General features: G+C 72.5%; 45 protein-coding genes. 21 read left to right on the forward strand and 24 right to left on the reverse strand.

Annotation, left to right across the window (positions count from 1 at the left end; genetic code table 11):
• Positions 1–407: 407 nt before the first annotated feature.
• Together ACIF83_RS41665 and ptsP are read left to right on the forward strand one after the other, a co-directional pair.
• Positions 408–857 carry a PTS glucose transporter subunit IIA gene (locus ACIF83_RS41665; RefSeq protein WP_393475418.1) on the forward strand — a complete coding sequence of 150 codons (450 nt, stop codon included), beginning with the start codon at positions 408–410 and terminating at the stop codon, positions 855–857.
• A 78-nt stretch (positions 858–935) separates the two neighbouring features.
• On the forward strand, positions 936–2,606 hold the full coding sequence (ptsP, locus tag ACIF83_RS41670) for a phosphoenolpyruvate--protein phosphotransferase (protein WP_393475421.1): 1,671 nt from the start codon (positions 936–938) through the stop codon (positions 2,604–2,606).
• 70 nt (positions 2,607–2,676) lie between these two features.
• Here the strand turns inward: ptsP and ACIF83_RS41675 are convergent, their stop codons facing one another.
• The gene (locus ACIF83_RS41675; RefSeq protein ID WP_399735350.1) at positions 2,677–3,570 is read right to left on the reverse strand and encodes a hypothetical protein; all 894 of its coding nucleotides are present in this window, start codon (positions 3,568–3,570) and stop codon (positions 2,677–2,679) included.
• A 197-nt stretch (positions 3,571–3,767) separates the two neighbouring features.
• The gene (locus tag ACIF83_RS41680; protein ID WP_399735352.1) at positions 3,768–5,735 is read right to left on the reverse strand and encodes an acetoacetate--CoA ligase; all 1,968 of its coding nucleotides are present in this window, start codon (positions 5,733–5,735) and stop codon (positions 3,768–3,770) included.
• Between the two features lie 214 nt (positions 5,736–5,949).
• Here ACIF83_RS41680 and ACIF83_RS41685 point away from each other — a divergent pair, with 214 nt between their 5' ends.
• Positions 5,950–8,310, forward strand: a complete 2,361-nt coding sequence (locus ACIF83_RS41685) for a glycoside hydrolase family 31 protein (RefSeq protein WP_398141610.1) — start codon at positions 5,950–5,952, stop codon at positions 8,308–8,310.
• 9 nt (positions 8,311–8,319) lie between these two features.
• On the opposite strand, the gene ACIF83_RS41690 is transcribed toward ACIF83_RS41685, so the two are convergent.
• Positions 8,320–8,856 carry an NUDIX domain-containing protein gene (locus ACIF83_RS41690; RefSeq protein WP_393475429.1) on the reverse strand — a complete coding sequence of 179 codons (537 nt, stop codon included), beginning with the start codon at positions 8,854–8,856 and terminating at the stop codon, positions 8,320–8,322.
• 224 nt (positions 8,857–9,080) lie between these two features.
• On the opposite strand from ACIF83_RS41690, the gene ACIF83_RS41695 reads away from it, so the two are divergent.
• The 5 genes from ACIF83_RS41695 (at position 9,081) to glpK (ending at position 15,168) form a co-directional block, all read left to right on the forward strand.
• A complete protein-coding gene (locus ACIF83_RS41695; protein ID WP_398141611.1) occupies positions 9,081–9,530 on the forward strand; it encodes a Zn-ribbon domain-containing OB-fold protein in 450 nt (149 codons plus the stop codon).
• A complete protein-coding gene (locus ACIF83_RS41700) occupies positions 9,527–10,717 on the forward strand; it encodes a lipid-transfer protein (protein WP_399735357.1) in 1,191 nt (396 codons plus the stop codon). Before ACIF83_RS41695 ends, ACIF83_RS41700 begins: the two co-directional genes overlap by 4 nt.
• Positions 10,718–10,851: 134 nt before the next feature.
• Positions 10,852–12,501 carry an EAL domain-containing protein gene (locus ACIF83_RS41705; protein ID WP_399735360.1) on the forward strand — a complete coding sequence of 550 codons (1,650 nt, stop codon included), beginning with the start codon at positions 10,852–10,854 and terminating at the stop codon, positions 12,499–12,501.
• 362 nt (positions 12,502–12,863) lie between these two features.
• Positions 12,864–13,613 (forward strand): MIP/aquaporin family protein, encoded by a 750-nt coding sequence (locus ACIF83_RS41710; RefSeq protein ID WP_393475435.1) that lies wholly within the window; start codon positions 12,864–12,866, stop codon positions 13,611–13,613.
• Positions 13,614–13,647: 34 nt separating this feature from the next.
• Complete coding sequence (gene glpK / locus ACIF83_RS41715; protein WP_399735364.1) at positions 13,648–15,168, forward strand: glycerol kinase GlpK; 1,521 nt, start codon at positions 13,648–13,650, stop codon at positions 15,166–15,168.
• A gap of 87 nt (positions 15,169–15,255) precedes the next feature.
• Here the strand turns inward: glpK and ACIF83_RS41720 are convergent, their stop codons facing one another.
• From ACIF83_RS41720 to ACIF83_RS41740, 5 genes are read right to left on the reverse strand one after another with little or no spacing between them, the layout of a single operon-like run.
• Positions 15,256–15,861 (reverse strand): ATP/GTP-binding protein, encoded by a 606-nt coding sequence (locus ACIF83_RS41720; protein ID WP_393475440.1) that lies wholly within the window; start codon positions 15,859–15,861, stop codon positions 15,256–15,258.
• Positions 15,842–19,480 (reverse strand): hydantoinase B/oxoprolinase family protein, encoded by a 3,639-nt coding sequence (locus ACIF83_RS41725; protein WP_399735367.1) that lies wholly within the window; start codon positions 19,478–19,480, stop codon positions 15,842–15,844. Before ACIF83_RS41725 ends, ACIF83_RS41720 begins: the two co-directional genes overlap by 20 nt.
• 24 nt (positions 19,481–19,504) lie before the next feature.
• Positions 19,505–19,900, reverse strand: a complete 396-nt coding sequence (locus ACIF83_RS41730; protein WP_393475445.1) for a DUF742 domain-containing protein — start codon at positions 19,898–19,900, stop codon at positions 19,505–19,507.
• Positions 19,901–19,909: 9 nt separating this feature from the next.
• On the reverse strand, positions 19,910–20,344 hold the full coding sequence (locus tag ACIF83_RS41735; protein WP_393475448.1) for a roadblock/LC7 domain-containing protein: 435 nt from the start codon (positions 20,342–20,344) through the stop codon (positions 19,910–19,912).
• Complete coding sequence (locus tag ACIF83_RS41740; RefSeq protein WP_399735375.1) at positions 20,341–23,145, reverse strand: nitrate- and nitrite sensing domain-containing protein; 2,805 nt, start codon at positions 23,143–23,145, stop codon at positions 20,341–20,343. Before ACIF83_RS41740 ends, ACIF83_RS41735 begins: the two co-directional genes overlap by 4 nt.
• A gap of 421 nt (positions 23,146–23,566) precedes the next feature.
• Here ACIF83_RS41740 and ACIF83_RS41745 point away from each other — a divergent pair, with 421 nt between their 5' ends.
• The gene (locus ACIF83_RS41745) at positions 23,567–24,100 is read left to right on the forward strand and encodes a hypothetical protein (RefSeq protein WP_393476572.1); all 534 of its coding nucleotides are present in this window, start codon (positions 23,567–23,569) and stop codon (positions 24,098–24,100) included.
• Between the two features lie 33 nt (positions 24,101–24,133).
• On the opposite strand, the gene ACIF83_RS41750 is transcribed toward ACIF83_RS41745, so the two are convergent.
• The 4 genes from ACIF83_RS41750 to ACIF83_RS41765 all read right to left on the reverse strand — a co-directional run bounded on the left by ACIF83_RS41750 (position 24,134) and on the right by ACIF83_RS41765 (position 32,204).
• Complete coding sequence (locus ACIF83_RS41750) at positions 24,134–28,804, reverse strand: hypothetical protein (protein WP_399735378.1); 4,671 nt, start codon at positions 28,802–28,804, stop codon at positions 24,134–24,136.
• A gap of 42 nt (positions 28,805–28,846) precedes the next feature.
• Positions 28,847–29,737 carry a hypothetical protein gene (locus ACIF83_RS41755; RefSeq protein ID WP_399735381.1) on the reverse strand — a complete coding sequence of 297 codons (891 nt, stop codon included), beginning with the start codon at positions 29,735–29,737 and terminating at the stop codon, positions 28,847–28,849.
• A 133-nt stretch (positions 29,738–29,870) separates the two neighbouring features.
• The gene (locus ACIF83_RS41760) at positions 29,871–31,400 is read right to left on the reverse strand and encodes a hypothetical protein (RefSeq protein WP_399735384.1); all 1,530 of its coding nucleotides are present in this window, start codon (positions 31,398–31,400) and stop codon (positions 29,871–29,873) included.
• Between the two features lie 96 nt (positions 31,401–31,496).
• Complete coding sequence (locus tag ACIF83_RS41765; protein ID WP_393475460.1) at positions 31,497–32,204, reverse strand: GntR family transcriptional regulator; 708 nt, start codon at positions 32,202–32,204, stop codon at positions 31,497–31,499.
• A 164-nt stretch (positions 32,205–32,368) separates the two neighbouring features.
• Here ACIF83_RS41765 and ACIF83_RS41770 point away from each other — a divergent pair, with 164 nt between their 5' ends.
• The 5 genes from ACIF83_RS41770 (at position 32,369) to ACIF83_RS41790 (ending at position 36,872) form a co-directional block, all read left to right on the forward strand.
• Complete coding sequence (locus ACIF83_RS41770) at positions 32,369–33,688, forward strand: MFS transporter (protein WP_399735387.1); 1,320 nt, start codon at positions 32,369–32,371, stop codon at positions 33,686–33,688.
• A complete protein-coding gene (locus ACIF83_RS41775) occupies positions 33,685–34,524 on the forward strand; it encodes a putative hydro-lyase (protein ID WP_393475465.1) in 840 nt (279 codons plus the stop codon). Before ACIF83_RS41770 ends, ACIF83_RS41775 begins: the two co-directional genes overlap by 4 nt.
• Positions 34,525–34,589: 65 nt before the next feature.
• Entirely contained in the window at positions 34,590–35,348 is a 759-nt protein-coding gene (locus ACIF83_RS41780) for a LamB/YcsF family protein (RefSeq protein WP_399735390.1), read from the forward strand.
• The gene (gene pxpB, locus ACIF83_RS41785; protein WP_393475471.1) at positions 35,345–35,962 is read left to right on the forward strand and encodes a 5-oxoprolinase subunit PxpB; all 618 of its coding nucleotides are present in this window, start codon (positions 35,345–35,347) and stop codon (positions 35,960–35,962) included. The genes ACIF83_RS41780 and pxpB overlap by 4 nt, the downstream gene beginning before the upstream one ends.
• A 40-nt stretch (positions 35,963–36,002) precedes the next feature.
• Entirely contained in the window at positions 36,003–36,872 is an 870-nt protein-coding gene (locus tag ACIF83_RS41790) for a biotin-dependent carboxyltransferase family protein (protein ID WP_393475473.1), read from the forward strand.
• Here ACIF83_RS41790 and ACIF83_RS41795 read toward each other — a convergent pair.
• From ACIF83_RS41795 to ACIF83_RS41815, 5 genes are all read right to left on the reverse strand, one after another.
• Positions 36,773–37,741, reverse strand: coding sequence for an SGNH/GDSL hydrolase family protein (locus ACIF83_RS41795; protein WP_399735395.1), 969 nt, complete (start codon positions 37,739–37,741; stop codon positions 36,773–36,775). The two genes, ACIF83_RS41790 and ACIF83_RS41795, sit on opposite strands and share 100 nt — an antisense overlap.
• Positions 37,738–38,919: a glycosyltransferase gene (locus ACIF83_RS41800; RefSeq protein ID WP_393475478.1), complete on the reverse strand. Its 1,182-nt coding sequence runs from the start codon at positions 38,917–38,919 to the stop codon at positions 37,738–37,740. Before ACIF83_RS41800 ends, ACIF83_RS41795 begins: the two co-directional genes overlap by 4 nt.
• Positions 38,916–40,049: a glycosyltransferase family 4 protein gene (locus ACIF83_RS41805; RefSeq protein WP_393475481.1), complete on the reverse strand. Its 1,134-nt coding sequence runs from the start codon at positions 40,047–40,049 to the stop codon at positions 38,916–38,918. The genes ACIF83_RS41800 and ACIF83_RS41805 overlap by 4 nt, the downstream gene beginning before the upstream one ends.
• Positions 40,050–40,245: 196 nt before the next feature.
• Entirely contained in the window at positions 40,246–41,664 is a 1,419-nt protein-coding gene (locus tag ACIF83_RS41810; protein WP_398141624.1) for a HEAT repeat domain-containing protein, read from the reverse strand.
• A gap of 300 nt (positions 41,665–41,964) precedes the next feature.
• Positions 41,965–42,357 carry an ankyrin repeat domain-containing protein gene (locus ACIF83_RS41815; protein WP_399735400.1) on the reverse strand — a complete coding sequence of 131 codons (393 nt, stop codon included), beginning with the start codon at positions 42,355–42,357 and terminating at the stop codon, positions 41,965–41,967.
• A gap of 263 nt (positions 42,358–42,620) precedes the next feature.
• On the opposite strand from ACIF83_RS41815, the gene ACIF83_RS41820 reads away from it, so the two are divergent.
• Together ACIF83_RS41820 and ACIF83_RS41825 are read left to right on the forward strand one after the other, a co-directional pair.
• Positions 42,621–42,815 (forward strand): hypothetical protein, encoded by a 195-nt coding sequence (locus tag ACIF83_RS41820; RefSeq protein WP_094220804.1) that lies wholly within the window; start codon positions 42,621–42,623, stop codon positions 42,813–42,815.
• A gap of 40 nt (positions 42,816–42,855) precedes the next feature.
• Complete coding sequence (locus ACIF83_RS41825; protein ID WP_399735403.1) at positions 42,856–44,445, forward strand: hypothetical protein; 1,590 nt, start codon at positions 42,856–42,858, stop codon at positions 44,443–44,445.
• Positions 44,446–44,668: 223 nt separating this feature from the next.
• On the opposite strand, the gene ACIF83_RS41830 is transcribed toward ACIF83_RS41825, so the two are convergent.
• Complete coding sequence (locus ACIF83_RS41830) at positions 44,669–46,177, reverse strand: PLP-dependent aminotransferase family protein (RefSeq protein ID WP_398141626.1); 1,509 nt, start codon at positions 46,175–46,177, stop codon at positions 44,669–44,671.
• A 237-nt stretch (positions 46,178–46,414) separates the two neighbouring features.
• Between ACIF83_RS41830 and ACIF83_RS41835 the strand changes: the two genes are divergently transcribed.
• The 4 genes from ACIF83_RS41835 to ACIF83_RS41850 all read left to right on the forward strand — a co-directional run bounded on the left by ACIF83_RS41835 (position 46,415) and on the right by ACIF83_RS41850 (position 49,857).
• Positions 46,415–47,032 (forward strand): YitT family protein, encoded by a 618-nt coding sequence (locus tag ACIF83_RS41835; RefSeq protein WP_393475494.1) that lies wholly within the window; start codon positions 46,415–46,417, stop codon positions 47,030–47,032.
• Positions 47,029–47,796, forward strand: a complete 768-nt coding sequence (locus tag ACIF83_RS41840) for a glycerophosphodiester phosphodiesterase (protein WP_393475497.1) — start codon at positions 47,029–47,031, stop codon at positions 47,794–47,796. The genes ACIF83_RS41835 and ACIF83_RS41840 overlap by 4 nt, the downstream gene beginning before the upstream one ends.
• Before the next feature lie 61 nt (positions 47,797–47,857).
• Positions 47,858–49,204 (forward strand): MFS transporter, encoded by a 1,347-nt coding sequence (locus ACIF83_RS41845; protein WP_393475499.1) that lies wholly within the window; start codon positions 47,858–47,860, stop codon positions 49,202–49,204.
• A gap of 278 nt (positions 49,205–49,482) precedes the next feature.
• A complete protein-coding gene (locus tag ACIF83_RS41850; protein WP_009187548.1) occupies positions 49,483–49,857 on the forward strand; it encodes an RNA polymerase-binding protein RbpA in 375 nt (124 codons plus the stop codon).
• A 147-nt stretch (positions 49,858–50,004) separates the two neighbouring features.
• On the opposite strand, the gene fxsA is transcribed toward ACIF83_RS41850, so the two are convergent.
• From fxsA to ACIF83_RS41870, 4 genes are all read right to left on the reverse strand, one after another.
• Complete coding sequence (gene fxsA, locus ACIF83_RS41855) at positions 50,005–50,559, reverse strand: FxsA family membrane protein (protein ID WP_399735410.1); 555 nt, start codon at positions 50,557–50,559, stop codon at positions 50,005–50,007.
• Between the two features lie 77 nt (positions 50,560–50,636).
• Complete coding sequence (locus tag ACIF83_RS41860; RefSeq protein WP_393475504.1) at positions 50,637–51,431, reverse strand: polyprenol monophosphomannose synthase; 795 nt, start codon at positions 51,429–51,431, stop codon at positions 50,637–50,639.
• Positions 51,432–51,966: 535 nt separating this feature from the next.
• Positions 51,967–53,577, reverse strand: coding sequence for an amidohydrolase (locus tag ACIF83_RS41865; protein WP_393475507.1), 1,611 nt, complete (start codon positions 53,575–53,577; stop codon positions 51,967–51,969).
• Between the two features lie 52 nt (positions 53,578–53,629).
• Positions 53,630–54,070, reverse strand: coding sequence for an Lrp/AsnC family transcriptional regulator (locus ACIF83_RS41870; protein ID WP_094220813.1), 441 nt, complete (start codon positions 54,068–54,070; stop codon positions 53,630–53,632).
• A 234-nt stretch (positions 54,071–54,304) separates the two neighbouring features.
• Here ACIF83_RS41870 and ACIF83_RS41875 point away from each other — a divergent pair, with 234 nt between their 5' ends.
• Positions 54,305–54,742: a hypothetical protein gene (locus tag ACIF83_RS41875; RefSeq protein ID WP_393475510.1), complete on the forward strand. Its 438-nt coding sequence runs from the start codon at positions 54,305–54,307 to the stop codon at positions 54,740–54,742.
• A gap of 21 nt (positions 54,743–54,763) precedes the next feature.
• On the opposite strand, the gene ACIF83_RS41880 is transcribed toward ACIF83_RS41875, so the two are convergent.
• Positions 54,764–55,858 carry a phosphotransferase family protein gene (locus ACIF83_RS41880; RefSeq protein WP_393475513.1) on the reverse strand — a complete coding sequence of 365 codons (1,095 nt, stop codon included), beginning with the start codon at positions 55,856–55,858 and terminating at the stop codon, positions 54,764–54,766.
• Positions 55,859–55,869: 11 nt separating this feature from the next.
• The gene (locus tag ACIF83_RS41885) at positions 55,870–56,967 is read right to left on the reverse strand and encodes a hypothetical protein (protein ID WP_399735415.1); all 1,098 of its coding nucleotides are present in this window, start codon (positions 56,965–56,967) and stop codon (positions 55,870–55,872) included.
• Positions 56,968–57,309: the final 342 nt, after the last annotated feature.

Below are 57,309 nucleotides of genomic sequence, written 5' to 3' on the forward strand. Positions count from 1 at the left end.
GCGTTGATTTTTGGCACGCTGTTGAGTTCTCAAGGAACGGTCGCTTCCTTTGTACTCACCCTCTCGGGCTTTCCTCCGGGCTTCCCTTCGGTGTTCCAAACTCTATCAGGGTTTTTCCGTCTCTCTGACCACCACCCTGCAGGCATGCAGAAGGCGACCCCGAGATAGGATCCGACGAGTTTGGGTGCTGCTTAACGGAGGCGCTTTCGCGTCGCTCTCCCCCAAGCAGGAGTACGACTGTACACGGGCTCTGGAAGCGCGTGCAAATCGACCGGGTTGGTGGTCTAGACCACTACCTGATAGCTTCCATACGGAACCGCCACTTCATATGACATACGCTGCTGCTCAGTGCCGTCCGGGACAGGCAGTGACGGCCTGTACGCAGCTCCACTCCTGGGAGGCTTCCCATGACCACCGTGACGTCCCCTCTTGCTGGACTCGCCATCGGACTGGCCGCCGTGCCGGATCCGGTCTTCTCCGGGGCCATGGTCGGCCCGGGCACTGCGATCGACCCCGTGCGTGAGCCTTCCGAAGCCGTGGCGCCGGTCGACGGCGTCATCGTCTCCCTGCATCCGCACGCCTTCGTGGTGGTCGACGAGAACGGGCACGGCGTGCTCACCCACCTCGGCATCGACACGGTCCAGCTCAACGGCGAGGGCTTCGAGCTGCTCGTCAACAAGGGCGACACCGTGACGCGTGGTCAGAGCATCGTGCGCTGGAACCCGGCCGCGGTCGAGGCCGCCGGCAAGTCGCCGGTCTGCCCCGTCGTGGCGCTCGAGGCCAGCGCCGAGTCCCTCACCGACCTCCGTGACAGCGGCGACGTGAAGGCCGGCGACAGCCTCTTCTCCTGGAACTGACGACAGTGCCGTCGCAGGACGGCGTACCGGACAACCACCGCGGCGGCGGGACCCGCCGCACTATCGGAGACGGGTGAGATGGTGACAACGCTGCGAGGCGTCGGCGTGAGCCACGGTGTGGCGATCGGCGAGGTTCGGCACATGGGAACGGCGGTGCTCGAGCCGCCGGCCAAGCAGATCCCGGCGGAGGAGGCGGAGCGCGAACAGGGGCGGGCGCGCCAGGCCGTGGACGCTGTGGCGGCCGACCTGATGGCGCGCGGCAATCTGGCGGGGGGCGAAGCCCAGGCCGTGCTCGAGGCGCAGGCCATGATGGCGCAGGACCCCGAGCTGATGGCGGACGTGGACCGGCGGATCGTCGTCGGCAGCACAGCGGAACGTGCGGTGTACGACGCGTTCGCGGCGTACCGCGAGCTGCTGGCCGGTGCCGGGGAGTACCTCGCCGGGCGCGTGGCCGACCTCGACGACGTGCGGAATCGTATCGTCGCCCGGCTGCTGGGCGTTCCCATGCCGGGTGTCCCGGACAGTGACGAGCCCTATGTACTCGTGGCGCGCGATCTGGCTCCGGCCGACACGGCGCTGCTGGACCCGACTCTGGTGCTCGGTTTCGTGACCGAGGAGGGCGGGCCGACCAGTCACAGCGCGATCCTGGCGCGGGCGCTGGGGGTTCCGGCCGTCGTGGCACTGCCGGGTGCCGGTGAGCTGGCCGAGGGCACGGTGATCGCGGTCGACGGCAGCACCGGCGACATCTTCGTGAACCCGAGCGAGGAGAAGAAGGCGCAGCTGGAGGCCGCGGCTGCCGAGCGCAAGGCCGCACTGGCCGCTTCGACCGGCCCGGGTGCCACGGCCGACGGGCACAAGATGCCGTTGCTGGCCAACGTCGGCGGACCGGCGGACGTCCCGGCGGCCGTGGAGGCCGGGGCCGAGGGCGTGGGTCTGTTCCGTACCGAGTTCCTCTTCCTGGACGACAGCAAGAACGCGCCGTCCGAGCAGAAGCAGGTGGAGGCCTACCGGCAGGTGCTGGAGGCGTTCCCCGAGGGCCGTGTGGTCGTGCGCGTGCTGGACGCGGGCGCCGACAAGCCGCTGGACTTCCTGACGCCCGCCGATGAGCCGAACCCCGCGCTGGGCGTGCGGGGTCTGCGGACGCTGCTGGACCACCCCGAGATCCTGCGTACACAGCTGACCGCCCTGGCGAAGGCCGCGGAGGGGCTGCCCGTCTACCTCGAGGTCATGGCCCCCATGGTGGCGGACCGTGCGGACGCCAAGGCATTCGCGGACGCCTGCCGGGAGGCGGGGCTGCGGGCCAAGTTCGGCGCGATGGTGGAGATCCCGTCGGCCGCGCTGCGGGCGCGTTCGATCCTGCAGGAGGTCGAGTTCCTGTCGCTGGGGACCAATGACCTCGCGCAGTACACGTTCGCTGCGGATCGTCAGGTGGGTGCGGTGTCGCGGCTCCAGGACCCGTGGCAGCCCGCGCTGCTCGACCTGGTCGCGCTGTCCGCCGAGGCGGCCAAGGCCGAGGGCAAGAGTTGCGGTGTGTGCGGTGAGGCCGCGTCCGACCCGCTGCTGGCCTGTGTGCTGACGGGTCTGGGCGTCACCTCCCTGTCCATGGGTGCAGCGTCGATTCCTTATGTCCGGGCGACGCTGGCGAAGTACACGCTGGCCCAGTGCGAGCGCGCCGCCGCGGCGGCGCGTGCTGCGGACAGTGCCGACGAGGCGCGCAGCGCGGCTCAGGCGGTGCTGTCCGGCGAGTAGTCCGGTCGGCCGCTGGTCGTGTGTCGGGGTCAGGGGCGTCCCGCCTTCGGGTGGGACGCCCCTGACGCGTTCAGTGGCGGTGTCCCCGTGCCGTGCTCTCCCCTCCGAGGTGGGGTGGTGTGCAGTAGTCGACGCCTGGCTCGGGCGAGATGAGGTCGCCGGATTCGACGTCGGTGCAGTAGGCGTCGAAGACCTCGGACGCGGTGAGTGGTTCGAGTCCGCCTCCGCGCAGCCGCCAGCCGTAGACGCGGTCGGCCCTTTCGGCGGTGGTGATGCGCATGACGAGTCCACCGGGACCGTCGGTCGCGAGGCCCAGGGCGAGGACGCTGGTGAATTCGAGGGCTTCGGCCTCGTCGAGTTCGGTGGTGCCGTCGGTGTTCTCGTCGGCGTGGAGGACGGAGACGAGTGTTTCCGGTGGTCCGGAGACGCTGCAGACGAGGTGCCGGTCGCCGGGCGGGGCGGTGTCGAGGATGCGGGCGAGGAGGTCGGAGGCGCGGGTGAAGGCGGCGCGGCCGATGTCCTCGCCGCAGGTGCGGCAGGGGCCTAGGCGGGTCAGAAGGGAGGTGGCGTACTCCCCGGTTGCCTGTCGTACGGCCTCGTCGACGAGGGCGGGGACGAGGGTGGCGAGGGGGCTGCCGTCGTAGGGGATGGTGGGGCCGGTGGCCGCGAGTTCGGCGGTGAAGCGGGTGCGGCTGGCCGGGGCCTCCGGGTCGAGGCCGGTGTCGGCGCAGAATTCGGCGTACTCCTCGGGGTCGAAGAGAGCCAGTGTGGTGTGGCTGCCCTGTGCCGCGCGGCTCTTGAGGAGCGCTTCCACCTGCTGGAGGTAGATGGTGTGGTCGTCGAAGGCGAAGCTGCGGTAGCGCCGCATGGCACGGAAGTCGTGGTCGTCGGTGAGCAGGCCGATGGTGCCGGCGATTTCGCGGCGCAGGACGCGTCGCATGGTCTGGTGGTCGGTGTGCGCCATGTTTCCCCCAATGCGCAGTCGATCAATGCTCACTCACAGTAATCGGTGGCACTGACAACGGGCTGGGCGGGAGGCGGTCGCGGACCAGGCGGCGCTGGATTGCGCAGGTCAGGGCGATGGCGCGCGGCCGGCCTCGGACTTCGTTGCCGTGTTCGGCGAGTCCGAGGCCGGCGGTGGACGGACGGGGTGCCGGCGGGTCAGGCGCGCTTGCGGGCCAGTTCCTCGTAGAAGCCCAGCAGGCCGAGGTTGTCGATGGAGCCGGGGTTGACGGCCTTCTCCAGGGGCGTGCCCTGGAGGAGGCGCTTGATCGGGACCTCGATGCGCTTGCCGGTGAGGGTGTGCGGGACGCCCGGGACCTCGATGATCTCGTCGGGCACGTGGCGTGGCGAGAGCTGTTCGCGGATCGCCTGCTTGATGCGGTTCAGGAGTGCCTCGTCCAGGGCGGCGCCGGGCACCAGGTGCACGAACAGGGGCATCCAGTAGCCCCCGTCGGGCTGCTCGATCCCGATGACCAGGGACTCCTTGATCTCGGGCAGGCGTTCGACCACCTCGTAGATGTCGGCCGAGCCCATCCGCACGCCCTGCCGGTTGAGGGTGGAGTCGGAACGGCCGTGGATGATCACGGAGCCGCGTGAGGTCAGGGTGATCCAGTCGCCGTGGCGCCAGACGTCCGGGTAGGTGTCGAAGTAGCTGTTGTGGTAGCGGCTGCCGTCGGGGTCGTTCCAGAAGTGGATGGGCATCGAGGGCATGGGGTTGGTGACGACCAGTTCGCCGACCTCGTCGACGAGGGGCTTGCCGCTCGGGTCCCAGGACTGCAGGTCGGTGCCGAGGCCGGGCGCCTGGAGTTCGCCGATGTGCACCGGCAGGGTCGGGACGGCCCCTGCGAAGCAGGAGCAGACATCCGTGCCGCCGCTGACGGAGGCGATCCACAGGTCCTCGCGGACCTCGTCGTGCAGCCAGCGGAACCCGTCGGGCGGCAGGGGGGAGCCGGTGGTGGCGACGCACTGCACCCGGGAGAGGTCGAAGTCGCGGGAGGGGTGCACGTCCGCCTTGCGGCAGGCCATGACGTAGGCGGCCGACGTGCCGTAGAGGGTGGCTCCGGTGCGTTCGGCGATGCGCCACTGGGCGCCGGTGTCCGGGTAACCGGGGCTGCCGTCGTACAGGACGATCGTCGTGCCCGTGAGCAGGCCGGAGACGAGGAAGTTCCACATCATCCAGCCGGTCGAGGTGTACCAGAAGAAACGATCCTCGGGGCCGAGGTCGCAGTGCAGGCCGAGCTGCTTGAGGTGCTCGACGAGGATGCCGCCCTGGGACTGGACGATGGCTTTGGGCAGGCCGGTCGTTCCGGAGGAGTACAGGACCCACAGGGGGTGGTCGAAGGGGACCTGCTCGAAGACGGGCTCGGTGTCGGCGGCCGTCAGCGCCGACCACTCCAGGGCGCCTTCGGGTGCCTCGGTGCCGAGGAGCGGGATGTGGACCACGGCGCGCAGCGTGGGCAGCTCACGGCGCAGCTCGGCGACGATCTCGCGGCGGTCGTGTTCCTTGCCGCCGTAACGGTAGCCGTCGACGGTGAACAGTACGACCGGTTCGACCTGCTGGAAGCGGTCGAGGACGCTGCGGGCGCCGAAGTCGGGGGCGCAGGAGGTCCATACGCCGCCCACAGCGGCCGTGGCGAGGAGCGCGACGACGGCCTGGGGGATGTTCGGGAGGTAGCCGCTGACGCGGTCGCCGGGGCGGACGCCGAGCTCGCGGAGTTCGGCGGCGAGGGAGCCCACCTGGCGGCGCAGCTCGGACCAGGTCACCGGGCGCGGTTCGTGGGTCTCGTCGACGTACAGGAGGGCGGGCTCGTCCGCTCGGTCGGCGGCCGCGCGCAGGGCGTGCTCGGCGTAGTTGAGGGTGGCTCCGGGGAACCACTGGGCGCCCGGCATCGAGCGGTCGCCGAGCACGCGCGCGTAGGGGGTCGAGAACCGGACGTCGAACCACTCCGTCACGGCTTTCCAGAAGGTGTCCAGCTCTTCGACGGACCACCGGTGCAGTGTCGGGTAGCCCCCCTCGGCCGGGGCACCGTGGTGCTCGGCGGCCCATGCCTGGAACTTGGTGATGCGTGCCTGGGCGATCCGCTCCGGATCGGGCTGCCAGAGCGGCTGAGGGTTCGCTGTCGACATGGGGCGGCTCCCGGGCTGTGCGCGTCGTGTGCGTCGGTCCGCGCACGAGCTGGGGTGTGCGCGTGACGCGGCTGACAGGGACGATGCCATGTGATCGACTTCTACACCAGGGTGCGCCCCACATAGTCCGTGTCGTGAAGATGTGGTCCTGGCACGGGTGAACGGCAGTTGAACGACACGCGCGCGTGGGGCGGTCAGTGGCAGGGTGAGCAGCATGGACGGTCGTGACCTGGTGCGTTCGGTGAGTGTGGTCGGTTCGGGGAGGGCGGCTCAGGGCTTGCGTACCGTGCGCGCCGCATGGCGCAGGAGGCGTATCGATGCCGCGGGGCTGCCGCCGCGCGGCGCCGAGCGCGCGCGGGTGCCGGGGCAGCTGCAGGGCGTGGAGCCGGGGCTCGGGGGCGGTCTGATCCGGTTCAGCCGGTCCGAGCTGCGGATCACCGTCGCGGTGAACGGGGCCGTCTTCTGGGGCTGGGACGGGGCGGGTCCGGAGCCGTCGTACGCGCTCGCCGGGAGCTGTCCCGAGCCGGATCCGCGGGTGGTGCTGGAGCCGGACAAGGACGGCGGCTGGCGGGTGGTGGCCGAGCGGGTGACGGTCGTCGTCTCCCGGCACGGCGCGCTGGAGGTGTGCACGCCCGGCGGTGTGGTGCTGCGGCGGGACATGCCGCCGCGCTGGTGGGAGCCGGTCGACGGGGGTTTGGCTCGGTGGATGCAGCGGTCCGAGGTGGCCGCGGACGCCCGCTTCTTCGGCCTGGGCGGGCGCGCCACGGGTCCGCGGCTGCGGGACGGCACGTACCGGCTGTGGAACACCGACCCGGGCCGGGCGTTCGGTCCTGGGGACGATCCGCTGTACCTGACCATGCCGGTGCAGCTCGTGGTGGCCGACGCCGCGGCCCATCTGGTCTTCCACGACACCTCGTGGGACGGCACGGTGACCTTGCGGGAGGGCGAGGAGGGTGCGGGGTCCGGGCACGACCGCGTGGGGCGCTGCGAGCTTCGGATGGACGGCGGTCCGTTGCGCGGCTGGGTCATGGTGGGCACCCCCGCGCGGGTGCTGCACACCTGGGCCTCGCTGACCGGGGCGCCGGCGCTGCCGCCCGCGTGGGCGCTCGGCCATCATCACGCGCGCTGGGGGTTCGGCAGCGAGCAGGAGGTGCGCCGGATCGTCGCGGGCTACCAGGAGCGCGGTCTGCCGCTGGACGCCGTCCACCTGGACATCGACCACTACGCGGACCACCAGGTGTTCACCGTCGACCAGGAGCGCTTCCCCAAGCTTCCGGGGCTGGCGGAGGATCTGCGCCGGGACGGGGTCCGGCTGGTGTCGATCGTCGACCCGGCGGTGAAGGCCGCGCCGGGCAACGCCGTCTACGACAGCGGGACGGCGATGGACGCGTTCGTGCGGGACGCCTCGGGGCGGACGGTGCGGGGCGAGGTGTGGGCCGGCGAGTCCGTCTTCCCGGACTTCACACACGCGCGCGTGCGCAAGTGGTGGGGCGGGCTCTACGAGGAACGGCTGGGACAGGGCTTCGCGGGGTTCTGGCACGACATGAACGAGCCGACGTCGTTCAACGCCTTCGGTGAGTCGACGCTGCCGCGTTCGGCCCGGCACGCCTTGGAGGGGCGCGGCGGCGACCACCGGGAGGCCCACAACGTGTACGCGCTGTGCATGGCCAGAGCGGGCTATGAGGCGCTGCGCGAACTGTCGCCCCAGCAGCGGCCGTTCCTGTTCTCGCGGTCCGGCTGGGCGGGTATGCACCGCTACGGGGGGACGTGGTCGGGAGACGTGGCGACGGGCTGGCCGGGGCTGCGGGCGTCCCTGTCGCTGGTGCTGGGGCTCGGTCTGTGCGGCGTGCCGTACTCGGGGCCGGACATCGGCGGCTTCGACGGGTCTCCGTCGCCCGAGCTGTATCTGCGGTGGTTCCAGCTCGGCGCGTACCTGCCGCTGTTCCGTACGCACGCGAGTCTGCGGGCGGGGCGAAGGGAGCCCTGGGAGTTCGGTCCCGAGGTGCTGGAGCACGCGCGCGCGGCGCTGCTCGAACGCCGTCGTCTGCTGCCGTACTTCATGACGCTGGCCCACCTGGCCCGGCGCACCGGCGCGCCCTATGTGCGGCCGCTGTGGTGGGGGGCGCCTGAGGACCGCGCGCTGCGCGACTGCGAGGACGCGTTCCTGCTGGGCGACGGCCTCCTGGTGGCGCCCGTGCTGGACCCGGGGGCGGACCGGCGTGCGGTGCAGCTGCCGCGAGGCCGCTGGTACGACACGGTGACGGAGGAGGCGTACGAGGGTCCGGCACAGGTTCTGGTCGACGCGCCGCTGTCGCGGATTCCGGTGCTCGCGCGCGCGGGTGCGGTCGTTCCCGTGCGCGGCGAGGACGGCGGGCTCGAGCTGGAGGTCTGGGCGCCCGCCCGGGGACGGACCGGGGGCGGACTGGTCGTGCCGGACGCGGGCGACGGGTGGGACGAGTCGGAGATGGAGCGCTACACCGCCCGCTGGCAGGGCCGGCGGGTGGTCGTCACCCGGGAGCGGGAGGACGGCGCCGGTGAGCCGTCCCACCCGGTGCGCATACGGGGACTCGGCTGAGCGGTCCGCTCAGATGTAGCGGCCTTCGAACCATCCCCGCACGGCCACGGTGTGCAGTGGGAAGGCGAGTTCCTCGGGCCTGCGCAGCAGGTGCCAGCCCTCGGTCTCGTCCGTGGCGTCGGAGGGCGGCAGTCCCTCGGCCGGGCGTTCCGGGAGCAGTCCGAACAGCAGCAGATGCCCGTCGGGCGAGCTCATGGCGTCCACGAGGCGCACGTCGCGGACGGCCGCGTCGATGCCCGTCTCCTCCTTGAGCTCGCGGACGACGGCATGCCTCCAGTCCTCCCGGTCGTCGATGTAGCCGCCGGGCAGTGCCGTGCCTCCGCGCGCGGGGGCGATGGTGCGGGTGACGACGACCAGGGCGGTGCCCTTGGTGTCGTACACGGGCTGGAGCGCGATCGCGACCGGCAGGGGATTGCGATAGGCGACGGTCCCGCAGGACGGGCAGGTGCGCGGCCAGCCGGAGACGCCCTCCCCATAGGGCGCTCCGCAGCTCGAACAGTGGGAGCCCGGAGCGGAGTTGGCAGTCGGGTGCTGAATTTCGGACACGCGCGGACTGTATCCGATCAGAGGAAGAGCATGTTCCGCCAGCGGCGAGCAGTGCGACGGCTGGATCGGGAGGGGCGGCCGGAACCACCCCCGTCGGCCCCGGCCGCCCCTCCCGATACCACGACGCCGGATGAGGCCGTCCGGTTCGCCGGGACGCCTGCCCAATTCCAGATGCCCGTGGCAGACTCCTGACACATCGTCAGATCACCGCACCGGGAGGGACATTGACGCGCACACGCACACCTGCGGTCTCCGACTGGTTCACCGGCGAGGGGGACGGCTTCCGACTCCTGGGCACCCGTTGCACGTCCTGTGCCTCGGTCTTCTTTCCGCGCGAGGACGTCCACTGCCGCAATCCGCACTGCGCGGGCGGCGCCGCCCTGGAGGAGGTCCCTCTGTCGCGAACAGGTCGTATCTGGTCGTACACGGACAGCCGTTACCGACCGCCGTCACCCTATGTGAGCAATCCGGAACTTCCGTGGGAGCCGTACGCGTTGATCGCGGTGGAGCTGGAGTCCGAGCGGATCGTGGTGCTGGGACAGGCGGTTCCCGGAGTCACCGTCGCCGATCTGACGGTGGGCATGGAGGTGGAGGTCGTCCCCGGGGTCCTCGACGAGGACGCGGAGACGACCTGGACGATCTGGCAGTGGCGGCCGACGGGGGTGACGGCATGACGGCGGACGTGGCTGTGCTCGGCGTGGGCATGCACCCCTGGGGCAAGTGGGGCCGCAGCTTCGTCGAGTACGGGACGGCGGCGGCCCGCGCTGCCCTCGCCGACGCCGGTCTCCACTGGCCGGATGTCGGCTCGGTTGTGGGCGCGGACACGGTGCGTGGCGGATATCCGGGATATGTGGCGGGGGCGACGTTCGCCAAGGCCCTGGGCTGGCAGGGAGCCCGGGTCGCCAGTGTGTACGCGGCATGCGCCTCCGGCGCGCAGGCGATCGCGACGGCGCGGGCGCAGATCCTCGCCGGGCTCGCGGACGTGGTGCTCGTGGTGGGGGCGGACGCCGCGCCCAAGGGGTTCTTCCGGCCTGCGGGCGGGGACCGGCCCGACGATCCGGACTGGCTGCGCTTCCGTCTGCTGGGTGCGACGAACCCGACGTACTTCGGGCTGTACGCGCGTCGGCGGATGGCGGTGCACGGCGACACCCCGGAGGACTTCGCGTTGGTCAAGGTGAAGAACGCGGCCCTAGGGGCGCTCAACCCGTACGCGCGCTACCGCAAGCGGGTCACCGCCGAGGAGGTGGCCGCCTCCGCCGTGGTCGCCGCTCCGCTGCGGCTGCTCGACATCTGCGCCACCTCCGACGGCGGCGCCGCGCTGGTCCTGTCCAGCCTGGACTTCGCGCGCCGGCACGGTGCGGCGCGACCGGTGCGGATCCGTGCCGTGTCGACGGTGACTCCGCGGTTCCCGAACACGGTGCTGGACCTGCCGGACATCGCCACGGACTCCGCCGTCACCGTGCCGGCTCCGGACGAGACCTTCCGGGCGTCCATCGCCCGAACCGCCTACGAGGAGGCCGGCATCGGCCCCGAGGACCTGTCCCTGGCGGAGGTGTACGACCTGTCGACCGCGCTGGAACTGCAGTGGTACGAGGATCTGGGACTGTGCAGCGAGGGCGAGGGCGCCAAACTCCTGCGGGAGGGCGCGACGGCCCCCGGCGGCCGCATACCCGTCAACACCAGTGGTGGGCTCGCCTCCTTCGGCGAGGCGGTACCGGCCCAGGCCATCGCCCAGGTCTGCGAACTGACCTGGCAGTTGAGGGAGGCAGCAGGCGACCGGCAGATCGCCGGGGCACGCGTCGGGATCACGGCGAACCAGGGGCTGTTCGGGCACGGATCGTCGGTGGTCGTGATGCGGTGAGCGGAGCCCCGCCCGGGCGTCGCGCAACGGGAGAGACTCATGCGGTTTTCCACGCTGTGTGACCAGCCCGAAATCCTGCGTGAACGTCTCATGAACTGCCCCTGGGCATAAGCGGGCAGCGCAATCATGCTCCCGTGCACTCCTGGACGGATACTCTCCGCTTCGCCTTCCAGCCAGTGGTCAACCTCAGGACGGGCGCGGTCGCCGCACTGGAGATACTCGCACGCCCGGAGACCGGCGACATCCTGGCCGAGGCCCGTCGCGATCCCGAACTCGACGGCAGGTTGGCCGTGTTGGCGCTACGGGCGGCGACTCACAAGGAGACGTTGCTGCCACTGCACGTCAACGTGTTCGCGGCCACGCTCGCCGACCTCGGCGGCCTCACTCCGCTGCACGACGCCGTACGCGCGGTGGGGCGGATGCCCTGGGAGGTGACCCTCGACATCGTGCCGCCCTACACCCACGTGCCGCAGCGGGCGCTGCTGGAGGCGGTGGCCTCGCTGCGCGAGCAGGGGTTCCGTATCAGCGCGGACGGCATCGGGGACGGGGACGTGCCCCTGAGACTGCTCACCGACCTCTCCCCCGACCTGATCAAGCTCGACGGCTCCCTGCTGTCCCGGCCGGCCGCGGTGCGGGCGATGCGGACGCTGTGCGAGCAGCTGGGCGCGCTGGTGGCGGTGGAGGGCGTGGAGACCGAGCTGCAGTGCGCGGCCGCGCGGGCGGCCGGTGCTCAGCTCGCCCAGGGCGAGCTGTTCGCTCCGCCGGCCCGGATCCCGGCGGCGGACGTATACGTTCCGCCGCGCTCCCCCGGCGCCCTGGCCGTGCCCCGGCCCGGGCCGTCGGTGAGGGAGTTCGTGCGGCCCGCCGCCCTCCTTCCGGTCACCGCGTCGGCCGGGCACGTACGGGCGCTGCTGACCGGCTCACCGGAGGTCTCCGGGGTGTTGCTCGTGGACCAGGCCGGGGTGCCGGTCCGGTCGGTGCACCGGTCACGCTTCCTGCTGTCGATGTCCGGCCGGTACGGGCACGCCCTGTACGCGGACCGGCCGGCCTTCAAGCTGAGCGACGCGCCGCGCACGGTGGGTGTCGACGCCACCGCCTGGGAGGTGCTGGACGTGGTGGCGGTAGGCGGCCGCGACCGCACCTCGGACGACGTGGCGGTCGTCGACCACCGCGGCCGGTGCGTGGGCGTCGTACGGCTCGCGGACCTCGTACGGGCGCTGGCCGAGACCCGCGTGGAGGAGGCGGCGGGGCTCAATCCGCTGACCCGGCTGCCCGGTTCGGACGCGATCACGAGTGAGGTGGACCGGCGCATCGGCGACGGGCGGGCGTTCGCGCTCAGCTGGCTGGACATCGACCACTTCAAACAGGTCAACGACGGTGCCGGGTTCGCGGCGGGCGACGAGCTGATCCGCTCGGTGGGCCGGGCGCTTGAGCAGGCGGCGGCACGGCACGCGCGCGTGGGGCACATCGGCGGCGACGACTTCCTGCTGCTGGCCGAGGAGGGAGCGCTCGACCCGCTGGTCGCCGGGGTACTCGACGCACCCTGGTCGGCGGGCGGGCGCCCCGTCACGCTGTCACTGGCGACCGTCGTGTGCCTGCCCGGCAGCGTGTCCGACCACCGGCAGGCCGCCGCCCACCTCGCTCCGCTGAAGAAGGCGGCGAAGGCGCTGTGCGGGACCAGCTGGGTGCTCGCGCGCGCGGGGCTGCCCGGACACGAGATCCGGCGCGGTACGGGGGCGGCCCCGGCCCAGGCGGGGTACGCGACGGTCGAGCCTCTCGGGTGAACGGACCCGCCGTATACGGCCGTTGAGTGCCCACCTGCGGGACGGAAGCGGTCGGCTGCCGTTCCCGGGTAACCGCTGTCACCGTTGCCGTCAGCAACCTTGACGGTCCCGTGGTGCCGGTGAACACTTCCGGGTGTCAGCCGACATCGCCGCACATTCGCGGCGTAATCAGGCACTGCGCCACGGGCCTTGTGCTGCTCTGCGGCCCGTCTTCCAGAGGCGATGCGGCTGCGAAGGCACGCTCGTCACGGACGCCGGGCGGGGCACGGGGCCCTCCCTGCCTTCGGCTGAAGTCGCCAAGGAAACCGTTCCTGCACGGAGGGCCGGGGCGCTCGCCCCGGACCGGCGCCAAGGGAGCCGCCATGAGCAACGGAGACATTTTCATCGGCGAAGTCATCGGCACCGCGATCCTGATCCTGTTCGGTGCCGGTGTGTGTGCCGCCGTCACTCTCAGACACTCCAAGGCACGCGCGTCCGGCTGGGTCGTCATCGCGTTCGGCTGGGGATTCGGCGTGCTCGCGGGCGCGTACACCGCCGCTCCCCTCTCCGGCGGTCAGCTCAATCCCGCGGTCACCATCGGTATCGCCGTGGACACGGGCAAGTGGGGCAAGGTCTGGATCTACCTGCTCGGCCAGATCGTCGGCGCGATGCTGGGCGCCGTCCTCGCCTACCTGGTGTATCTCGCGCAGTTCCAGGCCAACGTCCGCAAGGAGGGCACTGCCGAGGGGAGCGCCGAAGAGCCGGTGGCGACGCTCGGCATCTTCTCGACCATCCCGGAGATCCGGAACCCGGTCGCCAACCTCATCACCGAGATCATCGCGACGACGGCCCTCGTGCTGCCGATCCTCGCCTTCGGGCTGACGAAGGGGCTCGGCGAGTCCGGCATCACGGTGCTGATCGTCTCGCTGCTCGTCGTGGGCATCGGGCTCTCTCTCGGCGGACCGACCGGATACGCCATCAACCCGGCACGTGACCTCGGCCCGCGCATCATGCACACCTTCCTGCCGATCCCGAACAAGGGCACGTCCGACTGGGGTTACGCCTGGATCCCGGTCATCGGCCCGCTGATCGGCGGGGCACTCGCGGGCCTCGTCTACAACGTGGCCTTCTGACCCAGCGACCCGACCCAGCGACCCAGGGACAGCCATGACGGATTCCGCCGAGAAGTACGTCGCCGCCATCGACCAGGGCACCACGTCCAGCCGCTGCATCATCTTCGACCACGGCGGCGCGATCGTCGCCGTGGACCAGCGCGAGCACCGCCAGATCTTCCCCAAGCCGGGCTGGGTGGAGCACGACGCCACCGAGATCTGGTCCAAGGTGCAGGCCGTGGTGGCGGGGGCGCTGGCCAAGGCCGGGCTGCGCGCCGACCAGTTGAGCGCCCTCGGCATCACGAACCAGCGGGAGACCACGGTCCTGTGGGACCGGGCCACGGGCAAGCCCGTGCACAACGCGATCGTCTGGCAGGACACCCGTACCGCGGCGCTGTGCAACGAACTGGGCGGCGCCGACGGCCAGGACCGCTTCCGCGACCAGACCGGACTGCCGCTGGCCAGCTACTTCTCCGGGCCCAAGGCGGCCTGGCTGCTGGACAACGTGCCGGGCCTCAGGGACCGTGCCGAACACGGCGAGATCGCCTTCGGCACCATCGACTCCTGGCTGATCTGGAACCTCACCGGCGGCACGGACGGCGGCCGGCACGTCACCGACGTCACGAACGCCGGCCGCACCATGCTGATGAACCTGGAGACTCTCCAGTGGGATCCCTCCATCCTCTCCGCCATGAACGTGCCGGAGGCGGTCCTGCCCGAGATCAGGTCGTCCGCCGAGGTGTACGGCACCGCCGTCGGCCAGCTCGCCGGTGTGCCCGTGGCCTCTGCGCTGGGCGACCAGCAGGCCGCCGTGTTCGGGCAGGCCTGCTACGACGTCGGCACCGCGAAGAACACCTACGGCACCGGCAGCTTCCTGCTGCTCAACACCGGTGACCGGCCGGTGCCGTCCAAGAGCGGGCTGCTCACGACGATGGGCTACAAGATCGGCGGTGAGGCGCCGGTGTACTGCCTGGAGGGGTCCATAGCGATAACGGGTGCGCTGGTCCAGTGGTTCCGCGACCAGCTCGGCATTATCCGCAGCGCCGACGAGATCGAGTCCCTGGCGGCGAGCGTCGAGGACAACGGCGGCGCCTACATCGTGCCCGCCTTCTCGGGGTTGTTCGCTCCCTACTGGCGCTCCGACGCGCGCGGGGTCGTCACCGGGCTGACCCGGTACGTCACCAAGGCCCACCTGGCGCGCGCGGTGCTGGAGGCGACGAGCTGGCAGACGAGGGAGGTCGTGGACGCCATGTACCAGGACTCCGGGGTGCGGATCACGACCCTGAAGGTCGACGGCGGCATGACGAAGAACAACCTGCTCATGCAGCACCAGGCGGACGTGCTCGGCGTGCCGGTGATCCGGCCCCGGGTCTCCGAGACCACCTGCCTGGGCGCCGCCTACGCGGCAGGCCTGGCGACGGGCGTGTGGAACGACCTGGACGAGCTGAAGTCGCACTGGCAGAAGGACGCGGAGTGGACACCGGCGATGGAGGCATCGGCGCGTGAGCGCGAGTACCGCAACTGGCACAAGGCGGTGGAGAAGAGCCTCGGCTGGCTGAAGGACGACGAAGCCTAGGAGTCGCACGCGCCACACGCGCGTGCGGCCCCGCCCAGAGCCCACGGCCCGTACCCCTGTCGGCGGGGGTACGGGCCGTGTCGTGGCTCAGGTGGTGACGGCCTGGCGGCGTTCGGCCCCGTACTCCATCGCATGCTGGACGACGCCGATGAGGACCTCCTTGACCGACTCCCGGTCGCGGGCGTCGGTCAGCAGGACGGGCACGCCGTCGTCCAGGTCGAGGGCCTGCCGGACGGCGTCGGCGGGGTAACGGGCCGCGCCCTCGAAGCAGTTGACACCGACGACGAAGGGTATGCCGCGCCGCTCGAAGTAGTCGACGGCGGCGAAGCAGTCCTCCAGGCGGCGCGTGTCGGCGAGGACCACGGCCCCGAGCGCACCTTCGGACAGCTCGTCCCACATGAACCAGAACCGTTCCTGCCCGGGCGTTCCGAACAGGTACAGCACGAGGTCCTCGCGCAGGGTGATACGGCCGAAGTCCATGGCCACGGTGGTGGTGTGCTTGCCCTCCACGCCGCTGATGTCGTCGACCGGGCGCCCGGCCTCGGTCAGCGACTCCTCGGTGCGCAGCGGCCTGATCTCGCTGACCGCGCCGACTAGGGTCGTCTTGCCCACGCCGAAGCCGCCGGCCACCAGGATCTTGAGCGTGACGGGCTCGACCGGGGGCATGCCGCGTTCAGTACGCCCGAGGATCATCGATCTCTTCTCCTGCTTGATGGTGGTCGGGCGACGGTCGGCCGTAGCCGCCGCCGCCGGGGGTTTCGATGACGAGTACGTCGCCGGGACCGACGTCCGCCGATCCGCTTCCGCCGAGTTCGGTGACCGTGCCGTCGGCCCGCTCCACCCGGTTGGCGCCAAGCGCGCCGGGCCCTCCGCCGGCCATACCGTACGGCGGCACGCGGCGGTGCTGGGAGAGCGTGGAGACGGTCATGGGTTCGAGGAAGCGGATACGGCGCACGGCACCGTCCCCGCCGCGTCGGCGTCCCACGCCGCCGCTCCCCCGCCGTACGGCGAACTCCTCGAGCCTGACGGGCAGCCGCCACTCCAGCACTTCGGGGTCGGTGAGCCGCGAGTTGGTCATGTGCGTCTGTACGACGTCGGCGCCGGGGAAGCCGTCGCCGGCACCGGATCCGGAGGCGACCGTCTCGTAGTACTGGTGGCGTTCGTTGCCGAAGGTCACGTTGTTCATGGTCCCGGAGCCCTCGGCCTGGACACCCAGTGCGGCGTACAAGGCGCCGGTGATCGCCTGGGAGGTCTCGACGTTGCCCGCGACGACGGCGGCGGGCGGCTCGGGGGCAAGCATCGAGCCGGGTGGTACGACGATGTCCAGCGGGCGCAGACAGCCGTCGTTGAGCGGGATGTCGTCGGCGACCAGCGTGCGGAAGACGTACAGGACGGCCGCGTTGACCACCGAGAAGGGGGCGTTGAAGTTGGTGGCGAGCTGTGCGGAGGTGCCGGTGAAGTCGATGGTGGCGCTGCGCCCGGCACGGTCGACGCGCACGCGGACGCGGATGACGGCGCCGGAGTCCGTCTCGTAGGCGTACTCCCCGTCGTCCAGGACATCGATGACCCGGCGGACCGCCTCCTCCGCGTTGTCCTGGACGTGCCGCATGTAGGCCTGTACCACGTCGAGGCCGAACTCCTCGATCATGCGGCGGACTTCGTCGACGCCCTTGCGGTTGGCGGCGATCTGGGCACGCAGGTCGGCGAGGTTGGTGCGGACGTTGCGGGAGGGGTGGGGCGCCTCGGTGAGCAGGCGGTGGGTCTCCTCCTCGCGGAAGCGGCCGTTCTCGGCGAGCAGCCAGTTGTCGAAGAGTACGCCCTCCTCCTCGATGGTCCTGCTGTGGGCGGGCATGGAGCCGGGGGCGATGCCGCCGATCTCGGCGTGGTGGCCGCGGGAGGCGACGTAGAAGAGGATCTCCGGCTCACTCTCCGTGTCCGTCGCGGAGTCGGTGTCGAAGACCGGGGTGATCACGGTGACGTCGGGCAGGTGGGTGCCGCCGTGGTACGGGTCGTTGACGGCGTAGGTGTCGCCAGGTCGCATCGACGTGCCGCGGCGGCGGATGACCTCTTTGACGCTGGTGCCCATGGAGCCCAGGTGGACGGGGATGTGGGGCGCGTTGGCCACCAGGTTTCCGTCCGGGTCGAACAGGGCGCAGGAGAAGTCCAGACGCTCCTTGATGTTGACGGACTGGGCCGTGGACTCCAGCCGGGCGCCCATCTGTTCGGCGATCGACATGAAGAGGTTGTTGAAGACCTCGAGCAGAACCGGGTCGGCTTTTGTGTCGAGATCGGAACTCTGCGTAATCGCCGCGCGTTCCATGAGCAGATGCCCTTCGTCGGTCGCAGCGGCCCGCCAGCCGTCGTCGACGACGGTCGTGGCGCCGGCCTCGGTGATGACCGCGGGTCCGGTGACGGTCTCGCCGGGCGGAAGGGCCTCCCGGCGGTGGAGGGGTACGTCGCGCCAGGCGCCGCCGGTGTGGAGGCGGACCGTCTCGGGCGCGGCGGGGTGGCCTTCGTACGGGGCGAGGGCGGAGAGATCGGGGGGTGCGGTGATGCCGGTGGCTTCGACGGAGAGGGCTTCGACGACGATCGGGCGGTCGAGGGTGAAGGAGTACGTGGCGCGATGACGTTCTTCGAAGGCGTGCCTCATGGTGTCCGGCTCGGTGAGCGCGACGGTGAGGGCGGTGTCCGTGCCGTCGTAGCGCAGCTGGGCACGGCGGGTGACCTCGACGCGGTCCTCCGGGACGTCCTCGGCGAGGAGTTCGGCGCGCGCGGCGGCCTCCAGGTCGTCGGCCGTCTTGCGGATACCGGGCATCGAGGCGGCCTCCAGGGGCGCCTCGACGGACTGTTCGCGCATGGCCGTGGTGTCGGCGAGGCCGATACCGAGGGCGGAGAGGAGGCCAGCCATGGGGGGCACGAGGACGGTGCGGATGCCGAGCGAGTCCGCGACGCTGCACGCGTGCTGACCGCCGGCGCCGCCGAAGGTGGTGAGGGCGTAGCGGGTGACGTCATGGCCCTTCTGGACGGAGATCCGCTTCACGGCGTTGGCGATGTTGGCGACGGCGATCTGCAGGTAGCCCTCGGCCACCTGCTCCGGGGTGCGGTCGTCGCCGGTCCGCTCGCGAATCTCTCGCGCGAGGGCGGTAAAGCGTTCGCGGACGAGGGCCGCGTCCAGCGGCTGGTCGCCGTCCTGACCGAACACCGTAGGGAAGTGGGCGGGTTGGATGCGGCCGAGCATCACGTTGGCGTCGGTGACGGTGAGCGGGCCGCCGGCGCGGTAGCAGGCGGGGCCCGGGGCGGCGCCGGCCGAGTCGGGGCCGACGCGGTAGCGGGAGCCGTCGAAGTGGAGCACGGAGCCGCCGCCCGCGGCGACGGTGTGGATGTCCAGCATGGGGGCGCGCAGCCGGACGCCCGCGATCTGGGTGGTGAAGACCCGTTCGTACTCGCCCGCGAAGTGCGAGACGTCGGTGGAGGTGCCGCCCATGTCGAAGCCGATGACGCGGTCGAATCCGGCGCGCTGCGACATCCGGGCCATGCCGACGATGCCGCCGGCCGGCCCGGAGAGGATGGCGTCCTTGCCGCGGAACTGCCCCGCCTCGGTGAGCCCGCCGTTGGACTGCATGAACATCAGCCGCACGCCACGGAGTTCGTCGGCGACGTGCCGGACGTAGCGGTGCAGAACGGGCGACAGGTAGGCGTCGACGACGGCGGTGTCCCCGCGCGGGACGAGCTTCATCAGAGGGCTGGTCTCACTGGACAGCGAGATCTGCGGGAAGCCGGTACGGGCGGCGAGGTCGCCGATGGCGTGTTCATGGGCGGGGTGCAGGTGGCTGTGGAGGCAGACGACGGCGACCGCGCGGATCCCGTCGTCGTACGCCTGCCGGAGGGGGCCCGCGAGGGCGTCGAGGTCGGGGTCCCGCAGGACGGTGCCGTCGGCGGCGATGCGCTCGTCGACCTCGATCACGCGTTCGTAGAGCAGCTCGGGCAGTTCGATGCGTCGGGCGAAGATGCTGGGGCGGTTCTGGTAGGCGATGCGAAGGGCGTCGCGGAAGCCGCGGGTGATCACCAGGAGGGTGCGTTCGCCCTTGCGTTCCAGCAGGGCGTTGGTGGCGACCGTGGTGCCCATGCGGACGGCGTCGATGGGCTCCGGGGCGCCGTCGAGCAGTTCGCGTACGCCTGCGACAGCCGCGTCCGCGTATCGGGCGGGGTTGTCGGAGAGCAGTTTGTGCGTGAGCAGGCGGCCGTCCGGGCGACGCGCGACGATGTCGGTGAAGGTGCCGCCTCGGTCGACCCAGAACTGCCAGCCTGTCACGTCACTACTCCGCTTCCGCGCCGGTCACAGCGCCCGGAGGCCGTTGATCACGTCGCGCAGAATACTCTCGTCCGGCAGCTCCGCCGGGGGCACCGGACGCGTCACATGGACGAGTTCCGCGTGCACGAGGTCCCCGATGAGGACACGCACCACCCCGATGGGCAGGTCGAGCTCCGCGGCGAGTTCCGCGAGCGACTGCGGTTCCGTACGGCAGAGCCCGACGATCTCCACGTGCTCCGGGGAGAGCGTCGGGTCCGTCTCCGGATCCCCGGCGTCGGGTTCGGTGACGACCACCGCGATCAGATCGAGGCGGTGCTGGGCCGGACTGGAGGTGCGGCCGCGCGTCATGGCGTACGGACGGACGACCGGGCCGGCCTCGTCGTCGAACCAGTGGCTACTTCCCTGACCGTCTACGCTCATGTCATCCCACTACCCGCCTGCGGGCAGATCGGTGCGCGGAGCGGCGCCCAGATGTACACCGACCCGCTTGACCAGCAGCGTCATCTCGTAGGCGACCTGCCCGACGTCGGAGTCGGCGTCCGAAAGGACCGCGAGGCAGCTGCCGTCCCCGGCTGCGGTGACGAACAGGAAGGCGTCGTCGAGCTCGACCACGGTCTGCCGGACGCTGCCCGCGTCGAAGTGCCTGCCCACGCCCTTGGCGAGGCTGTGGAAGCCGGACGCGACCGCGGCCAGGTGCTCGCTGTCCTCCCTGGTCAGGTCCTTGGACACACCCGTGGGCAGACCGTCGCCGGAGAGCACGACGGCCTTGCGGATGCTGGCGACCCGGTCGACGAGCTCGTCCAGGAGCCAGTTCAGCTCGCCCTTGTTGGTCTCCGTGTGGCCGGTGGCCTTCGGTGCGGTCATCGACCGTCCCCCTTAGTCGTTCCTTGTGCTGTGCCGTCCCGGGCGTCGCCCGCGGCGTTCTCCTCACGGCCACGCTGCCAGCCCCGCTGGAGCGAGGCCATCCGGCTGCGGACCTCGTCGGCGTCGCGGTCGGCGGGCTGCGCCGCGCGTTCCGGGCGCCGTTCGGCTTCCTGCTTCAGCTGCGGGGCCAGGTTGGCCTGTCGCACGCGCCGGGGCAACGGCCCGGAGGCCGGGCCGCCGGTGTGCGGGACGCCGTCGTCCTGGCCGCCGCCGGAGGCGGCCACCGCGGGCCGGGGTCGTCTGGCCAGCGCCGGGGCTTCGGAGGTCTGGTCCCCGCCGCCGGCCGCGGTGGCCGTGCGCTCGTCGACGCGGTCGGCGGCTCCGGTGCGCCGGGCCGCCTCACCGCGGCGTCGGGCGGGGAGGGGAGCCAGTCCCCCGGTGTCGGGGCGGCGCGGGCCGGCCGCGGTCTGCTCGTCCGGTTCGCCACGGCGGGACCGCTGCTCGGTGACGGGCCTGCCGTGCGAGCTGACCAGCTTCGGCGTCTGGCGCCGGGGCAGCGGTACGGGTCCGCCGGAGCGGTCGCCGGCCGGGGTGTCGTCGGCGCGCGGGGAGGCGGGCTGATGGGGCTCGATCAGCCGGGAGGCCCCCTCGTCCTCGGCACGGCCGCGGGGGCGGCGGGGGCGGAACAGGCCGCCGCGCTCGCTCTCCTCGTCGCTCAGGGCACCCGGGAAGTCGTCGATGGCGTCCAGGTCCACGGGAGCCTCCAGCTCGACCGGGCCGTCCAGCAGGGAGGCCGGCAGGCCGGGCAGCTGCACCGGGGCCTGCGACCGGGCGGGGGTGAGGCTCGCCGCCGGCTCGGCTTCCTTCGAGGGGCGGTCGAGGCGGAAGCCGATGCCGTTGGTGTCCGGGACGTCGTCGGTCAGCAGCGCGTCGGGGATGAACACGACGGCGGTGGTGCCGCCGTAGGGGGACGGCTGCAGGGAGACGCGGACGTTCTGGCGCTGGGCGAGACGGCTGACCACGAACAGTCCGAGCCGGTCCGTGTCCGAGAGTTCGAACTCGGGGGTCTCGGCGAGCCGGAGGTTGGCGTCGAGCAGCGCCTCGGCCGTCATGCCGAGTCCCCGGTCGTGGATCTCCAGGGTGAAGCCGTTGGCGACCCGCTCGCCGAGGACCTGGACGGCGGTGTGCGGCGGCGAGAAGACCGTGGCGTTCTCCAGGAGTTCGGCCACGAGGTGGGTGACGTCGGCGACGGCCGGACCGGTGACCGCGACCCGTGCCAGGCGCCGCACCTCGATGCGCTCGTAGTCCTCGACCTCGGCGACGGCGGCCCGGACGATGTCCATCAGCTGCACCGGGCGGCGCCACTGCCGCGACGGTGCGGCGCCGGAGAGGATCACCAGGCCCTCGGCGTGCCGGCGCATCCGGGTGGTGAGGTGGTCCAGGCGGAACAGGTCGGCGAGTTCTTCGGTGTCCTCGGTCCTGCGCTCCATGGTGTCGAGCAGGGTGAGCTGCTTGTGCAGGAGGACCTGGCTGCGGCGGGCGAGGTTGACGAAGACCTCGGAGACACCGGCCCGCAGTTGGGCCTGCTTGACGGCAGCCTCGACGGCTGCGCGCTGGAGGGTGTTGAGGGCCTGGCCGACCTCGCCCATCTCGTTCTTGTCGTACTCCAGCCGGGGCACCTCGGTCTCGACGTCGACCTGTTCCCCGGCGGAGAGTCTGCGCATCACGCTGGGCAGCCGCACACCGGACGCCTCGTGTGCCTCCAGGCGCAGCTGCCGCAGGTCGCGGATGAGACTGCGGCCGACGCGCACGGACAGGACGATGGAGAGCAGGAGGGCGACGAGGCCGAGGACGCCGGCGACGGCCGCCTGCACGATCACGCCCATGGCCACGGGTTCTGTGCGGTCCTGGAAGCGGTCGCCGACCTGGTCGTCCAGGGTGCCGAGTTCGTCGAGGACGCTCGCCGCGGTCGAGTCCCAGCTCTGGGCCGTGACACCGCGCGGGGCTCCGGAGTCGGTGCCGATGGCGCTCTGTTCGGCCACGCGCAGCGGGGCGGTGGTGGCGTTCTTCCAGAAGCGTTCGTACCGTTCGCGCTCCGAGGCGGGCAGCAGCGGCAGGCTGATGTCGTACAGGAGGGTGCGCTGGGCGACGAGGTCGGAGATGTCGCGGGTCTCGTCGTGGGAGAGCCTGCCGACCACCAGCGCCGAGCCGAGCAGGGCGTCCTCGCGGGAGAGCAGTTCGCGGGCGCGGTTCACGTTGACCAGGGCCCGGGCCTGCTTGTCCATATCGACGTCGTCGATGCCGTCGAGGGCGTCCAGCAGGGTGTAGCAGGGGTCGACGAGCCGGTTGTAGCGGTCGAGGGCCTGGGCACGGTTGACCGTGCGCTGCTCGACGCTGCGGCGCAGGGAGTCGAGGCTGTCGAAGGCGTCCAGGACGGTGGTGAGGCGCTCGTCGTCTTCCGCGTCCATGGCGTCGCGGACGTCGTGGTCCTTGGCGTTCCTGCGGATCTCGGCGACGGCCCGGTCGGTGGCGGTGCGGGTGCGGTGCAGCGCCGTGAGGGCGTCGGCCGCGCGCGGGTCGGCGAGGTAGACGAGGGTCTGACGGCGTTCCTGTTGCAGGCCGCGGACGGTGTCCTCGGTGGGATAGGCGACGTTCTGGACGATGTCGGACACATGGAAGAGCCGGGTGACCTCACGCCCCGTGAGTACCGTGGCGAAGCCCCAGATGGCAGCCAGGGACACCAGCGGCACGAGAAGCAGCGCCACGATCTTCCGGCGGATCGACTTCCCGCGAAAGCGCATGGCCTCCCCCAGCTCGACCCCCGCCGGTCGGGGGTACATATGTCCGTCAGCAAACGTGCGCGAGCCTACTACCGCCCCACAGGTAACTCGAAGACATGTCCGGAGGGTGAACTTCCGCACCGGCGGCGAGACATGGCGAGTTGTCCGGGCATTGCGGGAGATTGTGCCCGGGATCCGGGTCTCTGTGACGGGGCGGTCCGAAGCTGAACGGTCAGTCAGTTGGCTGGAATTTTTCGCAAGTGGGGAATCTTCGAGGGTGGTTGTTCGTCTTTCTCTACGGGAAATGGGGGCGGAATCGGCCACAGGAGCCGCATCCCGCACCCCGGCGGCGTAAAACAGCGCAAGCCGGGCAACCACTGGGGAGTCGGTGTCGGTGGACACCGGGGCGAGCGGTCTGCCGGCGGTGGGGAGTGACACGGTGATGGGCACGGCGGAGCGGCGCGGGGCGTCCGAGAAGAGCGTGGCGGTGCGCTCGGCGGCGCGGCGGGAGGACGAGGCGCCGGATCGCGACATTCCGGCACGTGGGCGTGCCGGGGAGTCCACCGACGGGCAGGAGCAGCCGTACAACCGGCCGCTGTGGATCGAGGAGCCGGCCCGCCGGCGCCGGATGCCCGACCCGGTGCGTACGGCGGCGGTGCGGGCGGTGCTGATCATCGCGGTGACGATGATCCAGGCCATGGTGGCGTTCCTGTGCACGCTGGCCGGGTCCTGGCTGGCGTTCCCGATGGTCATCAGCAGCGTGGCCAGCACAGTGGTGGCCACGTGGGCCGTGGTCGACGTGTGGGTGACCCGCCAGGTGTGGAACCAGCGCAACGGCGTGGTCTCCGAGCCGAGCAGCACGGCCCGGTCACTGCGCCGCGAGCGCCGGGCCCGCCGGCGTCAGGAGCGGGCCGCCCTGCGCGAGCAGGAGCGGATACGCCGTCGGGGCGGCTCCGGGCAGCTGTCGCACTCCTGACCTGCGGGCGGCCGGCACGCGGCCCGGCGCCCCTCAGGGCGTTGTGGCTGCCGGCTTCTTGAACATCCGCGTCGCCGTGATCTCGCTGTGCACCGCCTCTCCGGCCTGGGGTTGCTGCGGCAGCCCGGGCCGGAGGTGTTCCTCCACGCTGATGTACTTCAGGCCCGCCCTGAGGTCGGCGTCGTTGCGCAGCCGGATGACCAGCGGGAACTCGGCCAGCGCGGTCGTGTCGAACAGGCCGGTGGTGTACAGCAGCTGGACGCCCAGCGCGTCGGAGACGGCCCGCTGCAGCTCCAGCAGGTACGTCGCATTGGCGCGGCCGATGGGGTTGTCCAGGAACAGCGTGCCGGCGTGCCGGTGCTTGTCGCGGCCCCGGTCGTTCGAGCGCAGGGCCGCCATCGTGCAGTACAGGGCGATGGCGGCCGTCAGCAGCTGGCCGCCCGAGAACACGTCGCCCATCTGCCCGACGGGCACACGCTCGGCGCGCAGTACGGCGTCGGGCTTGAGGATCTCGACGGCCACGCCCTTCGGCTGCAGCGCCGCCGCGACTCCGCGCAGCAGCAGGGACATGCCGTCCCGGCGCAGGTCGGAGTTCTTCTTGACGGCCGCGCGTGTGGCCTCGTCGATGACCTCGCCGAGCCGCTCGGTGAGCGTGGCCTGGTCGGGCTCCTCGAAGCGGATGCGCAGGAACTCCTGCCCGGACCACTCGCCGAGCCCCTCCGGGAGTCGGGAGAGCCGCTGGGCGGAGCGCAGGGTGGCGAGGGCCGACTCGACCAGGCCCCTGAGCCGGTCCACGATCGAGTCTCGGTTGCGCTCCAGCTGTGCCAACTCGTCGGTGAGGACGCGCAGTCGAGGCGCGAACGCGTCCGCCCACCGCTGGGCGTGCTCGGGCAGCGCGGAGGCGGGCAGCTCGCGGATCTGCTGCCGCGCCGGCGTCCGGACCTGTTCGTAGCGGGTGGAGTTGGCGTGCCGGACGAGCACGTCGCTCGCCTCGCGCACCGCCGACTCGGCGGCGGACAGGTCGGCGGAGCAGCCACGCAGCGAGCGGCGGGCCTCGGCGGCCGAGTGCCGGGCCTCCTCCAGGTTGCCGGGGTACGGCTCCGGCTCCTCCTGATCCTCCTCGGGGGTGTGCTCGCGCAGCAGGTCGCGGAGCATCGCGGCGATCTCGTCGAAGCCGCCGGCCGCGTCCTCGGCGGCACGGTGGGCGTCGAGCAGCTCCGCGTGGGCCTCCCGGGCCTCGGCCAGTGCCTCGGTGCGGGTGGCGAGTTCGGCCGTGGCGGTGCGCAGGAGGGCCTGGGCGTGCTCGGCGTCGCGCGGCACGAGTTCCTCGGCCAGGTCGGTGTGCGCCCCGCCGTCCTCGGGGGCGTGCCGCTCCGCCTCGCCGCGCAGCCGGCCCAGCTGTTCGCTCGCGGTCGACATCCGGGTCTCCAGGAGCTGTACCAGCTCCTCGGCACGCGCGGCGGCGGCCTGCCGGGAGGGGCCGTCGGAGCCGTCGGGGGACTGGAGCAGCTGTTCGGCGCGTGTGCGGACCTTGTTGCTGAGCCGGTCCAGTTCGGCGAGGGACGCGCTCTCGTCGCTCTCCGCGCGGGCCTGCTCGGCGCGCAGGTCGGCGCCGACGCCGACCTTCTCGTAGACCTGGGAGGCCGCCCGGTAGGCCTCGCGCAGGGCCGGCAGGGACGCCTTCGGGGCGTCCTCGTCCGCCACCGGTACGTCGTCGGGGGCGCCGGCGATCTCGGAGCGCTCGGCGCGCAGGGCACGCGCGGTGCGGCGGGCGTCGTCGGCGGCGCGCTGGGTGGCGCGGCGGTCCTCGTCGGCTGCGCGGGCGCGGTCCAGGCAGGTCTGGGCGCGGGCCTCCGACTCGGTGGCCTCGTCGGCGAGTTCGCGGAGCTTGACCTGCCAGCCGGCGCGCTCGCGCAGCCGGTAGGCGAGTCCGGCGAGGGCGTCGGCGGCACGGCGGGCCTTCTGCGCGGCCTCCTGCCGCTCGTCACGGACCTGTGTGGCCTCGGCGGCGGCCTCGTCGGTCTCCGCGCGCATGGTGCGCGCCTCGGCCAGCTCGGCCTCGGCCTCCTCCGTGAACGCCCGCGCCTCCCGGGCGGCCTCGGCGAGTTCGGTGAGGCGTCCGGCCGGGCAACCGGTGCGCCAGGACGCGAGCCGCGCGGCCAGTTCACGGTCCTTGCCGAGGCGGGCGGCGAGGGCGCGGATCTCCTCGTCGCGCTCGGTGGCCCGCGCGCGCAGTGCCTGCCGCTCCTCGTCGGCCGCGTGCTCGTCGTGCATGGCCGGGTTCGGCGGCACCAGGAAGACGTCACCCGGGGTGGCGTCGGGGGCCGGGGTCGGGGCCAGCAGGGCGGCGGCCGTGCCGACGGCCACGGCGGAGCGCGGCAGCAGGGCGGCGTCGCTGAGCGCCTCGCGGGCACGCGCGTGCGTGTCCGGGTCGGTGATGATGACGCCGTCGACCAGTTCGGGGCGGGCGGCGAGCACGCGCGCGTGGTCGGCGGGGTCGACGGCCTGGGCGAGGTAGCGCCAGCCGGGCAGCGCGGGGATGCCGTGTTCGCCGAGGAACTCGACGGTGGCCAGCACGTCCGGCCCGGGCGGCAGCAGTCCGCCGTCGCCGAGGGCACCGAGGATGCGGGCGTCGTCGGCCGCGGCGGTGCGCAGTTCGAAGAGGTGCCGTTCGGCGGTCGTCACGGCGTCGTCGAGCAGGCCGCGCAACTCGTCCGCGAATCCGTCGAGTTCCTCGGGGCTGAGCGGGCTCTCGGCAACGGAACGCGAGCCCTCGGACGAGTCGCCCCCGCGCGCGGGTGATCCGTCGGCCGCTCCGGACCTGGGGCCGGGCACTCCGGCCCGCGCCGTCCCGGGCGCGCCCGGCAGGCTCAGCAGCTCCGCGAGCCGTTCCTCGGCGGCCAGAGCCTCGGCGAGGCGCCGCTCGGCCTCGTGGCTCCGCTCGGCCGCCGTCGCCGCGTCCGCCGCGCGGGCCGCGGTCAGCTCCGCGCGGGACTCGGCGGAGGCCGCCTCGCGCGCGTGCTCGGTCGCTTTGCGGGCGGCCTCACGGGCCGTGTCCCAGGCGGCCACGGCGGTCTTCTCGGCGTCGCTGGCGGCGAGGGCGGCACGGGCCGGGTCGGCGTCCGGTGCGCTGTCGTCGAGCCAGCCCGCGCGGACCGCCTCGGCCGTCTCCTGCTCGACCTCGGCGAGACGCTGGCGCAGGTGCCCGGCCTCACTGCGGGCGCGCTGCGCCTCGGTGGCGGCGGAGGTGGAGTCCCGGTAGGCGGAGTCGCTGACCTCCTGGAGCGCGGCGGAGCGCTCCTCCTCCTCGTTGGCGAGGGCCTCGGCGCTCTCGGCGGCCGCGTGCAGGGCCCGTACGAGGTCCACGGCGGCCTTGGCCCGGGCGGCGAGCGCGGGCGCGGCGTCCCGCTCGGCCTCCTGGATCGCGGCGGACACACGCGCGACGCGATCGGCGGCGGCGCGGTGCCGCAGCACGGCCTCGGCGGCCTGCCAGGCGGAGTGCAGCGTGCGCGCGTCGGCCAGCTCGCGCTTCTGCGCGGCGGCGGACTTCTCGGCGGCGGCGAGTGCCAGGGAGGCGTGCCGGAAGGCGAGTTCCGCGGCGATCAGCGCGCTGCGCTCCCGCGCGCCCTCGGAGTGTGTGACGGCGTAGGCGGCGGCCGTGACGCGCTGCGCCAGGTCGGCGGCCCGTACCCGTTCCTGCACGGCCCGCGCGGAAAGGCGCCGGGCCAGCGTGCGGGTACGGCGCTCGGCGCCGGCGTGGATGTCACGCGCGCGTGAGCGTGCCTCGGCGGCTTCGACGATCCGCCCGAGCAGGTCCACGGAACCGGCCGTGAAGTCCCGTTCGGCGATCAGCTCGGCGCGCCGGCCCAGCTTGTTGCCGAAGCCGCTGACGAGGTCGGCGAGGCCGTCGGTGTCGCGGGTGTCGGTGACCGCGCGCAGCAGCAGGTCGGTGAAGTCGGAGTCCTTCTTGACCGCGAAGAGTCCGGCCGCCTCGCCCTCGTCGGCGTTCATCTCCCGCTGGTAGCGGAAGAGTTCGGGGTCGAGGCCGAGGTCGCCGAGGTGCTCGATCCAGCGGTCGTGGATCTCCTCCCAGTGCACCTCCAGATGCGGGTAGGCCTTGCCGGCCTCGGTGAGGGCGTCGCGGAAACCCTTCATGGTGCGGCGGCGGCCCTGGGCGCCCGAGGCGCCCTCGACGGGCGGCCGTACGGCGGTGGACTCGGCGACGGGCAGGTTGTCCAGGCTCAGGCCGGGGCCGGGCCGGAAGGAGTACCAGGCCTCGGCGAACTTCCGCGGATCGTTGGAGACCTGGCGTCCGCGCCACTCGCTGACCTTGCCGACGACCACGCACTCGCCGGTCAGCACGTGCTGCCACTCCAGCGCCACGTGCCCGCAGTCGTCGGCGAGCAGGAACTTGCGCAGCACGCCGGAGCTGGCGCCGCCGAGGGTGTTGCGGTGGCCGGGCAGCATCACCGAGAAGATCAGCTTGAGCAGCACGGACTTGCCGCCGCCGTTCTCCAGGAACAGCACGCCCGCGGGCGCGGGGCGGCGCGGCGGTCCGGCCGGTTCCTCCTCGAAGAACTCCGCCTGCATGGGCGCGGGGTCGGGCACGGGCTCGCCCACGCCCCGCAGGTCGAGCACGGTGTCGGCGTAGCGCGCACCGGCCGGCCCGATGGAGTAGAGGCGGACCCGGGACAGCTCGTACATGGCGGACTCTCGTCAGTCTTCCGGCAGATCAGGGGAGGTTTGTCAGGGGTGCGAAGGCGCGTGGAACGGCAGCCCGGCGTCGGCCACCAGGTCCAGGTCGTCCGTGTCGTCGGCGGGCAGCAGACTGGCCGTGCCGTCGGTGACCGGGACGACGCCCAGCTCCAGCAGTTCCGCCATCGCGGCGCTGCCTGCCATGTCGCGCACCTGGAGCTGGTAGCGCGCCATGGTGCGGTAGGTGCCGCCGTGGTCGTCACCGGTGCGCTGCAGGAACCCCGAGTCGGTGAGGAAGGCCGCCGCCTTGCCGACGATGCCCGTGGTGGAACCGGCGAGCCTGCGGGCGTCCTTGGTGGCGCCGGTCGAGCTGCGTCTGGCCCAGATCCGCCAGGCGGCCTCCAGCCCGGGCGCGTCGGTCGCCGGGTCGGTGTTGTCGCCCTGCTCCTCGGCACGCTCCTCGAGGCGGCGGCACGCCTGCCGTACGAAGGCGTCGACGCCGTTGACGGTGATCCGGCCGATGTAGGAGTCGTCGGCGAGGTCCTCCGGGCGCGGGAACGCCAGCGCGGCCACGGCGAGATGGGCCAGTCCGTGCAGGAACCGGTCCCCCGAGTCGGCGGCGGTGCGACGCGCGTAGTCGCCCATGCGGACGGCGAACACCGAGTCCTCGGCGGCCGTCACGGCCATCCCCGCGCGCGGGGACACCTCCAGTACGACGAGCCCGAGACCGGCGGCGACGGCGTCGGCGAGCCGCGCGAACGCCGGATCGTCGCGGTAGCGGCGCAGCAGCTCCGTGTACTCCTGGTCACGCGCCGGCTGCAGCTTGGGCTGCAACCCGAAGGCGACGAGCCGCGCCGCGTCGGCGGCGTCGGCGGGGGTGACGGCGGTGGTCGCCGGCGCGACGGGGCTCTCCGCCTCACTCCACTCGACGTGCTCGCTCACGGACACAACTCCTTGTTCTTGAAACTGAGGGAGGACGCAACTCCCCAAGGGGCGCGGGGCCGCATCCACATGCGGCTCCGGCGCGGGGCGCGACCAGCGACACCGGACCCGCACTCGCCCACCGGCAGGACCATCACGCCGCTTCCGTCCGATCCGCCGCCATCCCCGCCGCATCCAGCAAGGCGGTCCCGACGATCAGATCAGCCCCGCCGAAGTCCGGATCATCCAGCTCGGTCCCGTCGTCCACGGCGAACAACAGCTTCTCCTCGCCCTGGCGATACGCCGTACCCACGGCGGGACTGGCCGCATGGACCGCCAACAGGGCAACCAGGTACGCCAGATCGAACCCACCGGAGTCCCTGGCCTCCGCCAGCAGCCCGGACAATCTCCGCGGCGCATCGGCGGGGAGGTCCAGCAGTTCCATCGCCGCGGCCAGCTGTTCCTCGCTGAACCGGCTGTCGTCCGGCGTCGCGATCAGGTCGGGCTCGGGCATCTCCGCGCCCAGGTGCTCCCGCTCCACCGGTGGCGTCAGCAGTATGTCGACGAGGTCGGCGACCCGCACCGACACCGGCGTACGCAAGCCCGTGCCGTTGGCGAAGAACGCGTCCGTGACCCGGATCGCCTGCTCCAGGGGCAGCGGGAGCACGGGCGCGACCAGGTGGCCGTACAGGTCGATCCCGGAGGCCGCGGCGGGCGTGGCGAAGGCCTGCCGGTCCTGTTCGGCGCGGAACAGGGGGCCGGCCTCCAGCAGGCGCGACTGGAGCTGGGTGTGCCGCCGGATGCAGTCCTTGACGATGTCCACCAGCTCTGCGGCGCGCCGCTTGTGCTCGGTGTCCTCGGTCTCGTCGCGGGCCTTGCGGATGTTGGTGAGGATCGCGTTCTCGTGGCGGTACCGGTCGGCCACGTGGTCCAGGGCCTCGGCGATCATGTCGGGCACGGCGTTGAGCCAGTCGACCGCGCGCACGTTGCGCCGGGTGGCCTCCAGAGCGCGGCGCAGGGTCTCCGAGTACTGCACGGTGCGGTAGCGGGCCTGCTCGGCGGCGAGCTGGGCGTCGGCGAGGCGGCCGCGGTTGATCAGCACCTCCAGCTTGACCTCGGCGGCGATCTGCGCGCTGGTGACATCGGTGTCCAGGGCGCCGACCAGGACGTTGACCGCCTCGTCCGTCGTGCGGAGGTAGACCGTGCCGCCGGGGCCGGGGACCTCCTCGATCAGCTTGAAGTCGTAGTCGCGGCGGACGTAGGTGCCGTCCGGCGCGAACGTGCCGTACACCGCGCGGAAGCCGCGGTCCACGCTGCCGACGTTGATCAGGTTCTCCAGGACCCAGCGGGCCACGCGCTCGTGCTCGGCGACGGGGCGGTGCGGGGCCTGGGCGGCGATGCGCGGGACGAGCCGGGCCACGATCTGCTCGTGGTCGGCGCCCGTGTCGAAGTCCATGTTCAGCGTGACCAGGTCGATGGCGGCCAGGGCCACCTCGGCCATGCCGTACACCGAGTACTCGCCGGCCAGGTTGGCCTTGCGCGCGTCGAGGTCGTGCAGCGGCGCGGTGCAGGCGAGCGCGCGCAGCCGACGGGCCAGCCCCTCGTCGGCGGCCGGGCCCGGTGCCGGGCGCGGCCCCGCGCCGAGCTGGGCCGGACCGCTGTCCGTCGATGCAGGCGAAGTCACGGTGCACAGACTAGGTCCTCGGTCTGACAACGACTAAAACGGCGCAGAAACGACGGCCGTCACAGACGCTCAAGAGGCTCCGGCGCGGTCCGCCGCTCAGGAGACGCCGGTGCCGTCCTCGCCGACCCGCCGCAGGTACACCTCGACGACCCGCTCCAGCGAGTCCGCGAGATAGGTGTCGAGCAGCCGCTCCGCGCCGCGCCGGTCCCCGTCCTGCAGCGCCTGCAGGATCTGGCGGTTGCGGGCGAGGTAGGGCTCGTGCAGCCGGCGCGGGTCGTCCACGACGTGGAAGGCGAGCCGCAGCTCGGCGAAGACGCTGCGCATCAGCTCGTCGGTGCGTTCACTGCCGGCGAGGGCGACGAGTTCCCGGTGGAAGTGGATGTTGGCCGTACCCAGTGCTTTCCAGTCATTCTCGTGGGTCGCCAGCTGTCCCTCGGTGACGGCGGCGGCCAGGCCGTCGAGCGGGTAGGGCGGCTCGCCGAGGCCCCGGACGACCGCGCACTCGACCAGGGCCCGGGTGCGGTAGATGTCCTCGACGTCCTCCACGGTCAGGACCCGGACGAAGACCCCGCGGTTGAGTTCGTGGACGAGCAGACGTTCGTGGGTGAGCAGCCGGAACGCCTCGCGCAGGGTGTTGCGGGAGACCCCGAGCGCGCCGCCGATGGCGTCCTCGGACAGGCGGGTGCCCGGCGGGAAATAGCCCTCGGCGATCCGGCTCCGGAGGATGTCGGAGACCCGTTCGGCGGTGCTGGTGCGCCCCAGGAGGGCACGGTCGTCGGCCAGTCCCGTCAGCTGCTCTGCCATGCCCGGAATTCAATCGCAGACCCCGGAACGAGACAACGTGGGTATTGAAGGATCGTTGAACGATCCTCTACGGTGCTCCGCACGCAACAGCTTCAGCACGGCACAGCTTCCGCACGGCACTGCTCAGTTCCCGCACCCTCCGTCCCCCTCTCTGCGAGGTGCCCATGAGCACGACCCCTCCGCCCCGGTCGGTGACCGCGGGCGCACGACCGGAACAGGGTGAACGCGCCGCCGAGGACGGCGCGTTCGGCTGGCTGCACGCCCTCGGCCCGCGCGGCCGACGCGCGTTCGCCGGAGCTTTCGGCGGATATGCCCTGGATTCGTACGACTACTTCACGCTGCCACTGAGCATGGTGGCGCTCGCCGCGTACTTCGGCCTGGACAGCGGTCAGACCGGCCTGTTCACCACCGTCACGCTGGTGGTCTCCGCGATCGGCGGTGCCGTGGCGGGCGTGATCGCGGACCGCGTGGGCCGCGTCCGAGCCCTGATGATCACCGTGATCACGTACGCGGTCTTCACCGTGGCCTGCGGCTTCGCGCCCGACTACGAGACCCTGCTGGTCTTCCGTGCCCTGCAGGGCCTCGGCTTCGGCGGCGAGTGGGCGGTCGGGGCGATCCTGGTCGCCGAGTACGCGAGCGCGAAGCACCGGGGCCGTACGCTCGGCGCGATCCAGAGTTCCTGGGCGGTCGGCTGGGCACTGGCCGCGATCGTCTACACGCTGGTGTTCTCCTTCGCCGGCGACGACCTGGCCTGGCGCATCATGTTCTGGACCGGGGCGCTGCCCGCGCTGCTCGTGGTGTGGCTGCGCCGCCGGGTGCACGACGCGCCCGAGGCGACGGCGGCCCGTGAACGGAACCCGCGGCGCGGCTCGTTCGCGGCGATCTTCCGGCCCGGCAGGGACGGCGAGCCCGGTCTGCTGCGCACGACGGTCTTCGCGGGCCTGCTGTCCACCGGCGTGCAGGGCGGCTACTACACCCTGGCGACCTGGGTCCCGACGTACCTGAAGACCGAACGCGGCCTGTCCGTCGTCGGTACCGGGGGCTATCTGACCTTCCTGATCTCCGGCGCCTTCCTCGGCTACCTGACCGGCGGCTACCTCACCGACCGGCTCGGCCGGCGCCGCAACATCTGGCTGTTCGCCCTGCTCTCGGCCGTGTGCATCCTCGCGTACGCGAACATCCCGCACGGCGCCGACACCCTGCTGCTGGTGCTCGGTTTCCCGCTCGGCTTCTGCATGTCGGCGATCTTCAGCGGCTTCGGCTCCTACCTGAGCGAGCTGTACCCGACGGCGGTGCGCGGCACCGGACAGGGCTTCACGTACAACACGGGCCGCGCGGTGGGGGCGGTGTTCCCGACCCTGGTGGGCTTCCTGGCCGACAGCTGGGGCGTGGGCGGTGCGCTGGTCTTCGGCGCGATCGGCTACGGCCTCGCGGCACTGGCACTGCTCGGGCTGCCGGAGACGCGCGGGAAGGAGCTGGCATGACGCGGGTGAACCGTACCGAGGACCGGCCCGTGACCCTCGTCGACGAGCACGCGCACGCGTGGAGCGCGAAAACGGCACGGGCCCGCTTCCGGGAGGGCCTGGCGGGTCCCACGGCGGGCGTCGCGGCCGGCAGCACACAGGCGAACCTGATCGCGGTGCCGGCCGACTGGGCCTACGACATGCTGCTGTTCTGCCAGCGCAACCCGAAGCCGTGTCCGGTGCTGGACGTCACGGACGCGGGCGCCACCGCGACCGTCCTCGCGGAGGGCGCGGACCTGCGCACCGACCTGCCGCGCTACCGGGTGTGGCAGGACGGCGAGCTGGTCGAGGAGCCGACGGACGTGCGCGCGCACTGGCGGGACGACCTGGTGTCGTTCCTGCTCGGCTGCAGCTTCACCTTCGAGCGGGCGCTGGCCGGGGCTGGCGTACCGATCCGGCACGTCGAGCAGGGCCGCAACGTGCCGATGTACGTGACCGGCAGGCAGTGTCGCCCGGCGGGCCGGCTGCGCGGCCCGATGGTGGTGTCCATGCGCCCGGTACCGCCGGAGCACCTGCGCGCCGCGATCCGGGAGAGCAGCCTGCTGCCGGCCGTGCACGGCGGCCCCGTGCACTGCGGCGATCCCGCGACGCTGGGCATCGCGGACCTCGGCCGGCCCGACTTCGGCGACCCGGTGGACGCCGCTCCCGACGACATACCGGTGTTCTGGGCGTGCGGGGTGACACCGCAGGCGGCCGTGATGGCCTCGCGACCGCCGTTCGCCATCACCCACGCACCGGGCCAGATGTTCCTGACCGACGCCCGCGACGAGCAGTACCGCGTGGTGGGCGTCGACTGACACCGGCGAGTCGGCCGACGCCGGCGAGCAGCACGCGACACGAGAACCGGAGACACGGAAAGACCATGACCGCGATCGATCTGAACGCCGACCTCGGCGAGGGCTTCGGCCGCTGGCGGCTGACCGACGACGAACAGCTGCTGTCCGTCGTCACCAGCGCCAACGTGGCCTGCGGGTTCCACGCCGGGGACGCGGCCACCATGCGCCGGGTGTGCGAGCTGGCCGCCGAGCGTGGGGTGACGATCGGCGCGCAGGTCTCCTACCGGGACCTCGCCGGGTTCGGGCGGCGCGCGATGGACGTGCCGTCCGCCGAGCTGGCGGCCGAAGTGGCCTACCAGATCGGCGCCCTGGAGGTGTTCGCACGGGCGGCGGGCGCGCGCGTGGCGTACGTCAAACCGCACGGCGCGCTCTACAACCGGGTCGTGCACGACGAGGAGCAGGCCGCGGCCGTGGTCGACGGCGTCCTCCTGGCGGACGGCTCACTGCCGGTGCTCGGTCTGCCCGGCTCGCGGGTCCTTGAACTGGCCGCGAAGGCGGGCCTGCCGACCGTCACGGAGGCGTTCGCCGACCGCGCCTACACCGACGAGGGCACGCTGGTGCCGCGTGACCGGGACGGCGCCGTGGTGACCGATCCGGACGCCGTCGTGGAGCGCTCGGTGAGCCTCGCGCGCTCCGGCGCGGTGGTGGCGCGCTCCGGCGCGCACATCCAGGTACGCGCCCGCTCGCTGTGCCTGCACGGTGACACGCCCGGCGCGGTCGAGCTGGCCCGCCGGGTGCGCGAGCGGCTGGTGGCGGCGGGTGTGCGGGTGGAGGCCTTCGCATGAGGGCACTTCCCGTCGGTGACGACGCCCTGCTGGTGGAGGTCGCCTCGGGCGAGCAGGCGCAGGCTCTGCACGCGGAGCTGCTGCGGCGCCGCGCGGAGGGCTCGCTGGCCGTCCGCGAGATCGTCCCGGCGGCCCGTACGGTCCTGCTCGACGGCCTGGCCGACCCGGTCCGTTGGGCATCCGAACTGACCTCCTCCGAGGTACCGCCCGCTCCCCCGCGCGCGCGGGAGCTGATCGAGCTGCCCGTGCGCTACGACGGCCCGGACCTCGCCGAGGTCGCCGCCCACTGGAAGGTGTCCGAGCACGAGGTGGCCCGGATCCATGCGGGCACCGAGTTCACCGTGGCGTTCTGCGGGTTCGCGCCCGGCTTCGGCTACCTCACCGGGCTGCCCGCCCGCTACGACGTCCCGCGCCGGGCCACCCCGCGCACGGCGGTACCGGCAGGTGCCGTGGCCCTGGCGGGGCCGTACACGGGCGTGTACCCGCGTTCCTCGCCGGGCGGCTGGCAGCTGATCGGCACGACGGAGGCGGTGTTGTGGGACCACGCGCGCGTACCGGCCGCGCTGCTCTCACCGGGCACGCGCGTGCGCTTCGTACCGGTGGGAGAGCCATGACCGGCCACCCCCGCGACGGCTTCGCGCCCATGGGGGCCGTATGAGCGACCGAGCTCTCGTCGTCGTGCGGGCCGGGGCGCTGACCACCGTGCAGGACCGGGGGCGGCCCGGGTACGCACACCTCGGCGTGCCCCGCTCCGGAGCGCTCGACCCGCAGGCGGCGGCCCTCGTCAACCGGCTGGCCGGCAATCCGCCGGACGCGGCCGTTCTGGAGACCACCCTCAACGGCTGCGCCCTGCGCCCCCGTTCGACGGTGACCGTGGCGGTCGGCGGCGCACCCTGCCCGGTCACCGTGGGCGGCCGCCCGGCGGCCTGGGGCGCCCCGGTCGTCGTGCCCGCCGGTGCGCTGCTGGAGGTGGGGGCGGCCGTGGCCGGTGTACGCGCCTATGTGGCCGTGTCCGGCGGCATCGCCGTGGAGCCGGTCCTCGGCAGCCGTGCCACCGACCTGCTGTCCGGCCTCGGCCCCGCACCGCTCACGGACGGCACGGTGCTGCCGCTGGGCAACCCGGCCGGCCCTCCCGCGCGCGTGGACGCCGTCCCGCAGCCGGGTCCGCCGGCCGAACTCGTGCTCCGGGTGACACCGGGCCCGCGCGGCGACTGGTTCACCGCGCGCGCGGTCCGGGATCTGACCACGCGCGCGTACCGGGTGTCCTCGGCGAGCAACCGGATCGGCCTGCGCACCGAGGGGCCCGCCCTGGAGCGGGCCCGGCCCGGCGAACTCCCCAGCGAGGGCATGGTGCTCGGCGCGGTTCAGGTACCGCCGGACGGCCGTCCGGTGGTGTTCCTGGCCGACCACCCGACCACCGGGGGCTATCCCGTGATCGCCGTGGTCCGCGGCGCCGATCTCCCGGCGGCCGCGCAGGCGGTCCCGGGCACCACGGTGCGGTTCGTGGCGGTGCGGCGCCGCTGAGCCTCGGCGTCGGCGCCGCCGGTATCCGGCTGCTCCGTCCTCGTCAGCGCGGCCAGCGCCTCGGACACCGCGGCGGAGGCCTGCAGGTCCAGACGGGCACTGGTGCCCCGCGCGCGGTGGCGTACTTCGTCGGCGGCCAGCCGCAGCAGCTGCGGCAGCAGATCGTTGCAGCGCCGGATCACCCAGGCGGTGCCGGCGGTGGCGAGCCACAGCAGGCTCGCCGAGCGGGTCGGGGCGGGGAACTCCGGTTCGGGTGACGGCGGCGCGCCGGTGGCCCGGCCCGCCATGGTGAGCAGCCCGTGGAAGTGCACGGCGAGCTGCCGGTGCCCGCGCTCGCCCGGGTGCAGCCGGTCCGCGCTCCACAGGGCACGGTCGGTGAGCCAGGTGCCCTCCGCGACGTGCAGGTGGACAGCTCTGTACCGGTCGGACAGCTCGTGGACGACCGCGTTGACCGCCCGCTGCCGTCGGGCCAGCGGGCGGGCGAGGGCGCCCGGGAGGCCCAGCATCGCGCCGGGGTCGGGCAGGCAGGCGGTGAGCAGCGTGGCGCCCTGGGCGGTGAAGGCCGCGTACACCTGGTCGAGCCGGTCGGCCACGGCGTGGATGTCGAAGGTGTGGCGCAGCGTGTCGTTGACGCCGATGACCACGGACACCACGTCGGGGCGCAGTGCGAGACCGGCCGGGGTCTGCCGTTCGAGCACGTCCCGTGTCTGCGCCCCGCTGACGGCGAGGTTCGCGAACTCCACCTGCCCGGCTTCCTCGGCGAGGCCGTCGGCCAGCAGCGCCGCCCAGCCCCGCCAGCCGTCCCCGGCCGGATCGCCGACGCCCTCGGTGAGCGAGTCCCCGAGGGCCACGAAGCGGACGGATCTCATGTCGCGCCCTCCCGGGCACCGGGCCGGGCCGGGGCGTCTGCGCGCTTCAGCACTTCCGCGTCGTGCGCCGCGAGGAACGCCTCCACCGCCGTTCCCCAGCCGAAGCACTCCGCACGCGCGCGTGCGGCCTCCCGTCGCACGGGCTCGGTGCGCGACAGGAGCAGTTCCACGGCGTCCGCGAACGCGTCCGCGCGGTCGGCGGCCGCGGCCCCCGCGGCCCCGATCACCTCGGGCAGCGCCGACGAGGCGCTGGCCACCACGGGTGTCCCGCACGCCAGGGCCTCCAGGGCGGCCAGCCCGAAGGTCTCGGCGGGCCCGGGCGCCAGGCACACGTCGGCGGACGCCTGAAGCGCTCCGAGCGCGGCCCGGTCGGCGACGTACCCCAGGAACGTGACAGGCAGCCCGCGCTCCCGCGCGCGCTGCTCGAGCCGCGCCCGCAGCGGACCGTCCCCGGCCACCACGAGCACCGCCCGCCGTCCGCGCCGCAGCAGCGCCTCCAGGGCGTCCAGGGCGGTGCCCGGTCGCTTCTCCACGGACAGCCGGGAGCACATCACGAGCAGCGCCTCGTTCCCGCGCGCGTGCAGGGCGCGCAGCGCCGGGTCACGCAGCGCGGGGTGGCGTTCCATCAGGTCGACGCCGAGGGGGGCGCGTACGACGTTGCGCGCGCCGATCCGTACGAACTCGCGCTCGGCGAACTCCGTGGTGCACACGATCCGCGAGTAGACGTGCGCGGTGCGGGTGTTGAGGGAGTCGGCCGTCCGGGCGGCAAGCTTCTCGGACAGGCCCCAGGTGCGCAGCACGCCGTCGGCGGTCTCGTGGGAGACCATCACGGCGGGCACGCGCGCGCGGCGCGCCCAACGGCCCGTCCACCGCAGGGTGGTGCGGTCGGAGACCTCCAGGCGGTCCGGGGCCAGTTCCTCCAGGAGGGCGGCCACGCGCCGCTTGTCGGTCAGGACGCGGTAGCCGCCGGTGCCGGGCAGCACCGGTCCGGGCAGGGTGATGACCCGGCCCTGCTCCGTGTCGCGGTCGGTGTGCCGCTCGCCCGGCACGATGAGCACCGGCTCGTGGCCCGCGGCCCGGAAGCCCTTGCCCAGCTCGTGCAGGGCCGTGCGCAGGCCGCCGGAGGCCGGGGTGACGAAGTTGGCCAGCCGGACGATGCGCAGGGGTGAGCCGGTCATACCGTCACCACCGTCTTCTGGCGCGCGGCGAGCACGTCCTCGTAGTGCGTGATCAGCTGGTCGCCGACGGCGGCCCAGGTGCGTCCCTCGACCATGGCCCGCCCGGCGGCGCCGTACGCGGCCGGCAGGTTCGGATCTGCGGTCAGGGTGCGTACGGCCTCCGTGACGGCGTTCGCGTCGCGCGGCGGGACGAGCAGTCCGGTGCGGCCGTGGGCGACCAGGTCCAGCGGGCCGCCCGCGGCGGGTGCGACCACCGGAACGCCGCTGGCCATGGCCTCCTGGACGGTCTGGCAGAAGGTCTCGAAGGGGCCGGTGTGCACGAACAGGTCCAGCGAGGCGAAGATCCGGGCGAGTTCGTCGCCGGTGCGGCGGCCCAGGAAGACCGCGCCGGGCAGGGCCTCTTCCAGGTGGGCCCGGCTGGGGCCGTCGCCGACGACCACGACCCGGACGCCCACCAGGCCGCAGACACCGGCCAGGAGTTCGACCTGCTTCTCGGGGGCGAGCCGGCCGACGTAGCCGATGATCAGCTCGCCGTTCGGGGCCAGTTCGCGGCGCAGTGCCTCGTCGCGGTGATCTGGCCGGAAACGGACGGTGTCGACACCGCGCGGCCACAGCCGTACCCGGGGTACGCCGTGTGCCTCCAGGTCCTGCAGGGCGGCGCTGGACGGGGCGAGGGTGCGGTCGGCGGCGGAGTGCACGGAGCGGATCCGGCGCCAGGCGGCCGCCTCACCGGCGCCCATGTAGGTGCGGGCGTATCCGGCCAGGTCGGTCTGGTAGACGGCGACGGCGGGGATGCCGAAGCGGGCGGCGGCGGCCATGCCACGGACGCCGAGGACGAAGGGACTGGCCAGGTGGACCACATCGGGGCGGTGCTCGGTGAGCGCCGCGGCGAGGCGTCGGCTGGGGAGGGCGACGCGGACCTGGGGGTAGCCGGGAAGGGGGAGGGAGGGGACACGGACGACGGGGCACGGAGCCTCGAGGGCGTCGGCCTTGGTGCCAGGTGCGGTGGCCGGCGCGACGACGAGCGGGTGGTGGCCGCGATCCACGAGGTGCCGGGCGGTCTGGAGCGCGCAGTGGGCGACGCCGTTCACATCGGGGGGAAAGGATTCGGTCACTATGACGACACGCATACGGGTGTTGTCGCCGCGCCGGACGTGGCAGCGTCAACGTCGATCTTTCCGGACGGGGAACGTCCCATGAGCGTTGGACTGCACACCCGAGCGGGTCAGCCGGCCGCCATGTCCGCCTGACCCGCGGGTCACCCGGTGTTCACCCGACGGGCGGTCTCCCGCCCGTCCCGTATGCGTGTGACGGTGCCCAGCGAGGTCACATGATCTGTGCGTCCGGTCCGAAGCGGCTGCGGACCGCTGTCTGTACCTCGTCCTCCTCGGCCGGGTCGGCGGCGAGGCGGCGGAGTCGTTCGACGACCCGGGCATCGCCGGTCTCGGCGTGCCGGGCGGCGATCTCCCGGGTGGTCTCCTCGCAGTCCCACAGGCACTCGACGGCGAAGCCGGTGGCGAAGGAGGGATCGGTGGCGGCCAGGGCGCGGGCGGCGCGGCCGCGGAGATGGGAGGAGGCCGTCTCCCGGTAGATGTGGCGCAGGACGGGGGCCGCACAGGCGATGCCGAGGCGTCCGGTGCCGTCCACCAGGGTCCACAGGGTGGGCGCGTCGGGGCCTTCACCCCGTACGGCCTCGCGCAGGGCGCCGAGGACGAGATCGCTGTCCTGGGCTCCGCCGCGGCAGGCGAGCATGCGTCCGGCGGCGGCGCCGAGTGCGTCGGGGCGCTGGGCCCAGCGGCGCGCGCGGTCCACGGCGGCGATGCTGCGCATCCGTTCGAAGGCGTCGACCGCGGCCTCCACGACGACTGTCGCTGCGTCGGCGACGGCGGCCTCGATCAGGTCGAGGGCGTCGGGGTCGTTGCTGTCGGCCAGGTAGCGCAACGCCGTGCAGCGGGCGCCGTCGATGCCGTTCCGCGCGGCCTGAAGGATCTCCGGCCGGTCCTCGGGGCCGGCCACGGCGACCAGGCAGCGGGCGGCCGGGACATGCAGCGCGGCACCGCGCTCGATGCCCTGCTGGGCCCACTCGAAGACGGCTCGCACGCTCCACCCGGGGCGGGGCCCGGTGGGTCGCATCTGGCGCTGCCAGCGGTCGAAACAGCCGGCCTCCTGGGCGGCACGCACGCGTGTGGCGATCGATTCGCGCGGATCCTCGGCCCACAGCCGCCAGGGCCTCGGCTCGAAGGCGTCGCGCACGGCGGCGGCCAGCTCGGCCTCGCCCTCGGGGTCGGTGGAGAAGCGGGCCAGGACCGGGGCGGCGAGGGCGCGCAGGCCCGCGTCGTCGTCCCTGAGGGCCAGCTCGTCCAGGGCCCAGGCCCAGCTGGACCCGTGGGCGGCGTACCTGCGCAGCAGTTCGAGCGCGTCCCGCCTGCCGTAGGAGGCGAGGTGCCCGAGCACCGCCAGGGCCAGGCCGGTGCGGGACTCGTCGGTGTCGAGGACGTCCTCGCGGTCGAAGAGGTGCGCCTCGATGGCGTCCAGCTCGCCGTTCAGGTCGAGGTAGAGCCGGGCGTAGTAAAGGGAGCGGTTCTCCACCTGCCAGTCGTGACGGGGGTCCCGCAGCACACAGTGGTTCAGAGCCGCGAGCGCCTCGGCTCGCGGGGCGGTGAGCGCGTGCAGCGTGCCGTCGCCACGGCCGCGCTGGAGCAGGCCGAGCAGCGTACCGCTGGGCGCTATGACCGGATCGAACATGGGAAACAGCCTCACATCAAGCGTCGACGCAACCGGGAAACACGCACTACCTGGCCGCGTGACACAACGTCGGAGCGCCCGCCGTCTCTTGCTTGCTGTAGACCATTTCTCTCTGCCTCTCGTCGGTGGCCCATGCGGACCGCATCACGGTCCGCGCGGTGCGGCAACACCTGCCCAGCCATCGCGTCCGTGAATCACGTCGTCATGATGACCCGCGGTGTGTGCTGCCGCGACCGTATTTCCGGCGGCCCTTTACCGCCTCCCCCGTTTTCTGTGTTGTACCTGGTCAGGACGTCCGCATCAGTGTGCGCCGAACAGTTCCAGGAGTTCCGTCTTACCGAACATGCGTGCCGTTTCCACAGCCGAGGGAGTACCCGCGGCGGGATTGGCGCCGCCCTTCAACAGGGCCCTGATCACTTCCGTCTCACCCTTGAAGACGGCCCCAGCGAGCGGGGTCTGGCCTCGGTCATTGATCCGGTCCGCGTCCGCGCCCCGGGCGAGCAGGGCGCGCACCGCGTCGGCGTGACCGTGGTAGGCGGCGAGCATCACGAGGGAGTCGCCGCGGTCGTTGGTGAGGTTGGCCGGAACGCCCTTGTCGACGTAGGCCACCAGCTCCTCGGCCCGCCCCTGCCGGGCCAGATCGAAGATCTTGGTCGCCAGCTCCACGACCTCGGGGTCGGGGGCTTCACTCATCGGCCGGACCGCCTCTCTTACAACCGTTCAGGTGAATCGCAAGGGTACTGGCTCGCGCCGCACATGACCCGAAGTGCCCGAGGTAAAGATCACTGCAGACCCCGCCGGACGCAAGCGCCCTGCTCAACCGGCCCATGACGGCTCCGCCACCCGGGGGAAATCAACAATATTTCACCCAGTTGCACCTTTTATCGTATAGATACATCCTGTGATCCTGGAAGTACTCATGGTGACTGTCCCCTCTCGACACCAGGAGACCTCAAATGATCCTCTCCCTGTCAGGCGTGCTCCTGCTCGGCATCATCGTCTTCCTCTTCTTCAGGAAGGACGGGCTCAAGGGTTCGCACGCCGCCGTCTCGGCCCTGTTCGGCTTCTACCTGTCGAGCACGGCCATCGCCCCCAGCATCAAGGCCGGCGGCGAGAGCCTGGCGAGCCTCCTCGGCGGCATCAAGTTCTGACGCCCCACCTCCCGCCCGTACGCACCAACAGGAGACAGCAGTGGCCCGGCGCCCTCTCCCCCGCATTCTGAGCAAAGACAGCGCACAGATCGCCCGGATGCAGATCGCCCGGAGCCGGGAGCTGGCCCGGACGGCGGCCGACAGCGCCACCGACGTCCTCCACCCGCTGATCACCATCTCTCGCGGGCTGCGCCGGCTGGCCTCGGCCGGGCGGCGCAGGTGGGCCGAGACACCCAAGGACAAGCGTGGGCCGCTGCTGTTCCTGGCGGCCTCCGTGGTCCTGTTCGTGGCGATGGTGCCGTACGGACCGCTGCTCGCCGCCATCACCCTGATGGCGGCGGCGGCCTGGCAGGGCCGCGACCGCACCCCGCCGGCCCCCGAAGGTCCGGACGAGTCCCAGACCGAACGGCTCCAGTCCCTGTACGAGGCACTGGTGCCCTACTTCTCCACCACCGAGGACCCGGCGCCGCTGTACGCGCACGGCGGGGAGTGGGAGAAGGCCTTCGACGCACACGAGTTCGACGACGGCGGGCGCTTCGGTCATCTCGTGATCCGCTACCCCGCCTACTTCCCGGACGGCGAGCCCGCAGCCCGCGCGCGGATCGAGCAACTGCTCACCGCGAAGGCCGGGCGGGGCCGTGAGTACCACTTCGAGTGGGACGAGGAGGGCAACCGGCTGACGGTGACCGTCCTCGCCCCGCTGCCCACCGACATCGCCGCCCAGCGCTTCGTCACCGCGCCGGGCGAGACCGTGCTCGGGTTCACCGATCCGAGCGAGGTCCAGCGGACGCTTCCCCTCTCCTACGGAGAGGAACAGCGCGACGTCCCGCCGGTCGTCTGGCGCACCGGCGTCCGCTCGACGGAGCCGCACCTGCTGGCCATGGGCCACCCCGGCAGCGGCACCTCGACCCTGCTGCGCTCGATCGCCCTGCAGGCGCTCCAGCACGGCGACGTACTGATCGTCGACGGCGGCGGCACCGGCGAGTACGCCTGTCTGATCGGACGGGACGGCGTGCTGGCCGTGGAATGCGCGCCGGCCGGGGCGCTGGCCAGCCTGGAGTGGGCCGCGCAGGAGACCGAGCGGCGGCTCATCGCCATCAACCGTGCCCGGCAGGCGGGCGACGCGCCGCCCGAGGACACCCGACGCCCGCTGTGGATCCTGCTGGACCGGCCGAGCGTCTTCACCCACCTCATGGCGGCGGACGGCCGCAAGGATCCGCAGGCCCTCCTCCAGATGCCGTTGCGGCACGGCCGCGCGGCGAACGTGACCGTGGCCGTGGCCGAACAGTTCGACGGGGTGGATGCGTTGAGCGAGGGGGTACGGCAGCACACACGCGCGCGTGTCGTGCTGGGGCCTGCGACGCCTGAGCAGGTGGAGGCGGTGCTGGGGGTGCGGGCGCGCACGACGACGCCGGCGCAGGTGCCGCCGGGGCGGGGGCATGCGCGGCTCGGGTCGGGGCCGGTGCATCGGCTTCAGGTGCCGTCGACTCCCGACCCTTACGACGACGCGACCACCGATGCCGACCGGCAGGCGGTGCTGGAGTTGCTGCCGCCGCGGACGACTCCTGCCGAGTCCGTACCTGAGACGGAACCGCTGGCTGCGGAGGCAATGGCCGCCGAGAGTTCGTAGGCGACCGTCAGCTGCGGTTGGGCGGGGGCAGGCCCGCTCACCCGCGCCGGCCGGGCACCGCTGTGCCCACCCTCTCCCGTCGCCCCAGCGGCACGACTGCCCGCAGCTACGCAGGTGTCTACAGCGGCCCCGGAGCCGACGGAGCTGCACCTCCCGAGGAGCGCGGGGCACAGCGCGACCAGCCACCACGCGCCCGCAGCCGAACTCGGAGCGACCGACTCACCTACGCCACGAACGTACGGGGCGCCTCGGCGCCACCGGTCGCCCCCGTCTCCACCAGACGCGCCGCCGCCGCAAGGCGCGCAGCCGCCTCCTCCGCCACCGCTCCGCCGACCGTGAACGGGAGGCGGAGGTAGCCCTCGAATGCGCCGTCGACGCCGAAGCGCGGGCCGGAGGGGACGCGGACGCCGACCCGCTCCCCCGCTTCGGCGAGCCGCGAGCCCGAGAGGCCACCCGCCCGGACCCACAGGGTCAGACCGCCCTGGGGGATCTCGAACTCCCAGTCGGGCAGTTCGCGGCGCACCGCGGCCACCAGGGCGTCCCGGTTCTCGCGGGCCTGGCTCCGCCGCAGGGCGACGGCCTGTTCCCAACCGCCCGTGCTGAACAGCCAGTTCACGGCCAGCTGCTCCAGCACAGGGGTGCCGAGGTCGGCGTACGCGCGTGCCGCGACCAGGCTGCGGATCACGTCCGGGGCGGCACGCACCCAGCCGATGCGCATGCCGGCCCAGAACGCCTTGCTGGCCGAGCCGACCGTGACGACGGTGGAGCCCGCCGGGTCGAAGCTGCAGACGGGGCGCGGCATCGCGCCCTCGCCGAACGAGTCGTCGAGCCACAGCTCGGTCATCGTCTCGTCGGCCACGAGGACGGTCCCGGCCGAACGGGCCGCGTCCACCAGGCGGCGCCGCTGGTTCTCATCGGCGAGGGCGCCCGTCGGGTTGTGGAAGTCGGCGACGACGTAGGCGAGCCGGGGCGCGGCCTCGCGCAGGACCTGGCGCCAGCGGTCCACGTCCCAGCCGGTCAGCCCCTCGGCCATGGCGACGGGCACGAGTCGCGCGCCCGCCTCCCGCATCAACTGGAGGATGTTGGCGTAGGACGGCGACTCGACGGCGATGCGTTCACCGCGGCCCGCGAAGAGATGACAGATCGCGTCGATGGCGCCCATCGCGCCGGTCGTCACCATGATCTGCTCGGGCATGGTGGGGATCCCGCGCGCGGTGTAGCGCTCGGCGATCATCGCGCGCAGGGCGGGCAGTCCGGCCGGGTAGTCGCCGTGTGTGTGGGCGTACGGCGGCAGTTCCTCCAGCGCCCCCTGCACGGCACGGGTGAGCCACGGCTCCGGGGCCGGCAGTGAGGCGCAGCCCAGGTCGATCACTGAGCCGAGGGCCTCCGGGGGCAGCGGCTCGAGTCCGCGCGCGGGAAGCGGATTGCCCGCCGGTACGGCGGTCCAGCTGCCGGCGCCGCGCCGGGACTCCAGGAAACCCTCGGTGCGCAGGGCCTCGTAGGCGGCCGCGACCGTCGTACGGCTGACGGAGAGGGACAGGGCCAGTTCGCGCTCGGCGGGGAGCCGGGCGGCCACGGGCACGCGGCCCTCGAGCACGAGGAGCCGGATGCCGTCGGCGAGGGCGCGGTAGGCGGGCGGCCGGCGCGTGCCGGGGCCTGCCGGGCGGTCCTGCTGGGAGGTGAGCAGCCGGGCGAGCTGCGCGGCCCCCACCGCTGAGGTCCACTGCGCCATGACGATCAGTCCACCTTCCCCGAATTGGCCATGGATGGGTTTTCATCCCAAGCCACAGAGTGACATGCATCAGGCCACCGCCACCACCCAGGGGGGTATTTCGTGTCCACTCCCAGTCGTCCCCGTCGTCTCGGACCCAGTCGTCTCGGACCCAGTCGTCTCGGACCCAGTCGTCTCGGATCCAGTCGTCTCGGATCCAGTCGTTCCGGATCCAGTCGTCCCGGCCGACGTCTGTTCATGCTGTACGCGGGGCTCGCGCTGTACGGCGCGAGCTCCGCGCTCCTGGTGAAGGCGGGTCTCGGGCTCGAGCCCTGGAACGTCCTGCACCAGGGGCTCGCCGAACTCACCGGGCTCAGCATGGGGCTGGTCCTGACGATCTTGGGGGCGGCCGTCCTGCTGCTGTGGATCCCGCTGCGGCAGCGTCCCGGGCTCGGCACCGTCTCCAACGTCCTGGTGATCGGTTTCGCCATGGACGCCACCCTGGCCGCGCTCCCGGACGTGCACTCCCTTGCGGTCCGGGTGCCCCTTCTCCTCGCGGGCGTCCTGCTCAACGGCATGGCGACCGGCCTCTACATCTCCGCCGACTTCGGGCCGGGCCCGCGCGACGGCCTGATGACCGGGCTGAACCGGCGCACGGGCCGCTCCATCCGGCTGATCCGCACCGTCGTGGAGGTCACCGTCGTCGCGACCGGCTTCGCCCTCGGCGGCACCGTCGGCATCGGCACCGTCCTGTACGCGCTGTCCATCGGCCCGCTCGCCCAGTTCTTCCTGCGCGTCTTCGCCGCCCCTTCGGCACCGGGGCGCAGCACAATCGTTGCCACCGGGCAACCGGAAGGGGCGATACTGCGTCCGTGACCACCGCGATACGCCACCCCTATCTCGACCACCCGGGCCCCATCGCCTTCGCCCACCGCGGCGGGGCGGCCGACGGGCTGGAGAACACCGTGGCGCAGTTCCGGCGCGCGGTCGACCTGGGCTACCGGTACATCGAGACCGACGTCCACACGACGGCGGACGGCAAGCTCGTCGCCTTCCACGACGGCACGCTCGACCGGGTCACCGACGGCGCGGGCCGCATCGCCGACCTGCCGTGGCAGGACGTGTCCCACGCGCGCGTCGGAGGACGGGAACCCGTACCGCTCTTCGAGGAACTGCTGGAGACCTTCCCCGAGGTCCGCTGGAACGTGGATCTCAAGGCGGAGCCGGCGCTGCGGCCCTTCCTGGAGCTGATCGAGCGCACGAACGCCTGGGACCGGGTCTGCGTGGGCTCCTTCTCCGAGGCGCGGGTGCTGCGGGCGCAGCGGCTGGCCGGGCCGCGCCTGGCCACCTCGTTCGGCACGCGCGGAGTGCTCAGTCTGCGGCTGCGCTCCTGGGGGCTGCCCGCCTCGGTGCGCCGTTCCGCGGTCGCCGCGCAGGTTCCGGAGGCCCAGTCGGGCGTCCCGGTGGTCGACGAGCGCTTCGTCCGCGCCGCCCACGCGCTCGGGCTGCAGGTGCACGTGTGGACGATCAACGAACCGGAGCGGATGCACCGGCTCCTGGACCTCGGTGTCGATGGCATCATGACCGATCACATCGACACGTTGCGCAAGGTCATGGAGGACCGCGGCGTCTGGGTCTGAGCACCCGGGGCGACCGGGCCGCGCCTTCGCACGGCACTTCTGCGGGGAAGCGAGGGCACGGGTGGGCACCGAGACCGTGCGGACACAGGCGGCCGACGAGGCCGCGGGGCTGCGGCGCGAGCAGCGTGGCTGGTACTTCTACGACTGGGCGTGCTCGGTCTATTCGACGACCGTCCTGACCGTCTTCCTCGGCCCGTACCTCACCGCGGTGGCCGAGAAGGCCGCCGACGCCGACGGCTATGTGCATCCGCTGGGGATACCGGTCCGGGCGGGCTCCTTCTTCGCCTACTCGGTGTCCCTGTCGGTGATCGTGGCCGTCGTCCTGATGCCCCTGGTGGGCGCGGCGGCGGACCGCACGGGCCGGAAGAAACCCCTGCTCGGGGCGGCCGCGTACACGGGGGCGGCCGCGACGACGGGCATGTTCTTCCTCGACGGCGACCGCTATCTGCTCGGCGGGGTGCTCCTCATCGTGGCGAACGCCGCGCAGTCCGTGGGGATGATGCTCTACAACTCCTACCTGCCGCAGATCGCCCCGCCCGAGGAGCGCGACGCCATCTCCTCCCGGGGCTGGGCCTTCGGCTACGCGGCGGGCTCCCTGGTCCTCGTGGCCAACCTCGTCCTGTACTCGGCGCACGACTCCTTCGGCCTCTCCGAGACGGCCGCGGTCCGCGTCTGCCTGGCCTCGGCCGGACTGTGGTGGGGCGCCTTCACGCTCGTACCGCTCAGCAGGCTGCGCGACCGGCACGCGCGCGTGGAGCGTGCGACGGCCCCCGGGCTGCGGCAGCTCACGGCGACCGTCCGGGACATGCGCAGGCATCCGCTGACGCTCGCCTTCCTGCTGGCGTACCTCATCTACAACGACGGCATCCAGACGGTGATCTCCCAGGCCTCGGTCTACGGCTCCGAGGAGCTGGGACTCGGGCAGTCGACGCTCATCGGCGCGGTGCTGCTGGTGCAGGTGCTGGCCGTGGCGGGTGCGCTGGGGATGGGGCGACTGGCCCGGGCCTACGGGGCGAAGCGGACGATCCTCGGTTCGCTGGTGGCCTGGACGGTCACGTTGGGGGCCGGCTACTTCCTGCCCGCCGGGGCACCGGTGTGGTTCTTCGTGCTGGCGTCCGGAATCGGACTGGTCCTCGGCGGCAGCCAGGCGCTGTCCCGGTCGCTGTTCTCGCATCTGGTGCCGCCGGGCAAGGAGGCCGAGTACTTCTCCGCGTACGAGATGAGCGACCGCGGGATGAGCTGGCTCGGCCCGCTGCTGTTCGGGGTGACCTACCAGCTGACCGGTAGCTATCGCTCCGCGATCATCTCGCTGGTGGCCTTCTTCGTCATCGGTTTCGTCCTGCTCGCGAGGGTTCCGGTGCGGCGGGCGATCGGCGAGGCAGGCAACCCGGTTCCGGAAAGGATCTAGGAACGATTTAGCGCTCGACGCGAAAGGGCGGTAGTGTACGCGTTTGGCCTGCCAGGCGTACCGTTACTGCGCGTCAAAGATGCCGAAACGCTGGGTGACATCTGCTAGCAGATGTGACAAACCGGGCGCCTGTGGGTAGAACAAGGGGCGGCTACGACGGCGACGCATGACCCGGAACGGGACTCGGAACGGGAATCTTTACCGCCGACCGGACGTTGACCGGATGACGACGACAGCGACACCTGTCCTGTGGGCGACAAGCCCGGGAGGCACGATTCATGAGTGAGCGAGCTCTTCGCGGTACGCGCCTCGTAGTGACCAGCTACGAGACGGACCGCGGTATCGACCTGGCTCCGCGCCAGGCCGTGGAGTACGCATGTGAGAAGGGGCACCGCTTCGAGATGCCCTTCTCGGTCGAGGCGGAGATCCCGCCGGAGTGGGAGTGCAAGGTCTGTGGGGCCCCGGCACTCCTGGTGGACGGCGACGGCCCTGAGGAAAAGAAGGCCAAGCCCGCGCGTACCCATTGGGACATGCTGATGGAGCGGCGCACCCGTGAGGAGCTCGAAGAGGTCCTCGAGGAGCGCCTGGCGGTTCTGCGCTCGGGGGCGATGAACATCGCCGTTCACCCGCGAGACAGCCGCAAGAGCGCGTAACGCGAGACACGCGAGAAACCGCGGGCGCCGTACGTGAAGACGTACGGCGCCCGCGGTTTCGTGCTGCCCGAAGACACCTGCGTGCGGTGCAGCCCGGAGACGACCTCACGGCCGAGCTCTCGGCTCAGCCGCACGGCCGAGCCTCACTCAGCGGGTCAGGGGCGGCCACTGCTCCCCCGGCTCCCGGCTGGTGTCCTGCCTGATCACCTCGCCCTGCACCACCTTGCCGTCGGGGCGGTGGATGCGGACCTGCTGGAAGGCGTCGCCCAGGGTGCCTGGGGCGGCCTTGCGCAGGCTCCGGTCGAGGGTGCGCTCCGCGAAGCGGCTCACGGCCTTCTGGACGGGCGGGAGCAGCAGGAGCAGGCCGGCCGCGTCGGAGATCAGGCCCGGGATCATCAGCAGCAGGCCGCCGAGCATCATCAGGCCGTTGCCGCCGCCGCGCGTCGGCGACCCGCCACGCTGCAGCGCCTCGTTGAGGTTCTGGAAGGCGCGCCGCCCCGCCCGCTTGATGACCACGGAGCCGGCGGCGAAGCCCGCCACCAGGAGCAGGAACACGGTGGGACCGCCCGCCGCGCCGGCGACCTGCGTCAGCAGCCAGATCTCCAGCACCAGCCACACGGCGATCCCCAGCGGCAGATACCTGCGCAGCCGGGAGCGCCGGGGCCGGGCGGTGGACGGAGAGGTGGGAACGCCAGTCGTCATGCTCCCAGTGTGCCTGGACGCGGCTCAGTGCGGGATAAGGGGACGATCAGCCGCAGCTGCGGAGCCGCGGACAGGCCCTAGGCCTGCTTGTCCTTGCCCGTGAGCTTGCCGACGCGCTCGCCGACGCCCCAGGCGGTGACCCGCCACAGCGCCTCCACGACGATGTCCCGGCTCATCTTGGAGTCGCCGAGTTCCCGCTCCACGAAGGTGATGGGAACCTCGACGACGTGGTAGCCGGCCTTGACCGCGCGCCGGGCCAGGTCGACCTGGAAGCAGTACCCCTGCGAGGCGACCTTGTCGAGTCCGAGCCCTTCGAGGGTCTCGCGGCGGAACGCACGGTAGCCGCCGGTCACGTCACGGATCGGCACGTCGAGCATGAGGCGCGAGTAGGTGCTGCCACCGCGCGAGAGGAACTCCCTGGACTTGGGCCAGTTCACCACCCGGCCGCCGGGCACCCAGCGCGAGCCGAGCACCAGGTCGGCACCCTTGAGGGCGGTGAGCAGCCGGGGCAGTTCCTCGGGCTGGTGGGAGCCGTCGGCGTCCATCTCGACCAGCACGCCGTACCCGTGCTCCAGGCCCCAGCGGAAGCCCGCGAGGTAGGCGGCGCCCAGGCCCTCCTTGCCCTTGCGGTGCAGCACCTGGACGTGGTCGTCCTCGGCGGCCAGCTCGTCGGCCAGCTTGCCCGTGCCGTCGGGGCTGTTGTCGTCCGCCACCAGGACGTGCGCCTCGGGGACGGCCTTGCGTACCCGGCCGACGATGGTCTTGATGTTCTCCGCCTCGTTGTAGGTCGGGATGATCACCAAGGCCGTGCCGAGCGGACCGAACTGCCTCCCCTGGGCCTTGGCCGCGAGGGTCCCGTCGCCGTCGTTCACTGCTGCCCCTTCATGTCGTACGCAGGCGTCCACCATAGTGGCCGCGGCCTGGGATGACGTGCCCTCTCGTTCGTACGCTGGTGTCGATTCCACAAGAGTGGGGTAAGAGCATACTTTTCGGCACCTGCGTGCCGCGACGGATGGGGGCCCGGCGCCCTTCGGGCCGACCTGGGCCCCGCTGGCTGCGGGACGACCGAAAGCCGTTGTCTACTGAGCGCCCGGGCCCCACCCGGGTCACACCTTGCCGACCGGCCGGAACGTTCCCTCGTCGGCGCGGGCGCTGAGCCTGGCTCCCAGTGACGGTGCCCCGGTGCGGCACACCGTCCCTGACCCAGCGGCGCTGCGACGAGTGCGCGAACACTCCCCGGTCGGGCGTCCGGTGGTGGACTCGGCCGAACCTACCGGCCCCCGGCCGTCGACTGTCAACAACCGTCTGACCTGCACTGTTACCCACCCGACCGTGGTGAACCCAGAGGATTCGCAGGTCGGGCGACGCCGTGGCGGGGAACGATCACCACCGCGCCACCCCGGGAGATCACTCGCCCGGCCGTACGAACACCGTCCGTCCGCCCACGACGGTGCGCAGGCAGACCGGCAGGTCACGGCCCGGTGTGAGGTCGGGCAGGCCGGGGGTGCCGGAGCGCGGGTCGGTGGACCAGCGGGCCACGCGGTCGTCGGGAGCCTGGACGATCAGTTCGTCGGTTCGCCATACGGCGTAGTCGGCGGGCGCGCCGGGCACCAGGACGCCCGCGTCGTCGCGGCCGATGGCCCGCCAGCCGCCGCGCGTGTGTGCGGTGAACGCGGCGCGTACGGAGACCCGGTGCTCCGGGGTCCGGTGGAACGCGGCGGCACGGACCGTGCCCCAGGGGTCGAGCGGGGTGACCGGGCTGTCGGAGCCGAACGCGAGCGGCACACCGGCGCGCAGCAGGGCGGCGAACGGGTTGAGGGTGCGGGCCCGCTCGGCGCCGAGGCGGTGGGCGTACATGCCGTCCTCCCCGCCCCACAGGGCGTCGAAGGCGGGCTGGACCGAGGCGATCAGGCCCAGCTCGGCGAAGGCGGCGACGGTCTCGGGGGTGAGCATCTCGGCGTGCTCGACGCGGTGCCGGGCGGCGCGGACGCGGGCGAGGCCGACCTTCTCGGCGGCTGCGCGCATGCCCTCCACGACCGCGTCGACGGCGGCGTCGCCGATGGCGTGGAAGCCCGCCTGCAGCCCGGCCTCGGTGCAGGCGACGACATGGGCGGCGACCGCGTCGGCGTCCAGGTAGGCGGTGCCGGTGTGGGCCGCGTCGCTGTAGGGCTGGTGCACGCAGGCGGTGTGCGAGCCGAGGGCGCCGTCCACGAAGAGGTCGCCTGCGGCGCCGTGGGCGCCCAGTGCGCGGGCCTTCGCCACGCCTTCATCGCCCTGTTCCGCCCAGTAGCCGATGACGCGCGGCCCCGGCACCTGGGCGGCGAGCTCGAGCAGGTCCGTGAAGTCGTCCTCGGAGGAGATCTTCGGGCCGCCGCACTCGTGCACGGAGCCGATACCGAGGGAGGCGGCGTGGGCGAGGGCGGTGCGCTGGGCCTCGGCGCGCTGGGCGGGGGTGATGGCGGCGAGGGCGGCTTCGCGCACGGCGTGGTGGTCGTCGGCGGTCAGCGGGCCGTCCACCGGGCCGAGACCGGGCACGAGGTCGAGCAGTGCCGAGGTGACGACCGCCGAGTGGACGTCGATGCGGGAGAGGTACAGCGGGCGGCCACCGGTGACCGCGTCGAGTTCCGCGCGCGTCGGCGGGCGGCCGCCGGGCCAGCGGGCGGCGTCCCAGCCGTGGCCGAGCAGGACCCGGTCGTCGGGGCGGGCCGCGGCGAAGTCGCGGACGAGTGCGAGGGCCGCCTCCAGGGACGGGGCGTCGGACAGGTCCAGGCCGGTCAGGGCGAGACCGGTGGCGGTGGTGTGCACATGGGCGTCGGTGAACGCCGGGGTGACCAGGGCGCCGTCGAGGTCGACCACCTCGTCCACGCCGTCGGCGAAGGCGTCGGCGGCGCCCTCGGAACCGACCCAGGCGACCTGGCCGCGCTCCACCACCATCGCGGTGGCGAAGGGGTCGGCGGGGCTGTGGACCTCCCCGCGGCGCAGGAGGACGGTCTTGGGGTCGGCGGGCTGCTCGCTCATGCCCCACAGTCTCTCGCGTGCACGGGAGACCGGGGGCACCGGGGCGGCCGGTTCAGATCTTCGGGGGACGCGCTTCGTAGGGGGTGGACAGCACGACGGTGGTGCGGGTGGAGACGCCGGCCAGGGTGCGGACCCGGGCGAGCAGTTCCTCCAGTTCGTGCGGGGTGGCCACGCGCACCTTGAGGATGTAGTTCTCGTCGCCGGCGACGCTGTGGCAGGCCTCGATCTCGGGGACGCCGGCGAGGCGGTCCGAGATGTCGTCGGGGGCGCTGGGGTCGAAGGGTTTCACCGAGATGAACGCCGTCATGGGCAGCCCGACGGCCTCGGGGTCGACCACCGCGGCATAGCCGCGGATGACACCACGCTGTTCGAGCCGGCGCACCCGCTGGTGCACCGCCGATGTGGACAGGCCCGTGGCCTTGCCCAGGTCGGTGTAGCTCATCCGCCCGTCCTTGACGAGCAGCTGCACGATCTGACGGTCCAGCTCCTCCATGGCGCCAAAACCTACAGTGCGGTTGATCTCCTCGGATAGCTCAGCAACGCAGGTCACACCCGCTCCGGCACAAAAAGGACCGCACCGGGCACCTGCGCGCGGCATGTGACGAACGCCACAGCACTCGAACGGGCTCCGTGATGTTCTCGTGATTACCGCCGAGAGCGGACGGGAAGTGCTTGCTGTGGTCGAGGCCGCAGCGCCTTCACGGCCCAGCCTTAGGGGGAGAAACCCATGCAGAGTCTCAAGCGCCCTGGTCGTTCCGCGTCCAAGCGACAGCAGCCGGTGGTCGAGCCCGAGCCGGAGGGCGTCGAACCCGACGCCCTCGAGGCCGAGGAGCTCGACGCCTACGACACCTTCGAGATGTACCGGGTGATCTGCCCGGACTGCGCCCAGCCGATCGCGCTCCTGGCGGACGAGGAGATCCTCCCGGAGCACGCGCTGTGCGCCTCGCCGTGGAACCCGTTCGGGCTCACGGTCTGCGCGGGCACGGGCCGTGAGGCGGCCGACGCCCGTCCCGCGGACGAGTCCTACGAGCCGCAGGAGCAGGACACGGCCCTGCTGCTCACGCTCCCCCAGGGTCTGAACTGGCGGACGCAGCCCTTCTCGCACGTCGGCGGCCCGGGCTCGCGCCCGATGCGCGTACCGGAGATGCGTCGCCAGGCCGCCTGAGTCCCCGCGGACCGGCCCGGCTCAATCCCAGTAGCTGCCCTGCACCATGGCGCGCAGACTGCCGTGGTGCAGGATCAGCGTGTCCGGGTCCGCCGGGACGGCGACCTCTCCGAAGTACGCCTGGCGGTAGGCGACGCGCAGCATGACGATCGCGTGCCGCAGCGCCGCGTAGAGGGTGTAGAACTCCATGTCCCGCGGGGTGTGGCCGGTCAGTCCGGTGTAGCGGGCCTCGACGCGGTCGCGGCGCAGGAAGTCGGGCAGTCCGCGCTGTCCGGAGGCGACCGTGAGGTCGTGGAAGAAGCGGTGCAGGTAGACGGTCCACCCGAGGTCCACCTCGCGCGGGGCGGGGGCCGCCATCTCCCAGTCGAGGACGGCAACGGGCTCGAAGCCGTCGTAGACGACGTTCCCAATCCGTGCGTCGCCCCAGTTGAGGACGGGTGTGCCGGGCTCGCGCGGCCACAGCTGCTCCAGCCGGTCGAACGCGGCCTCGATCAGGGGCGAGCGGGCGAGCCCGTCGACCACCCAGGAGTAGTAGGCCCGTTGGGCCGTCACATGCCGCCGCAGGGCCTCGCCTTCGCCCGGCAGGGCGAGGAAATCAGCTTCGTCCAAAGGGACTTGGTCGTGCAGCCGGGCGAGCAGAGCGACGGTGGCGGCCTCCAGGTGCTCGCGCTCCGCGTCGCCCGCCGCGTGCAGCCAACTCCCCTCGTACGTGTACGGCATGACATCCGGCGGCACCCGTCCGGCCACCCGTTCCATGACGAAGAACGGCGCCCCGAGCGGCTCCGGGTCCTCCTCCAGCCACAGCACCCGGGGCACCGGAACGTCGGTGCGGTCGGCCACGAGTCGCAGGGTGCGGTACTGGCGGGCCATGTCGTACTCCGGGAAGACGGTGTACGCCGCCGGGTCCGCCGCGAGCCGCAACGCGCAGGAACGCAGGGGTGGTCGGGGGTGCTCGATGTCGAACAGCAGGGTCTCGCTGGACATCCCGTTGGAGGCCGGAACGGTGACGCCGACGGCTTTGGCCCCGGGCAGCCGGGTGCCGAGCCAGGCCGTGAGGCGCCGGGTGAGGTCCTCGGGGTCGCGGGTGCTGGTGCGCGGACGCGGTGCCGTGGCCATCTCGTCCTCCCTCAGGGCGCGACCGAGTCGAAGCCCGTGAAGCCGCTCGGGTCGTGCCGGCCGAACGAACCGTGCTCGAAGATGCCGTAGCCCGTCCGTCCGTCCATCCGGAAGCGGGCGGAGTGGTCGGTGACGCCGTAGGCGGCGAGGGGGTGCGGCGGCGCCATGTCGTAGGTACGACGGTCGACCCATCCCCTGCCCTGCCAGGTTCCGTGCTGCCAGTCGTCCGCCGGCGGATAGCCCGCGCCTACCGCCAGCGGCGAGGAGGCCAGGATCTCCGCCTCCAGCTCCAGCGGTTTGCGCGGGTCGCCGAGGTGGATGACCGCGCGCTCGGGGTGGCGGGTGCCCGAGCGGTAGGTGATCTCGGTCTGGGGCCAGCCCAGTTGGCGGTCGCGGTGGCCGGGGCGGAGCAGGGAGGCGTCGTTCAGGGAGCGGTGGCCGTCGGCGTCCTCCTGGGTGATGACCATCAGGAAGCGGTCCTCGAAGCGGACCGGGCACCAGATCCAGTGGAAGCCCTCGGTCGGGTGGTCCTCGGCGAGCCGTCCGCCCTCCTCCCCCGGCACCGGCCGCACACCCCAGCTGCGGTCCCGGGTGCCGGTCCAGCCCTCCGAGGAGACCTCGAACTCCGCGCCGCCCGCCCTGATCACGCCCGTCACCGTGCCCGCCTGGACGAATCTGCGCCCCTCCAGGGTCAGCCGGTCGCCGCGGCGCTGGAGGTGGTGGGGTTCCCACAGGGCCGGGAAGGCCGCGGTCCAGGTGAGGTCGTACGACAGTTCGTCCTCGCAGACCAGGCGCAGCCGCCTCAGCGGTTCCTGGACCTCGATGCGCAGCGGGCCGACGGCGAGCCGCATCCGGTCCTCGCCGAGCGCGTCCGAGGCACGGACGGCGTGCAGGGTGTCCCCGGTGCGGAGGGTCGCGTAGGCGTCGATCACGCCCAGGTTGGGGTAGACGCCGAGGCCGAGGATGAGCAGGGCGCGGCCGGTGTGGTCGAAGACGTGGAAGATGCAGCGGTCGTAGGCGTTCCGGTCCCCCGTCGCCACGTGCTTCATGGACAGCGGCACCTGGTGGACGGGGTACTCGTCGAGCGGTACGGGACGGTCGTCGGCCACGGACACCCCCTGGGAGACGGTCCGCTGACGGTACGTCAGATACTTAGCCGAGGCCAGAGCCGGAACCGGACGCCCGTGAACTCGCGCTCGATTCCGCCCGGCCGTGACCTGCCCGGTGTCCGTCGCGTTCCCCAGGCATGACCGTCACGTACTGGGCCACCGGGCGTCAGCGCCGCGTCTTCGTGCCCCGTCCTGCAGAATCGGTTCCGCCACCCGCGCCGCAGGACCCCCCCATCTATCGCGACCTGATGCGCGCCTGGGAGGACCGGGGCCGCACCCTGCCGGGCCGCCACGACCCGGAGTGGGTCAGACTGGCGGCCCCGACGGTCCGCAGCGGGCAGT

The organism is Streptomyces sp. NPDC085866, from assembly GCF_044541035.1.
Taxonomy (GTDB): domain Bacteria; phylum Actinomycetota; class Actinomycetes; order Streptomycetales; family Streptomycetaceae; genus Streptomyces.

Bases quoted from the DNA above. Each gene is read 5' to 3' on its own strand.
- ACIF83_RS41865 (WP_393475507.1), bottom strand. From the start codon at position 53,577: ATGAGCGAGCAGCCCGCCGACCCCAAGACCGTCCTCCTGCGCCGCGGG.
- ACIF83_RS41675 (WP_399735350.1), bottom strand. From the start codon at position 3,570: ATGGCGCACACCGACCACCAGACCATGCGACGCGTCCTGCGCCGCGAA.
- ACIF83_RS41880 (WP_393475513.1), bottom strand. From the start codon at position 55,858: ATGGCCACGGCACCGCGTCCGCGCACCAGCACCCGCGACCCCGAGGAC.
- ACIF83_RS41835 (WP_393475494.1), top strand. From the start codon at position 46,415: ATGCTGTACGCGGGGCTCGCGCTGTACGGCGCGAGCTCCGCGCTCCTG.
- ACIF83_RS41875 (WP_393475510.1), top strand. From the start codon at position 54,305: ATGCAGAGTCTCAAGCGCCCTGGTCGTTCCGCGTCCAAGCGACAGCAG.
- ACIF83_RS41750 (WP_399735378.1), bottom strand. From the start codon at position 28,804: ATGTACGAGCTGTCCCGGGTCCGCCTCTACTCCATCGGGCCGGCCGGT.
- ACIF83_RS41775 (WP_393475465.1), top strand. From the start codon at position 33,685: ATGACGCGGGTGAACCGTACCGAGGACCGGCCCGTGACCCTCGTCGAC.
- ACIF83_RS41685 (WP_398141610.1), top strand. From the start codon at position 5,950: ATGGACGGTCGTGACCTGGTGCGTTCGGTGAGTGTGGTCGGTTCGGGG.
- ACIF83_RS41765 (WP_393475460.1), bottom strand. From the start codon at position 32,204: ATGGCAGAGCAGCTGACGGGACTGGCCGACGACCGTGCCCTCCTGGGG.
- ACIF83_RS41805 (WP_393475481.1), bottom strand. From the start codon at position 40,049: ATGCGTGTCGTCATAGTGACCGAATCCTTTCCCCCCGATGTGAACGGC.
- pxpB (WP_393475471.1), top strand. From the start codon at position 35,345: ATGAGGGCACTTCCCGTCGGTGACGACGCCCTGCTGGTGGAGGTCGCC.
- ACIF83_RS41665 (WP_393475418.1), top strand. From the start codon at position 408: ATGACCACCGTGACGTCCCCTCTTGCTGGACTCGCCATCGGACTGGCC.
- ACIF83_RS41815 (WP_399735400.1), bottom strand. From the start codon at position 42,357: ATGAGTGAAGCCCCCGACCCCGAGGTCGTGGAGCTGGCGACCAAGATC.
- ACIF83_RS41730 (WP_393475445.1), bottom strand. From the start codon at position 19,900: ATGAGCGTAGACGGTCAGGGAAGTAGCCACTGGTTCGACGACGAGGCC.
- fxsA (WP_399735410.1), bottom strand. From the start codon at position 50,559: ATGACGACTGGCGTTCCCACCTCTCCGTCCACCGCCCGGCCCCGGCGC.
- ACIF83_RS41820 (WP_094220804.1), top strand. From the start codon at position 42,621: ATGATCCTCTCCCTGTCAGGCGTGCTCCTGCTCGGCATCATCGTCTTC.
- ACIF83_RS41810 (WP_398141624.1), bottom strand. From the start codon at position 41,664: ATGTTCGATCCGGTCATAGCGCCCAGCGGTACGCTGCTCGGCCTGCTC.
- ACIF83_RS41870 (WP_094220813.1), bottom strand. From the start codon at position 54,070: ATGGAGGAGCTGGACCGTCAGATCGTGCAGCTGCTCGTCAAGGACGGG.
- ACIF83_RS41850 (WP_009187548.1), top strand. From the start codon at position 49,483: ATGAGTGAGCGAGCTCTTCGCGGTACGCGCCTCGTAGTGACCAGCTAC.
- ACIF83_RS41745 (WP_393476572.1), top strand. From the start codon at position 23,567: ATGGGCACGGCGGAGCGGCGCGGGGCGTCCGAGAAGAGCGTGGCGGTG.
- glpK (WP_399735364.1), top strand. From the start codon at position 13,648: ATGACGGATTCCGCCGAGAAGTACGTCGCCGCCATCGACCAGGGCACC.
- ACIF83_RS41780 (WP_399735390.1), top strand. From the start codon at position 34,590: ATGACCGCGATCGATCTGAACGCCGACCTCGGCGAGGGCTTCGGCCGC.
- ACIF83_RS41830 (WP_398141626.1), bottom strand. From the start codon at position 46,177: ATGGCGCAGTGGACCTCAGCGGTGGGGGCCGCGCAGCTCGCCCGGCTG.
- ACIF83_RS41720 (WP_393475440.1), bottom strand. From the start codon at position 15,861: ATGATCCTCGGGCGTACTGAACGCGGCATGCCCCCGGTCGAGCCCGTC.
- ACIF83_RS41800 (WP_393475478.1), bottom strand. From the start codon at position 38,919: ATGACCGGCTCACCCCTGCGCATCGTCCGGCTGGCCAACTTCGTCACC.
- ACIF83_RS41735 (WP_393475448.1), bottom strand. From the start codon at position 20,344: ATGACCGCACCGAAGGCCACCGGCCACACGGAGACCAACAAGGGCGAG.
- ACIF83_RS41740 (WP_399735375.1), bottom strand. From the start codon at position 23,145: ATGCGCTTTCGCGGGAAGTCGATCCGCCGGAAGATCGTGGCGCTGCTT.
- ACIF83_RS41680 (WP_399735352.1), bottom strand. From the start codon at position 5,735: ATGTCGACAGCGAACCCTCAGCCGCTCTGGCAGCCCGATCCGGAGCGG.
- ACIF83_RS41790 (WP_393475473.1), top strand. From the start codon at position 36,003: ATGAGCGACCGAGCTCTCGTCGTCGTGCGGGCCGGGGCGCTGACCACC.
- ACIF83_RS41700 (WP_399735357.1), top strand. From the start codon at position 9,527: ATGACGGCGGACGTGGCTGTGCTCGGCGTGGGCATGCACCCCTGGGGC.
- ACIF83_RS41795 (WP_399735395.1), bottom strand. From the start codon at position 37,741: ATGAGATCCGTCCGCTTCGTGGCCCTCGGGGACTCGCTCACCGAGGGC.
- ACIF83_RS41770 (WP_399735387.1), top strand. From the start codon at position 32,369: ATGAGCACGACCCCTCCGCCCCGGTCGGTGACCGCGGGCGCACGACCG.
- ptsP (WP_393475421.1), top strand. From the start codon at position 936: ATGGTGACAACGCTGCGAGGCGTCGGCGTGAGCCACGGTGTGGCGATC.
- ACIF83_RS41710 (WP_393475435.1), top strand. From the start codon at position 12,864: ATGAGCAACGGAGACATTTTCATCGGCGAAGTCATCGGCACCGCGATC.